This window comes from Pseudomonas sp. Choline-02u-1, assembly GCF_002836515.1.
Classification (GTDB): Bacteria; Pseudomonadota; Gammaproteobacteria; order Pseudomonadales; family Pseudomonadaceae; genus Aquipseudomonas.
Map to the genome: position 1 here is coordinate 342,402 of NZ_PJBC01000003.1, position 56,081 is coordinate 398,482.

At 60.6% G+C, this 56,081-nt stretch carries 60 protein-coding genes (2 of these 60 cut by a window edge); 52 read left to right on the plus strand and 8 right to left on the minus strand.

Going from position 1 to position 56,081, the window contains the following annotated elements; translation table 11 throughout:
* The 3 genes from CXF97_RS03655 to CXF97_RS03665 all read left to right on the plus strand — a co-directional run.
* Positions 1–253, plus strand: partial view of a glutathione S-transferase family protein gene (locus CXF97_RS03655; protein WP_101156159.1) — the 3' end only. It extends 371 nt beyond the left edge of the window; the window shows 253 of its 624 coding nt (coding positions 372–624); the start codon falls outside the window, past its left edge; it ends in the stop codon at positions 251–253.
* A gap of 133 nt (positions 254–386) precedes the next feature.
* Positions 387–1,319 (plus strand): ABC transporter ATP-binding protein, encoded by a 933-nt coding sequence (locus CXF97_RS03660; RefSeq protein ID WP_101156162.1) that lies wholly within the window; start codon positions 387–389, stop codon positions 1,317–1,319.
* Positions 1,316–2,095, plus strand: a complete 780-nt coding sequence (locus tag CXF97_RS03665) for an ABC transporter permease (RefSeq protein WP_039760202.1) — start codon at positions 1,316–1,318, stop codon at positions 2,093–2,095. Before CXF97_RS03660 ends, CXF97_RS03665 begins: the two co-directional genes overlap by 4 nt.
* A gap of 65 nt (positions 2,096–2,160) precedes the next feature.
* On the opposite strand, the gene CXF97_RS03670 is transcribed toward CXF97_RS03665, so the two are convergent.
* Positions 2,161–2,679, minus strand: coding sequence for a DUF2062 domain-containing protein (locus CXF97_RS03670; RefSeq protein ID WP_101156166.1), 519 nt, complete (start codon positions 2,677–2,679; stop codon positions 2,161–2,163).
* 136 nt (positions 2,680–2,815) lie between these two features.
* On the opposite strand from CXF97_RS03670, the gene CXF97_RS03675 reads away from it, so the two are divergent.
* The 12 genes from CXF97_RS03675 to CXF97_RS03730 all read left to right on the plus strand — a co-directional run bounded on the left by CXF97_RS03675 (position 2,816) and on the right by CXF97_RS03730 (position 14,280).
* The gene (locus CXF97_RS03675; protein WP_101156169.1) at positions 2,816–5,050 is read left to right on the plus strand and encodes a DNA internalization-related competence protein ComEC/Rec2; all 2,235 of its coding nucleotides are present in this window, start codon (positions 2,816–2,818) and stop codon (positions 5,048–5,050) included.
* Between the two features lie 101 nt (positions 5,051–5,151).
* On the plus strand, positions 5,152–5,787 hold the full coding sequence (locus CXF97_RS03680; RefSeq protein ID WP_016771007.1) for a MotA/TolQ/ExbB proton channel family protein: 636 nt from the start codon (positions 5,152–5,154) through the stop codon (positions 5,785–5,787).
* Positions 5,784–6,212: a biopolymer transporter ExbD gene (locus tag CXF97_RS03685; protein WP_041479458.1), complete on the plus strand. Its 429-nt coding sequence runs from the start codon at positions 5,784–5,786 to the stop codon at positions 6,210–6,212. The genes CXF97_RS03680 and CXF97_RS03685 overlap by 4 nt, the downstream gene beginning before the upstream one ends.
* Positions 6,212–7,222: a tetraacyldisaccharide 4'-kinase gene (gene lpxK / locus CXF97_RS03690; RefSeq protein ID WP_101156171.1), complete on the plus strand. Its 1,011-nt coding sequence runs from the start codon at positions 6,212–6,214 to the stop codon at positions 7,220–7,222. The genes CXF97_RS03685 and lpxK overlap by 1 nt, the downstream gene beginning before the upstream one ends.
* Positions 7,223–7,247: 25 nt before the next feature.
* On the plus strand, positions 7,248–7,433 hold the full coding sequence (locus tag CXF97_RS03695) for a Trm112 family protein (RefSeq protein ID WP_003179363.1): 186 nt from the start codon (positions 7,248–7,250) through the stop codon (positions 7,431–7,433).
* Positions 7,430–8,194 carry a 3-deoxy-manno-octulosonate cytidylyltransferase gene (gene kdsB, locus CXF97_RS03700; RefSeq protein WP_101156174.1) on the plus strand — a complete coding sequence of 255 codons (765 nt, stop codon included), beginning with the start codon at positions 7,430–7,432 and terminating at the stop codon, positions 8,192–8,194. The genes CXF97_RS03695 and kdsB overlap by 4 nt, the downstream gene beginning before the upstream one ends.
* Positions 8,194–8,658, plus strand: coding sequence for a low molecular weight protein-tyrosine-phosphatase (locus CXF97_RS03705; RefSeq protein WP_101156176.1), 465 nt, complete (start codon positions 8,194–8,196; stop codon positions 8,656–8,658). The genes kdsB and CXF97_RS03705 overlap by 1 nt, the downstream gene beginning before the upstream one ends.
* Positions 8,655–9,674, plus strand: a complete 1,020-nt coding sequence (murB, locus tag CXF97_RS03710) for a UDP-N-acetylmuramate dehydrogenase (protein WP_101156179.1) — start codon at positions 8,655–8,657, stop codon at positions 9,672–9,674. Before CXF97_RS03705 ends, murB begins: the two co-directional genes overlap by 4 nt.
* Before the next feature lie 249 nt (positions 9,675–9,923).
* Complete coding sequence (locus CXF97_RS03715) at positions 9,924–10,394, plus strand: (2Fe-2S)-binding protein (RefSeq protein WP_101156182.1); 471 nt, start codon at positions 9,924–9,926, stop codon at positions 10,392–10,394.
* A complete protein-coding gene (locus CXF97_RS03720) occupies positions 10,391–12,712 on the plus strand; it encodes a xanthine dehydrogenase family protein molybdopterin-binding subunit (protein WP_101156185.1) in 2,322 nt (773 codons plus the stop codon). Before CXF97_RS03715 ends, CXF97_RS03720 begins: the two co-directional genes overlap by 4 nt.
* Positions 12,713–13,693, plus strand: coding sequence for an XdhC family protein (locus CXF97_RS03725; RefSeq protein ID WP_101156188.1), 981 nt, complete (start codon positions 12,713–12,715; stop codon positions 13,691–13,693).
* Positions 13,690–14,280, plus strand: a complete 591-nt coding sequence (locus CXF97_RS03730; RefSeq protein WP_101156191.1) for a nucleotidyltransferase family protein — start codon at positions 13,690–13,692, stop codon at positions 14,278–14,280. Before CXF97_RS03725 ends, CXF97_RS03730 begins: the two co-directional genes overlap by 4 nt.
* Positions 14,281–14,398: 118 nt before the next feature.
* Here CXF97_RS03730 and rne read toward each other — a convergent pair whose 3' ends face one another.
* Positions 14,399–17,644, minus strand: a complete 3,246-nt coding sequence (rne, locus tag CXF97_RS03735; RefSeq protein WP_101156193.1) for a ribonuclease E — start codon at positions 17,642–17,644, stop codon at positions 14,399–14,401.
* Between the two features lie 699 nt (positions 17,645–18,343).
* On the opposite strand from rne, the gene rluC reads away from it, so the two are divergent.
* Genes rluC through sppA form a run of 3 tightly spaced genes read left to right on the plus strand, consistent with a single transcriptional unit; the run spans position 18,344 to position 20,966 of the window.
* The gene (rluC, locus tag CXF97_RS03745) at positions 18,344–19,303 is read left to right on the plus strand and encodes a 23S rRNA pseudouridine(955/2504/2580) synthase RluC (RefSeq protein WP_101156196.1); all 960 of its coding nucleotides are present in this window, start codon (positions 18,344–18,346) and stop codon (positions 19,301–19,303) included.
* Positions 19,290–19,952 (plus strand): HAD-IA family hydrolase, encoded by a 663-nt coding sequence (locus tag CXF97_RS03750; RefSeq protein ID WP_101156199.1) that lies wholly within the window; start codon positions 19,290–19,292, stop codon positions 19,950–19,952. The genes rluC and CXF97_RS03750 overlap by 14 nt, the downstream gene beginning before the upstream one ends.
* A 24-nt stretch (positions 19,953–19,976) precedes the next feature.
* A complete protein-coding gene (gene sppA, locus CXF97_RS03755; RefSeq protein WP_101156201.1) occupies positions 19,977–20,966 on the plus strand; it encodes a signal peptide peptidase SppA in 990 nt (329 codons plus the stop codon).
* A gap of 85 nt (positions 20,967–21,051) precedes the next feature.
* On the opposite strand, the gene CXF97_RS03760 is transcribed toward sppA, so the two are convergent.
* Entirely contained in the window at positions 21,052–21,630 is a 579-nt protein-coding gene (locus tag CXF97_RS03760) for a nucleoside triphosphate pyrophosphatase (RefSeq protein ID WP_101156204.1), read from the minus strand.
* Positions 21,631–21,735: 105 nt separating this feature from the next.
* Here CXF97_RS03760 and CXF97_RS03765 point away from each other — a divergent pair, with 105 nt between their 5' ends.
* The 27 genes from CXF97_RS03765 to CXF97_RS03895 all read left to right on the plus strand — a co-directional run bounded on the left by CXF97_RS03765 (position 21,736) and on the right by CXF97_RS03895 (position 46,595).
* Positions 21,736–22,263: a YceD family protein gene (locus tag CXF97_RS03765; protein ID WP_003204262.1), complete on the plus strand. Its 528-nt coding sequence runs from the start codon at positions 21,736–21,738 to the stop codon at positions 22,261–22,263.
* Positions 22,264–22,276: 13 nt separating this feature from the next.
* Positions 22,277–22,459, plus strand: a complete 183-nt coding sequence (gene rpmF, locus CXF97_RS03770; protein ID WP_003179396.1) for a 50S ribosomal protein L32 — start codon at positions 22,277–22,279, stop codon at positions 22,457–22,459.
* A gap of 4 nt (positions 22,460–22,463) precedes the next feature.
* Positions 22,464–23,474, plus strand: a complete 1,011-nt coding sequence (gene plsX / locus CXF97_RS03775) for a phosphate acyltransferase PlsX (RefSeq protein ID WP_101156207.1) — start codon at positions 22,464–22,466, stop codon at positions 23,472–23,474.
* A 122-nt stretch (positions 23,475–23,596) separates the two neighbouring features.
* Positions 23,597–24,535: an ACP S-malonyltransferase gene (fabD, locus tag CXF97_RS03780; RefSeq protein ID WP_101156226.1), complete on the plus strand. Its 939-nt coding sequence runs from the start codon at positions 23,597–23,599 to the stop codon at positions 24,533–24,535.
* A 16-nt stretch (positions 24,536–24,551) separates the two neighbouring features.
* Entirely contained in the window at positions 24,552–25,295 is a 744-nt protein-coding gene (fabG, locus tag CXF97_RS03785) for a 3-oxoacyl-ACP reductase FabG (RefSeq protein ID WP_101156229.1), read from the plus strand.
* Between the two features lie 196 nt (positions 25,296–25,491).
* The gene (acpP, locus tag CXF97_RS03790) at positions 25,492–25,728 is read left to right on the plus strand and encodes an acyl carrier protein (RefSeq protein ID WP_003175607.1); all 237 of its coding nucleotides are present in this window, start codon (positions 25,492–25,494) and stop codon (positions 25,726–25,728) included.
* 107 nt (positions 25,729–25,835) lie between these two features.
* Positions 25,836–27,080 carry a beta-ketoacyl-ACP synthase II gene (gene fabF / locus CXF97_RS03795; protein WP_101156232.1) on the plus strand — a complete coding sequence of 415 codons (1,245 nt, stop codon included), beginning with the start codon at positions 25,836–25,838 and terminating at the stop codon, positions 27,078–27,080.
* On the plus strand, positions 27,080–27,895 hold the full coding sequence (gene pabC, locus CXF97_RS03800) for an aminodeoxychorismate lyase (protein ID WP_101156235.1): 816 nt from the start codon (positions 27,080–27,082) through the stop codon (positions 27,893–27,895). Before fabF ends, pabC begins: the two co-directional genes overlap by 1 nt.
* A gap of 3 nt (positions 27,896–27,898) precedes the next feature.
* The gene (gene mltG, locus CXF97_RS03805; protein ID WP_101156238.1) at positions 27,899–29,068 is read left to right on the plus strand and encodes an endolytic transglycosylase MltG; all 1,170 of its coding nucleotides are present in this window, start codon (positions 27,899–27,901) and stop codon (positions 29,066–29,068) included.
* 19 nt (positions 29,069–29,087) lie between these two features.
* Complete coding sequence (gene tmk, locus CXF97_RS03810; protein ID WP_101156421.1) at positions 29,088–29,720, plus strand: dTMP kinase; 633 nt, start codon at positions 29,088–29,090, stop codon at positions 29,718–29,720.
* Positions 29,713–30,696 (plus strand): DNA polymerase III subunit delta', encoded by a 984-nt coding sequence (locus tag CXF97_RS03815; RefSeq protein WP_101156241.1) that lies wholly within the window; start codon positions 29,713–29,715, stop codon positions 30,694–30,696. Before tmk ends, CXF97_RS03815 begins: the two co-directional genes overlap by 8 nt.
* Positions 30,697–30,738: 42 nt before the next feature.
* Positions 30,739–31,095, plus strand: a complete 357-nt coding sequence (locus CXF97_RS03820) for a PilZ domain-containing protein (protein WP_016770983.1) — start codon at positions 30,739–30,741, stop codon at positions 31,093–31,095.
* Between the two features lie 13 nt (positions 31,096–31,108).
* A complete protein-coding gene (locus CXF97_RS03825) occupies positions 31,109–31,900 on the plus strand; it encodes a TatD family hydrolase (protein ID WP_101156243.1) in 792 nt (263 codons plus the stop codon).
* Between the two features lie 351 nt (positions 31,901–32,251).
* Positions 32,252–32,890 (plus strand): TetR/AcrR family transcriptional regulator, encoded by a 639-nt coding sequence (locus CXF97_RS03830; protein ID WP_016770981.1) that lies wholly within the window; start codon positions 32,252–32,254, stop codon positions 32,888–32,890.
* Positions 32,891–33,028: 138 nt separating this feature from the next.
* Positions 33,029–33,997: a GTP 3',8-cyclase MoaA gene (locus CXF97_RS03835; protein ID WP_101156246.1), complete on the plus strand. Its 969-nt coding sequence runs from the start codon at positions 33,029–33,031 to the stop codon at positions 33,995–33,997.
* Between the two features lie 169 nt (positions 33,998–34,166).
* Positions 34,167–34,772 carry a DUF4823 domain-containing protein gene (locus tag CXF97_RS03840; protein WP_101156249.1) on the plus strand — a complete coding sequence of 202 codons (606 nt, stop codon included), beginning with the start codon at positions 34,167–34,169 and terminating at the stop codon, positions 34,770–34,772.
* Positions 34,773–34,786: 14 nt separating this feature from the next.
* The gene (locus CXF97_RS03845; RefSeq protein ID WP_101156251.1) at positions 34,787–35,347 is read left to right on the plus strand and encodes a DUF1285 domain-containing protein; all 561 of its coding nucleotides are present in this window, start codon (positions 34,787–34,789) and stop codon (positions 35,345–35,347) included.
* Positions 35,348–35,553: 206 nt separating this feature from the next.
* Positions 35,554–36,270, plus strand: coding sequence for a FadR/GntR family transcriptional regulator (locus CXF97_RS03850; RefSeq protein WP_101156423.1), 717 nt, complete (start codon positions 35,554–35,556; stop codon positions 36,268–36,270).
* Between the two features lie 138 nt (positions 36,271–36,408).
* Complete coding sequence (locus tag CXF97_RS03855; RefSeq protein WP_101156253.1) at positions 36,409–37,284, plus strand: SMP-30/gluconolactonase/LRE family protein; 876 nt, start codon at positions 36,409–36,411, stop codon at positions 37,282–37,284.
* Positions 37,285–37,554: 270 nt separating this feature from the next.
* Positions 37,555–38,373: an SDR family oxidoreductase gene (locus CXF97_RS03860; protein WP_101156256.1), complete on the plus strand. Its 819-nt coding sequence runs from the start codon at positions 37,555–37,557 to the stop codon at positions 38,371–38,373.
* Positions 38,374–38,510: 137 nt separating this feature from the next.
* Positions 38,511–39,515, plus strand: coding sequence for a substrate-binding domain-containing protein (locus CXF97_RS03865; RefSeq protein ID WP_101156259.1), 1,005 nt, complete (start codon positions 38,511–38,513; stop codon positions 39,513–39,515).
* A 53-nt stretch (positions 39,516–39,568) separates the two neighbouring features.
* A complete protein-coding gene (araG, locus tag CXF97_RS03870) occupies positions 39,569–41,116 on the plus strand; it encodes an L-arabinose ABC transporter ATP-binding protein AraG (protein WP_101156261.1) in 1,548 nt (515 codons plus the stop codon).
* A 12-nt stretch (positions 41,117–41,128) separates the two neighbouring features.
* Positions 41,129–42,097 (plus strand): L-arabinose ABC transporter permease AraH, encoded by a 969-nt coding sequence (araH, locus tag CXF97_RS03875; RefSeq protein ID WP_101156425.1) that lies wholly within the window; start codon positions 41,129–41,131, stop codon positions 42,095–42,097.
* Between the two features lie 232 nt (positions 42,098–42,329).
* Positions 42,330–43,043: a GntR family transcriptional regulator gene (locus tag CXF97_RS03880; protein ID WP_101156264.1), complete on the plus strand. Its 714-nt coding sequence runs from the start codon at positions 42,330–42,332 to the stop codon at positions 43,041–43,043.
* Positions 43,040–44,038 carry an ADP-ribosylglycohydrolase family protein gene (locus tag CXF97_RS03885; RefSeq protein ID WP_101156267.1) on the plus strand — a complete coding sequence of 333 codons (999 nt, stop codon included), beginning with the start codon at positions 43,040–43,042 and terminating at the stop codon, positions 44,036–44,038. The genes CXF97_RS03880 and CXF97_RS03885 overlap by 4 nt, the downstream gene beginning before the upstream one ends.
* 168 nt (positions 44,039–44,206) lie before the next feature.
* Positions 44,207–45,673 carry a cytosine permease gene (locus CXF97_RS03890; RefSeq protein WP_101156270.1) on the plus strand — a complete coding sequence of 489 codons (1,467 nt, stop codon included), beginning with the start codon at positions 44,207–44,209 and terminating at the stop codon, positions 45,671–45,673.
* Positions 45,666–46,595 (plus strand): PfkB family carbohydrate kinase, encoded by a 930-nt coding sequence (locus CXF97_RS03895; protein WP_101156273.1) that lies wholly within the window; start codon positions 45,666–45,668, stop codon positions 46,593–46,595. Before CXF97_RS03890 ends, CXF97_RS03895 begins: the two co-directional genes overlap by 8 nt.
* 145 nt (positions 46,596–46,740) lie before the next feature.
* Here the strand turns inward: CXF97_RS03895 and CXF97_RS03900 are convergent, their stop codons facing one another.
* The 5 genes from CXF97_RS03900 to CXF97_RS03920 all read right to left on the minus strand — a co-directional run bounded on the left by CXF97_RS03900 (position 46,741) and on the right by CXF97_RS03920 (position 49,872).
* Positions 46,741–47,121 (minus strand): Rho termination factor N-terminal domain-containing protein, encoded by a 381-nt coding sequence (locus CXF97_RS03900; protein WP_101156275.1) that lies wholly within the window; start codon positions 47,119–47,121, stop codon positions 46,741–46,743.
* Between the two features lie 61 nt (positions 47,122–47,182).
* Positions 47,183–47,440: a hypothetical protein gene (locus tag CXF97_RS03905; protein WP_101156278.1), complete on the minus strand. Its 258-nt coding sequence runs from the start codon at positions 47,438–47,440 to the stop codon at positions 47,183–47,185.
* Between the two features lie 44 nt (positions 47,441–47,484).
* A complete protein-coding gene (locus CXF97_RS03910) occupies positions 47,485–47,829 on the minus strand; it encodes a hypothetical protein (protein ID WP_101156280.1) in 345 nt (114 codons plus the stop codon).
* Positions 47,830–47,911: 82 nt separating this feature from the next.
* Positions 47,912–49,108, minus strand: coding sequence for an MFS transporter (locus CXF97_RS03915; protein ID WP_101156283.1), 1,197 nt, complete (start codon positions 49,106–49,108; stop codon positions 47,912–47,914).
* Positions 49,109–49,188: 80 nt separating this feature from the next.
* Complete coding sequence (locus tag CXF97_RS03920; RefSeq protein ID WP_101156286.1) at positions 49,189–49,872, minus strand: HD domain-containing protein; 684 nt, start codon at positions 49,870–49,872, stop codon at positions 49,189–49,191.
* Positions 49,873–50,007: 135 nt separating this feature from the next.
* Between CXF97_RS03920 and CXF97_RS03925 the strand changes: the two genes are divergently transcribed.
* From CXF97_RS03925 to CXF97_RS03955, 7 genes are all read left to right on the plus strand, one after another.
* Complete coding sequence (locus CXF97_RS03925) at positions 50,008–50,487, plus strand: GNAT family N-acetyltransferase (RefSeq protein ID WP_101156289.1); 480 nt, start codon at positions 50,008–50,010, stop codon at positions 50,485–50,487.
* 115 nt (positions 50,488–50,602) lie between these two features.
* Positions 50,603–51,529 carry a hypothetical protein gene (locus CXF97_RS03930; RefSeq protein WP_157830856.1) on the plus strand — a complete coding sequence of 309 codons (927 nt, stop codon included), beginning with the start codon at positions 50,603–50,605 and terminating at the stop codon, positions 51,527–51,529.
* A gap of 89 nt (positions 51,530–51,618) precedes the next feature.
* Positions 51,619–52,608, plus strand: coding sequence for a 2-dehydro-3-deoxygalactonokinase (locus CXF97_RS03935; protein ID WP_101156295.1), 990 nt, complete (start codon positions 51,619–51,621; stop codon positions 52,606–52,608).
* Positions 52,609–52,627: 19 nt separating this feature from the next.
* Complete coding sequence (locus CXF97_RS03940; RefSeq protein WP_101156298.1) at positions 52,628–53,248, plus strand: 2-dehydro-3-deoxy-6-phosphogalactonate aldolase; 621 nt, start codon at positions 52,628–52,630, stop codon at positions 53,246–53,248.
* Between the two features lie 48 nt (positions 53,249–53,296).
* A complete protein-coding gene (dgoD, locus tag CXF97_RS03945; RefSeq protein ID WP_016770960.1) occupies positions 53,297–54,445 on the plus strand; it encodes a galactonate dehydratase in 1,149 nt (382 codons plus the stop codon).
* Between the two features lie 191 nt (positions 54,446–54,636).
* Positions 54,637–55,947 carry an MFS transporter gene (locus CXF97_RS03950; protein WP_101156300.1) on the plus strand — a complete coding sequence of 437 codons (1,311 nt, stop codon included), beginning with the start codon at positions 54,637–54,639 and terminating at the stop codon, positions 55,945–55,947.
* A gap of 61 nt (positions 55,948–56,008) precedes the next feature.
* Positions 56,009–56,081 carry the 5' portion of an IclR family transcriptional regulator gene (locus tag CXF97_RS03955; RefSeq protein WP_101156303.1) on the plus strand. 731 nt of this gene lie beyond the right edge of the window, so the window shows 73 of its 804 coding nt (coding positions 1–73); it begins with the start codon at positions 56,009–56,011; its stop codon lies off the right edge, out of view.

Consider the following 56,081-nt stretch of genomic DNA (forward strand, 5'->3'; position numbering starts at 1 on the left):
GGACTGGAAGGCGATCAATGCCGCGATCAAAGAGTGTGATGAGTTGCTGAACATGGCCGACCATGCCCTGATCAGCCAGCCTTACCTCTCGGGCAACGACATCGGTATGGGCGACATCCCGTTGGGCAGCTTCATTTATGCCTGGTTCGAAATGCCCATCGAGCGCGCCCCGCAACCGCATCTGCAAGCCTGGTATGAACGTTTGAAACAGCGTCCGGCCTATCAGAAAGCGGTCATGACCGCGTTGACTTGATAATTACTATCGACACACTTGACTGTACTTGTGCGGCGGCGGCAAGCACCATTGCGAACTTGCGCCGCGGTTGTTTCCCTCGCCGTCCGCCCTTATTTATCTCTTTCCTTCCTTCTTGGTGCGTAAATCCGATATGAGTTCCGCTCTGTCCATCCGGCAGCTAACCAAAACCTACGGCAACGGGTTCCAGGCCTTGAGTGGTATCGATCTGGACGTCGCCGAAGGTGACTTTTTCGCCTTGCTTGGCCCCAATGGTGCCGGCAAATCCACCACCATCGGCATCCTCTCGACCCTGGTCAACAAGACCAGCGGCACGGTCAATGTCTTTGGCCATGACCTGGATAAAAACCCGGCAGCGCTCAAGCGCTCGATCGGCGTGGTGCCGCAGGAATTCAACTTCAACCAGTTCGAAAAGACTTTCGATATCGTCGTGACCCAGGCCGGTTACTACGGCATCCCGGCCAAAGTCGCCAAGGAACGCGCCGAGCAATACCTGACGCAGCTCGGCCTGTGGGACAAGCGCGATGTGCCGTCGCGTTCGCTGTCCGGCGGCATGAAACGCCGTTTGATGATCGCCCGTGCGCTGGTGCATGAACCGCGCCTGCTGATCCTTGATGAGCCGACTGCGGGTGTCGATATCGAACTGCGCCGTTCGATGTGGACCTTCCTCACTGGGCTCAACCAGAAGGGCATCACCATCATTCTGACCACGCATTATCTGGAAGAGGCCGAGCAGCTGTGCCGCAACATCGGCATCATCGACCACGGCACCATTGTCGAGAACACCAGCATGAAACAGTTGCTGGGCCAGTTGCACGTGGAAACTTTTTTGCTCGACCTGAAAAACGATCTGCAGGTTGCGCCGCAATTGCTCGGCTACCCGGCCCGGTTGCTCGACAGCCACACCCTGGAAGTGCAGGTCGACAAATCCATGGGCATCACGGCGTTGTTCACCCAGTTGGCGCAGCAGAACATCGAAGTGCTGAGCCTGCGTAACAAAACCAATCGCCTCGAGGAGTTGTTCGTGTCCCTGGTGGAGAAAAATCTGTCGAAGGTGGCGGTATGAGTTCCGAGTTCGGCCCCAACCTGGTCGCCCTGCAAACCATCGTCTACCGCGAGGTCAAGCGCTTCATGCGGATCTGGCCGCAGACATTGCTGCCGCCGGCGATCACCATGGTTCTGTACTTTGTGATCTTCGGCAACCTGATCGGGCGGCAGATCGGCGACATGGGTGGCTTCACTTACATGGAGTACATCGTGCCGGGACTGATCATGATGTCGGTGATCACCAACTCCTACGGCAACGTGGTGTCGAGCTTCTTCGGCAGCAAGTTCCAGCGCTCGATCGAAGAGCTGATGGTTTCGCCGGTATCCCCGCATACGATCCTGATCGGCTTCACCATTGGTGGTGTGTTGCGCGGTCTGGCGGTGGGTCTGATCGTGACGATTCTGTCGCTGTTCTTCACCGATTTGCAGGTGCATCACCTTGGCGTGACCATTCTGGTGGTGGTGCTGACGGCGACGATCTTTTCGCTGCTGGGCTTCATCAACGCGGTGTTTGCGCGCAACTTCGATGATATTTCGATCATCCCGACCTTTGTCCTGACCCCGCTGACCTACCTGGGTGGCGTGTTCTATTCGATCACCTTGCTGCCGCCGTTCTGGCAGACCGTCTCGCTGGCCAATCCGGTGCTGCACATGGTCAATGCCTTCCGCTACGGCATCCTTGGTGTCTCGGATATTCGTATCGGCATCGCGATCACTTTCATGCTGGTAGCGACCGTGGTGCTGTATCTCGGCTGTGCGCGGTTGCTGGTGAGTGGACGCGGGATGCGCACCTGAAGCACGCGGTACCCTGCATGTCTGACAATCAAAAACGGCCTCCCATCGCGGAGGCCGTTTTGCATTCATTTCTGCCGACTTAGCTTGCGCCGCCGCCATTGACGCGCCACCCACCAGCGCCAATACAGCATCACAAGGAAGTAGGCGAGAATCCCCAGCACCAGGCCGACAACCACCGAACCCAGCAAAAACGGCTGCCAGAGCGTCGACAATTCACCGCTGATCCATTCCCAGGTCAACTCGTCCGGCAGATGCCGCGCTGGCACATCCATCAGAAACGCCCCGGCCTGGTAGGTGCAGAAAAACACCGCCGGCATGGTGATCGGATTGGTCAGCCAGACCAGACTCACCGCGATCGGCATGTTGCCCCGCACCATCACCGCCAACGCCGCCGCGACCAGCATCTGTGCCGGAATCGGCAAGAACGCCGCGAACAGGCCAACCGCCATCGCCCGGGCCACCGAGTGGCGATTGAGGTGCCAGAGGTTCGGGTCATGCAGCAACGTGCCGAGAAAGCGTAAGGATTTGTGTTCCCTGATGCTCGTCGGGTCGGGCATGTAACGTTTGAATAAGCGCCGGGGCATAAGGCTTCTCGGTCGGTTAAGGCGGCAAGTATGTCTGGATTCTATGAGCCGCCCATTCAGACTTTGTGACAATTGTTGACGACGGTCGTGCCGCAGACCCGCTATGCCTAAGGAGGGGACTCTCAAGGACGGGCATATGCGCACAGGGATGATGGCGCTGGCAGTCGGTCTGCTGGCCCCGGTTTTTTTACCGGTCTTGCCGCCGGTCGGTTGGTTGCTGGTGCTACCGGTGGTGGCGCTGATGCTGCTGCCGTTTCGCAGCTATCCATTGGCGTTTTTGCTGTTTGGCTACACGTGGGCCTGTGTCGGCGCGCAGTGGGCCTTGAATGATCGTTTGCCGCCGAGCCTGGATGGTGAAACCCGCTGGCTTGAAGGGCGCGTGGTCGGCTTGCCACAGCACGACGCGGGCGTGGTGCGTTTCGAGTTGGCCGATGCCCACTCACGCCACGAAAAGTTGCCGTCGCTGCTGCGCCTGGCCTGGTATGCCGGGCCTGCGGTCAATAGCGGCGAACGCTGGCGTCTGGCGGTGAAGTTGAAACGCCCGACTGGTTTACTCAATCCGGACGCCTTCGATTACGAGGCGTGGCTGCTGGCGCAACGGATCGGTGCGACCGGCACGATCAAGGACGGTCAGCGTCTGGCTGAGGCGCGCAATGCATGGCGCGACGGGGTTCGTCAGCGCCTGCTGGCCGTGGATGCGCAAGGACGCGAGGGCGCGTTGGCGGCGCTGGTACTCGGTGATGGCTCTGGGCTCAGGCGCGAGGATTGGCAGGTACTGCAAGACACCGGCACCGTGCATTTGCTGGTGATTTCCGGCCAGCACATCGGTTTGCTGGCGGCGGTGATGTATATGCTGGTCGCCGGGTTGGCGCGTTTCGGAATCTGGCCGTTGCGCTGGCCATGGCTGCCGTGGGCGTGCGGTCTGGCCTTCGCGACGGCGCTGGGTTACGGCTTGCTCGCCGGCTTCGATGTGCCGGTGCAGCGCGCCTGCGTGATGGTGGCGCTAGTGCTGTTGTGGCGCCTGCGTTTTCGCCATCTCGGCGCGTGGTGGCCGTTGCTGCTGGCATTCAATGGCGTGATGCTGCTTGATCCGCTGGCCAGTTTGCGTCCCGGCTTCTGGCTGTCGTTCGCCGCAGTGGCGGTGTTGATCTTCACCTTCGGCGGGCGGCTGGGCGCTTGGCGTTGGTGGCAGACCTGGACTCGCGCGCAGTGGCTGATCGCAATCGGCTTGTGTCCGGTATTGCTGGCGCTGAGCTTGCCGATCAGCATCAGTGGGCCTGTAGCCAATCTGCTGGCAGTACCGTGGGTCAGCCTCGTGGTACTGCCGCCGGCCCTGCTCGGCACGCTGTTGCTGCCCGTGCCCCATGTTGGTGAAGGGCTGTTGTGGCTGGCCGGTGGTTTGATCGACTGGCTGTTCATCGCGCTGGCGCTGATTGCCGGGCAATGGCCAGCGTGGGTCCCTGCCGCGATCCCCTTCTGGGCGTTGGCCTTGGGCAGCCTCGGCGCATCATTATTGTTGTTGCCCCGTAGCGTGCCGCTGCGTCCGTTGGGCTGGCCGCTGATGTTGTTGTTGGTGTTACCGCCGCGAGAGCGAGTAGATGAAGGCCGGGCAGATATCTGGCAACTGGATGTCGGCCAAGGTCTGGCCATCCTCGTCCGCACTCGACATCACGCATTGCTCTATGACGCCGGCCCGCGCTTCGGCGATTTCGATATCGGCGAACGCGTGGTGTTGCCAGCGTTACGCAAACTCAATGTGCAAGCGCTCGACCTGATGCTGCTCAGCCATGCCGACGTCGATCACGCTGGCGGCGCACGGGCGATCATGCATGGAGTGAATGTGCACCGCATCGTCAGCGGCGATCCGCCGAACCTGCCGGCCGAGTTGAACGCCGAAGCTTGCGAAAGTGGCAAACAATGGCAGTGGGATGGCGTGCAGTTCCAGCTCTGGCAATGGTCGGCGGCCGATGACAGCAACCAGCGCTCCTGTGTCTTGCAAATCGAGGCCAACGGCGAACGCCTGCTGCTCACTGGCGACATCGACACCCACGCCGAGCGCGTCCTGCTCGACAGCCCACTTGCCGTACCGACGCAGTGGCTGCAATCACCCCACCACGGCAGTCGCAGCTCATCGTCGATGGCTCTGCTCAAAGCCTTGCAGCCAGAAGCGGTGCTGATCTCCCGCGGCCACGGCAATTCGTTCGGTCACCCGCATCCAACGGTATTGGCGCGCTACCGCAAGCAAGGCCTGCGCATTTACGACAGCGCCGAGCAGGGCGCCATCCATCTGCAACTGGGCAGCTTCAAAGCGCCGTGGACGATGCGTCACCAGCGGCGTTTCTGGCGTGATCCGCCGACGCCTGGCCGTTGATCGGTGCCAGCATGGTTGCCACCTCACGGTCGTCGGGGTGGCGGGTCTTAATCGCGGATCGGTATGGTAAAGTGGCGCACTTTTTCGAGGGGACTGTCACTGTGTGGGAATTGGTCAAATCCGGCGGCTGGATGATGTTGCCGATCATTCTGAGTTCCATCGCGGCCATGGCGATTGTCGCCGAGCGCCTGTGGACACTGCGCGCCAGTCGCGTTACCCCCGAGCATTTGCTGGGTCAGGTCTGGGTCTGGATCAAGGACAAGCAGCTCAACAAGGAAAAACTCAAGGAACTGCGCGCCAACTCGCCGCTGGGGGAAATCCTCGCCGCGGGCCTCGCCAACTCCAAGCATGGTCGCGAGATCATGAAGGAGTGCATCGAAGAGGCCGCCGCGCGCGTCATTCATGAACTCGAACGCTATATCAATGCCCTCGGCACCATTGCTGCCATGGCGCCGTTGCTCGGCCTGCTCGGCACCGTGCTGGGCATGATCGATATTTTCAGTGCCTTTACCGGTTCCGGCATGACCACCAACGCTTCGGTGCTGGCCGGCGGTATTTCCAAAGCCCTGATCACCACGGCTGCAGGCCTGATGGTCGGCATCCCGGCGGTGTTCTTCCACCGTTTCCTACAGCGTCGTATCGACGAGCTGGTGGTCGGCATGGAGCAGGAAGCGATCAAACTGGTGGAAGTGGTGCAGGGCGACCGTGATGTCGATCTGGCCGAGGGCAAAGCGTGAAATTCCGTCGCAAGCCCCGGGAAACCGTGGACATCAACCTCGCGTCGCTGATTGACGTGGTGTTCATCCTGCTGCTGTTTTTCGTGGTCACTACCACCTTCACTCGCGAAACCCAGCTGCGCGTGGATCTGCCGGAAGCGGTCAGCGGCTCGCCCGCCGAAGATCAGCAGGTCAAACAACTGGACGTCGCGATCAGTGCCGAAGGCGTGTTTTCGGTGAACAACAAGATTCTGCCGAAGAATGATCTGCCGACGCTGATGGAAGCCATGCAGAAAGAATCCAACGGCGACACCAACATGCCGTTGTCGATCAGTGCCGATGGCAAGGCCCAGCATCAATCGGTGATCACCGCCATGGACGCGGCCGGCAAGCTTGGTTTCAGCCATCTGCGCATGACCACGGTCGAGGCGGCGCCGAAATCCTGATGAGCCTGTCCGATCGCCTGCTCAACGCGTGGTATCAGGGGCACCCGGCCCTGACGCTGCTGCGGCCACTGGAAATGCTGTATCGCCGCGTGGTGATCAACAAGCGTCAGCGCTTTCTCGACGGCGAGGGTGAGATCTATCAGTCGCCCGTGCCGCTGATCGTGGTCGGCAATATTACGGTCGGTGGCACCGGCAAGACGCCGATGATTCTTTGGCTGATCGAGCATTGCCGACGCCGTGGACTGCGCGTCGGCGTGGTCAGTCGCGGTTACGGCGCCAAGCCGGCGCATCTGCCCTGGCGCGTCGAAGCCGAGCACAGCGCCGAGACTGCTGGTGACGAGCCGTTGCTGATCGTCCAGCGCACCGGTGTGCCGCTGATGATCGACCCTGATCGCAGCGCCGCCGTCAAAGCCTTGATCGCCAGTGAGCCGCTGGATCTGATTCTGTCTGACGATGGCATGCAGCACTATCGCCTCGCGCGAGACTTGGAGCTGGTGCTGATCGATGCGGCTCGGGGGCTGGGCAATCAGCGTTGTCTGCCGGCCGGGCCGTTGCGTGAGCCGGTCGAGCGCCTGCAGAGTGTTGACGGCGTGCTGTTTAACGGTGCCTTGGCTGATCGCGACGACGGTTTCGCCTTTCGCCTGCAACCCACGGCGCTGGTCAACCTGCGCAGCGGCGAGCATCAGCCGCTCGATCATTTTCCGCCCGGGCAAGCGCTGCATGCGGTGGCCGGCATCGGTAATCCGCAACGTTTCTTCAATACCCTCGAAGCGCTAGACTGGCGACCAGTCCCGCATGCATTTGCCGACCACGCCGAATACAGCGTACAGGCGTTGAATTTCACCCCGTCATTGCCGTTGGTAATGACCGAAAAGGATGCGGTGAAGTGCCGTGCCTTCGCTGCTGCCGACTGGTGGTATCTGGCGGTCGATGCCGTGCCGTCTCCGGCCTTTGTGGCCTGGTTCGACACGCAGCTGATGCGCCTGTTGCCGGATCGTCTGTTGCCTTAATTGTTTTTTCTTTCTGGGAATGTTCATGGATACCAAACTGCTCGACATCCTCGCCTGCCCCGTATGCAAAGGCCCGCTCAAGCTTAGCGCCGACAAGACCGAACTGATCAGCAAGGGCGCCGGCCTGGCTTACCCCATCCGCGACGGCATCCCGGTGATGCTGGAAAGCGAAGCGCGCACCCTGACCACCGACGAGCGTCTGGATAAATGACCGCAGCCTTCACTGTTGTCATCCCGTCGCGTTTCGCCTCGACCCGTTTGCCGGGCAAGCCGTTGCTGGATATTGCCGGCAAGCCGATGATCCAGCATGTCTGGGAACAGGCGAGCAAAAGCAGCGCGACCCGCGTCGTCGTTGCCACTGATGACGCGCGCATTTTCGAAGCGTGCAAAAGCTTTGGCGCCGAAGTGGTGCTGACCCGTGAAGATCACAACTCCGGCACCGATCGTCTGGCCGAAGTGGCAGCGGAACTGGGCCTTGAACCTGATGCGATCGTGGTCAATGTCCAGGGCGATGAGCCGCTGATTCCGCCGAGCGTGATCGATCAGGTCGCCGCCAATCTCGCCGCCCACACCGAGGCGCGCATGGCCACGCTGGCCGAGCCGATCGAGGATGTGGAAACGCTGTTCAACCCTAACGTGGTCAAGGTCGCCAGTGACATCAACGGCCTCGCGCTGACTTTCAGTCGCGCCACCTTGCCGTGGGCTCGCGATGCGTTTGCCAAAAGCCGCGAGCAACTGCCGGAAGGCGTGCCCTATCGCCGTCACATCGGCATTTACGCCTACCGCGCCGGGTTCCTCCACGACTTTGTGAGCTGGGGCCCATGCTGGCTGGAAAACACCGAATCCCTTGAGCAACTGCGTGCCTTGTGGCACGGCGTGCGCATTCATGTCGCCGATGCACTGATCGCGCCGCCGACCGGCGTCGACACTGCAGAAGACCTGGAGCGGGTTCGTCGCCTGCTGGGGGCCTGATGCGCGTTCTGTTTGTGTGCCTGGGCAACATCTGCCGCTCGCCCACCGCCGAAGGTGTGTTACGCCACAAGTTGCGTGACGCGGGATTGGCGGATGTAGTGGAGGTGGCCTCCGCCGGCACCGGTGACTGGCACGTCGGCAACCCGCCCGACAAGCGTAGCCAGGCTGCGGCGAAACTGCGCGGTTATGACCTGTCGACGCAGCGCGCGCAGCAGGTCAGTCGGGCCGATTTCGCCAGCTATGACCTGATCCTCGCCATGGACAACAGCAACCTGCGCAACCTCAAGGCCCTGCAACCGTCTACTGGCAGGGCCGAGCTGGACCTGTTCCTGCGTCGTTATGCCGGGCTGGTCGATGAAGTGCCGGACCCGTATTACGACGGTGATCAGGGTTTCGAACAGGTGCTTGATCTGATCGAAGTGGCCTGCGACCAGTTGGTGATCGAAGTGAAGGGGCGGTTATGAGTCTGCAGGTCCAACCGCAGGCATCACTAAAGGCCTTCAACACGTTCGGCGTCGATGTGCGCGCGCAACTGTTCACTGAAGCCCACAGCGATGACGATGTCCGCGAAGCGCTGGCCTATGCCGCGTCCCATAACGTGCCGTTGCTGGTGATCGGCGGCGGCAGCAACTTGCTGCTGACGGCGGATATTCCGGCGCTGGTGTTGCGCATGGCCACCCGTGGCATTCGCCTGCTCAGCGATGATGGCAGTCAAGTGGTTGTCGAGGCAGAAGCGGGCGAGCCCTGGCACCCGTTCGTCCAGCACACGCTGGCCCTGGGTTTGGCCGGGCTGGAAAACCTCAGCCTGATCCCTGGCACTGTTGGCGCCGCGCCGATGCAGAACATCGGTGCCTATGGCGTCGAGATCAAGGACGTGTTTGCCGGCCTGACCGCGCTGGATCGCGAGAGCGGCGAGCTACGGGATTTCAGCCTGGAAGAATGCAATTTCGGCTACCGCGACAGCTTGTTCAAGCAGCAGCCGGGACGTTGGCTGATTCTGCGGGTGCGTTTCAGACTGGATCGCGCGGCGCACCTGCATCTGGAATACGGCCCGGTGCGTCAGCGCTTGAGCGAGCAGGGGGTCGAGCAGCCGACGCCCACCGACGTCAGCCGCGCCATCTGCAGCATCCGCAGTGAAAAACTGCCGGACCCGGCGGTGCTCGGCAACGCCGGCAGCTTCTTCAAGAATCCGCTGGTGTCTGCCGCTGTGGTCGCGCGGATCAAAGCGCAGCACCCGGATCTGGTGGCTTACCTGCAAGCGGACGGGCAGATGAAACTGGCCGCTGGCTGGCTGATCGAACGCGCCGGCTGGAAGGGTTTCCGCGACGGCGATGCCGGCGTGCACAAGTTGCAGGCGCTGGTGCTGGTCAACTACGGCACGGCCACCGGCCTGGAACTGCTCGACCTGGCGCAACGTATCCAGAAAGACATCGCCGAGCGCTTCCAGGTCGAACTGGAAATGGAGCCTAATCGGTATTGAGGCTACGCTTGCCTGAGGCCATCAAAAGCCCTGCACTGATGAAAAAGTGCAGGGCTTTTTTGTTAATGCTGGGTTAACTTAGCGAGCTAACGATACCATCCATTTGCTCCACCCAAAGGCCCGCTGCAGACGTCTCCGTCGGCGCAAGAGAGCCTGATTAGCCTGAGTCGATCTGCGCGAACCCACCGCTGATTTTCCGGCGGCAGATTGCTCGACCCCATAACCACTAAAAAATATGCGGGCGTGCCCATGATTACCCTGAAACTCAACGGTCAAGACCACTCCCTCGATGTCACCGAAGACATGCCGCTGTTGTGGGCGATTCGTGACGTCGCCGGTTACAACGGCACCAAATTCGGTTGCGGCATGGGCCTGTGCGGCGCCTGCACCATCCATATCGACGGTCTGCCGGCACGCAGTTGCATCACGCCGGTCGGCTCGGTGATCGGCCAGAACGTCACCACCATCGATAACCTTCACGCCGACCCGGTGGGCAAGGTCGTGCAGCAAGCGTGGCTCGACACCGCAGTCGCTCAATGCGGTTATTGCCAAGGCGGGCAGATCATGTCGGCAACGGCATTGCTGAAAACCAACCCGAACCCAAGCGATGAGCAGATCGAAGAAGCCATGGTTGGCAACATCTGCCGCTGTGGCACGTATAACCGGATCAAAACCGCAATCCGCCAGGCCTCCACTCACCTGAAGGAGGTGAAGGCATGAGCCACGTCCCGAATGATTTCGCCCTGAGCAATCTCAGCCGCCGTGGCTTTCTCAAAGGCGTCGGCGCCACCAGTGCGCTGGTCCTCGCGGCGAGCTGGGGCTGGCAGGATGCGCTGGCCGATGACGCGCCGAAGAAGTTCGGCGCGGATGGCATGCCCAATGGATGGATTGACGACCCCAAGGTTTACGTGAGCATTGCTGCCGATGGCAGCGTCACCGTGGTGTGCAATCGCTCGGAAATGGGCCAGGGCGTGCGCACCAGCCTGAGCATGGTGGTTGCCGACGAACTCGAGGCCGACTGGGCGCTGGTTAAAGTCCAGCAGGCGCCGGGTGATGAAGTGCGCTTCGGCAACCAGGATACCGACGGCTCGCGCAGCATGCGTCACTGGTACGAGCCGATGCGTCGTTGCGGTGCGGCGGCGCGAACCATGCTTGAGCAAGCTGCCGCCGCCCAGTGGAAAGTGCCGGTCGGCGAATGCCATGCGCAACTGCACAAGGTCATTCACAAACCCTCCGGCCGCGAACTGGGCTACGGCGAACTCGCCGCTGCGGCCAGTGCGCTGGCGGTGCCGGCGCGTGACAGCCTGCGTCTCAAGCAGCCGTCGGAATTTCGCTACATCGGCAAGGAAGGCACCAGGGCCATCGACGGTGCCGATATCGTCAATGGCCGCGCAGTGTACGGCGCCGACGTGCATTTTGACGGCATGCTCTACGCCACCATCGCCCGCCCGGCGGTGTATGGCGGCAAGGTCAAAAGCCTCGATGACAGTGCCGCGCTGAAAGTCCCTGGCGTGTTAAAAGTCATGCAGATCGAAGGCCGACCGTTGCCCTCGGAATTTCAGCCGCTGGGTGGCGTCGCAGTCGTGGCGAGCAATACGTGGGCGGCGATCAAAGGTCGCGAGGCACTGAAGATCGAGTGGGACGATGGCCCGAATGCCAGTTATGACTCGATTGCCTATCGCAAGGAGCTTGAAGCCGCGTCGCTGACAACCGGCAAAGTGGTGCGCAATACCGGTGACATCGACAAGGCCTTGAGCGGCGCTGCCAGTACCCTTCAAGCTTCGTATTACCTGCCGCACTTGGCCCAGGCGCCGATGGAACCGATGGTTGCCATTGCCCGGTACAAGGACGGCGTGTGCGAAGCCTGGGCGCCGAGTCAGGCACCGCAGGTCACCCGTGAGCGCATCGCCGAGCGCCTGGGCGTACCGTTCGAAAAGGTCACCTTCAACGTAACGCTGCTGGGCGGTGGCTTCGGGCGCAAGTCCAAACCGGACTTCGTCGTCGAAGCGGCGATTCTCGCCAAGGAGTTTCCGGGTAAGTCTGTGCGTGTGCAGTGGACGCGCGAAGACGACATCCACAATTCGTATTTCCACACCGTCTCGGCGGAATATCTGAAGGCCGGCATCGACAAGAATGGCATGCCGTCCGGGTGGCTGCATCGCACCGTGGCACCGAGCATCACCGCGCTGTTTGCGCCGGACATGAACCATGAAGCGGCGTTCGAGCTGGGCATGGGCTTTACCAACATGGCTTACGCGATTCCCAACGTGCGCCTGGAAAACCCCGAAGCCAAGGTGCACACGCGGGTCGGCTGGTATCGCTCGGTGTCGAACATTCCCCACGGTTTCGCCATTCAGAGCTTCGTCGATGAACTGGCGCACAAGGCCGGTGAAGATCCGCTCAAGTACCAGATCAAATTGCTCGGCCCGGATCGGCAGATCGATCCACGCACCTTGAGCGAGGAGTGGAATTACGGCGAATCGCCCGAGCGTTATCCGATCGACACCGGACGCATGCGCACGGTGCTGGAAACTGCCGCCAAGGCTGCCGGTTGGGGGCGCAAACTGCCCAAGGGCCGCGGCCTCGGTCTGGCGGTGCATTACAGCTTCGTCACCTATGTGGCGGCAGCGATCGAAGTCGAGGTCAAGGACGACGGTTCCCTGATCGTGCACAAGGCCGACATCGCGGTGGACTGCGGGCCGCAGATCAACCCTGAGCGCATCCGTTCGCAGTTCGAAGGCGCGTGCGTCATGGGCTTGGGCAACGCCGTGCTTGGCGAAATCAGCTTCAAGGACGGCAAGGTCCAGCAGGATAACTTCCATATGTACGAGGTCGCGCGCATGTCGCTGGCGCCCAAGGAGGTTGCGGTGCACTTGGTCACGCCGCCGGGTGACGTGCCGTTGGGTGGCGTGGGCGAGCCTGGTGTGCCGCCGATTGCGCCGGCGCTGTGCAATGCGATCTTCGCCGCGACCGGCAAACGCATTCGCAATCTGCCGGTGCGTTATCAGCTGCAAGGCTGGCAGAAGGCGGAGGCGTGAATGGACAGCGTCGATCTCAACGTTCTGCGTAGCGTGCTTGAATGGCGCCGCGCCGGACAGCGGGTGGTGCTGTTCAGCGTCGTGCAGACATGGGGCACGGCGCCGCGCTCGCCCGGCGCCATGCTCGCCTTGCGCGAAGATGGCGTGGTGATCGGTTCGGTGTCGGGCGGCTGTGTCGAAGATGACCTGATCGCGCGACTGCACGACGGTCGCATCGCCACCGACGGCCCGCCGGTGCAGATGATTACCTACGGCGTGACCCGTGAGGAGGCCGCGCGTTTCGGCCTGCCTTGCGGCGGCACGTTGCGCCTGACCGAGGAGCATGTCGGCGACCCGGCGTGGGTGGCCGAGCTGCTGCAGCGTTGCGAAAACCATGAAATCGTGGCCCGGGAACTGAACATCCAGACCGGCGACGTGTCGCTGGCTCCGGCAACCAAGTCCGATTCGCTGGTATTCGACGGCAAGGTTTTGCGAGCGATTTACGGCCCGCGCTGGCGCTTGTTACTGATCGGCGCCGGGCAGTTGTCGCGCTACGTTGCCGACATGGCGCGGCTGCTGGATTTCGAGGTGCTGATCTGCGATCCACGCACCGAGTTCGTTTACGGCTGGGAAGAGCAGCATGGCCGCTTCGTTCCCGGCATGCCGGACGAGGCGGTGTTGAACATTCAGACCGACGAGCGTACGGCGATTGTTGCCTTGACTCACGATCCACGTCTGGATGACATGGCTTTGCTCACCGCGCTCGACTCGCCGGCGTTTTACGTCGGCGCGCTGGGCTCGCGGGTCAACAGCCAAAAGCGACGGGAAAACCTCGCTCAGCTAGGTTTGTCCCAAGCGTCGATTGATCGCTTGCACGGGCCGATCGGCCTGCACATCGGCAGCCACTCGCCGGCAGAGATCGCCTTGTCGCTGCTGGCGGAAATTGTTGCGATCAAGAACGGTGTGGAGCTCAAACAGAAGAAACCGCTGGAGGGCGCATGAGCCAATCCATCGCAGTGATCGTGCTGGCGGCGGGCGAGGGCAATCGTTTTCGCCAGATCGCCGGCCCCGACAAGGACAAATTGCTCGCTGACTGCACCGGACGTGACGGCGCAGTGCGTTCGGTCATCGAGCAGGTCCTGGTGAACCTGCCGGCCAGTCTCAACCAGCGCGTACTGGTTACGACCGAAGCGCGCCCGCAGGCAATGCGCATGGCTCAGGCTTACGGCTGCGACGTGGTGTCGATCGAATCGACCGGCATGGGCGACAGCATTGCCGCAGGTGTTGCCGCTTGCCCGGACGCTGATGGCTGGTTGATTGTGCTCGGCGATATGCCGTTTATCTTGCCTTCGAGTATCGAGCGAGTGCTCGCGGCGATGGCTGATGAGGCGGTGAGCGTGCCGGTGCTGAACGGCGAATTTGGCCATCCGGTAGGGTTTGGCCGTGGGTTCGGCGCGCAGTTGCAGGCCCTGATCGGCGATCGCGGGGCGCGGCCGTTGTTTGCGCAGGCTCGGGTGGTTGAAGTGGCGGTGGATGATCCCGGGGTGTTGTGGGATGTCGATGTGCCAGAGGCTTTGGTTTTCAAATAACAGCAAAAGATCCTCCGAACGCGGCCCGAGCCTTCGGACGATCTTTTGATCTGATAAACAGGCAATAAAAAGCCCCGCCAGGCTTTCACCGGGCGGGGCTTTTTAACAGCTTCAGGAATTACACGAGTGGTTTAGGCTCGTGCTCTTTCTCCTGGGCTTCTTCGCGCTGCTCGACCGCGTCCTGAACGGAGCGGGGCGCTTCGGCGATTACCGCTTCGACCGATGCTTCTTCAGCGACAGGGGCAGGGGCTGCCTCGACCACTTCAGTTGCAGCGGCTGGCGCCGAAGCGGCAGCCAGTTCGGCTTCCTTCTGCAGGCGCTCGGCTTCACGCTTGCGACGGCGCACTTCACGCGGATCGTTTGGCGCGCGGCCGTTTGGCGTCAGGGCGCTGACCGGAGCCGGTGCTTCAACCACCGGGGCTGGCGCTTCGACTGCAGCTGGCGCTTCCTCAACCTGAGCTTCAGCAACCGGTGCTTCAACCACTGGCGCCGGTGCCGGTTCGGCCGCTGCAACAACTGGCTCGGAGACCATGGCTGGCGGTACTTCGGCTTCAGCGACTGGCGCCGGAGCTTCGGTGACGGCCGGCTCGGCAACCCAGTTGAACGCAGTCTGCTCTTCGCGAACTTCGCGCACGGTTTTGGTCACGTCTTCAGTGACGGTATCAACCGCTGGCTCGGCTGCAACAACGGGCGCTTCAACGACAGCTTGCGCAGCCGCTTCAACCTGAGGCTGAGCTTCGCTGACCGGGGCCATTTCGATTTCCGGTGCAGCAGTCACTTCCACTGGGGAGGTGGCTTCGACAGCCGGCGCTTCAACTGGAACAGTTTCCAAAGTAGCGGCGGTGGCGCGTTCAGCCTGCTCGTGGGCCTCGGCTTCAGCCGGAGCGCTAATGGTGCTGCTGGCAACGGCGGCGGTAACGGCCAGGCCAGCGGCCAGATCGGCATTGCTTGGCTCGCCAGCGTTTTCGGCGGACTCGGATTCTTCCGAACCTTCGATCACGTTGCCGTTGGCATCACGTTGACGCTCGCGACGGTTGCTGCGACGACGCTGACCACGGGAGCGACGACGTGGACGATCGCCTTCGGCGTTGTCCTGACCGTCTTCCGGCAGTTGCTCTTCGTTATTGGTGTTCACTTCGTCTTCGGCAACGGCAGCAGCGGCCTGTTCGGCACGCGGTTGACGCTCTTCACGCGGCGGACGTGGAGCGCGCTCTTCGCGTGGCTGACGAGCCGGACGCTCTTCAGCGGTTACGGCTGCTGCGGCTACGGCTGGCACGGCGTCCAGCGGTTCGCGCAGTTCACGCACGCGTTCTTCACGCTCGCCACGCGGCTTGCGATCTTCACGCGGTGCGCGCGGTGCACGTTCTTCGCGGGGGGCACGTGGTGCGCGCTCTTCGCGGGCCACCGGTGCTTCGCTGCGCGCTTCACGCGGCTCACGGGCTTCACGTGGCTGACGCTCTTCACGTGGCTCGCGAGGTGCGCGTTCTTCACGTGGAGCACGTTCTTCGCGCGGCTTGCGTTCTTCATCGCGGCGACCGTTACGGTTGCGGCTCTGTTGACGACCGTTGCGGCGCTCTTCGTTACGGGCCGGACGCTCGGTGGCAGCCGGTTTCGCAACGACAACCGGTGCGGCTGGCTCTTCCTTGGTGGCGAACAGGCTCACCAGCGACTTCACCAGACCCTTGAACAGGCTTGGCTCAGGTGCGGCAACCGGTGCCGGAGCAGGCGCGGCAGGTGCAACATCAGTCGGCACCGGCGCGTTGGCACGGGCCGGCGCAGTCTTCACTGCAGCTTCCTGGCGAACCAGGGTGCGGGTCGCAGCGGCTGGCTGGACTTCTTCGACTTCGGCAGCGGCTGCAGCGATTTCGTAGCTGGACTGGTTGGTCGCAGCTTCCGGGCTGTCATCACGCAGACGCTGGACTTCGAAGTGCGGCGTCTCGAGATGATCGTTCGGCAGAATGACGATGCGGGCACGGGTGCGCAGTTCGATCTTGGTGATCGAGTTGCGTTTTTCGTTGAGCAGGAACGCGGCGACCGGGATCGGCACTTGTGCGCGAACTTCGGCGGTGCGGTCCTTCAGAGCTTCTTCTTCGATCAGGCGCAGGATTGCCAGCGACAGCGATTCAACGTCACGGATGATGCCGGTGCCGTTGCAACGCGGGCAGACGATGCCGCTGCTTTCGCCGAGCGATGGACGCAGGCGTTGGCGGGACATTTCCAGCAGGCCGAAGCGCGAAATGCGACCGATCTGCACGCGTGCACGGTCGGCTTCCAGGCATTCGCGGACTTTCTCTTCCACGGCGCGCTGGTTCTTGGCCGGAGTCATGTCGATGAAGTCGATGACGATCAGGCCGCCGATGTCGCGCAGGCGCAACTGACGGGCGATTTCTTCGGCGGCTTCAAGGTTGGTCTGCAGGGCGGTTTCTTCGATGTCGCTGCCTTTGGTGGCGCGCGCCGAGTTGATGTCGATGGACACCAGGGCTTCGGTCGGATCGATGACGATGGAGCCGCCGGAAGGCAGTTCGACGACGCGCTGGAATGCGGTCTCGATTTGGCTTTCGATCTGGAAACGGTTGAACAGCGGCACGCTGTCTTCGTACAGCTTGATCTTGCTGGCGTACTGCGGCATCACCTGGCGGATGAAGGTCAGGGCTTCGTCCTGGGCTTCAACGCTGTCGATCAGCACTTCGCCGATGTCCTGGCGCAGGTAATCGCGGATGGCGCGGATGATCACGTTGCTTTCCTGGTAGATCAGGAATGGCGCGGAGCGATCCAGCGAGGCTTCTTTGATGGCGGTCCACAGTTGCAGCAGGTAATCGAGGTCCCACTGCATTTCTTCGCTGCTGCGGCCAAGGCCGGCAGTGCGCACGATCAGGCCCATGTCGGCTGGAGCAACCAGACCGTTCAGCGCTTCACGCAGTTCGTTGCGCTCTTCGCCTTCGATGCGACGGGAGATGCCGCCGGCACGCGGGTTGTTCGGCATCAGTACGAGGTAACGACCGGCCAGACTGATGAAGGTGGTCAGGGCGGCGCCCTTGTTGCCACGCTCTTCTTTTTCGACCTGAACGATGACTTCCTGGCCTTCGCTCAGGACGTCCTTGATGTTGACGCGGCCTTCAGGGGCTTTCTTGAAGTATTCGCGGGAGATTTCTTTGAGGGGCAGGAAGCCGTGGCGCTCGGAGCCGAAATCGACAAAGGCAGCCTCAAGGCTTGGTTCGATGCGAGTGATGCGGCCTTTATAGATGTTGGCCTTCTTCTGCTCGCGTGCACCGGATTCGATGTCCAGGTCGTAGAGGCGCTGGCCATCTACCAGTGCAACACGCAACTCTTCGGGTTGAGTTGCGTTAATCAGCATTCTTTTCATGTAGTACCGTCGGTTTCCGGGCTGCCGGAAACGGCGTTCGGCACACACGACTTCTCACGGTCGGTGTCAGGTGCGTCGGGAGTGGTTGGCCATTCCCGTGTCCAGCGATGTCCGACCAATTGGGCCGATACCGCGACGTACGCGTCCTGCTTGCTGTGGCTACTTAAGCACTCAGTCAGGAGGAGGAATCAAACAGCGGCTGTGGACGAGATGAAGCGTCTTGATCAAAGCTTGTTGCTACACAGTCCGGCGGTTGTGCATCTCCACCCTACACGTATCCCTGATAATTCGGGTGCTGCCGCGCGCAGAATCCGCAGCGGGTTGGCATTTACCGTGAGCTCCGAAAGGGGAGGTCACGCATCATGGCTAATTCAGGCGATGTTTCCGGAACATTCGCTCGGGGTCATTCGCAGTCGACTGCACTTTGTGAACTGGCCTTGAATGTTGCCTGCCGTGCGAGTCAGAACTCTGCTCGGCGGTGTAATTCAGGCCTCATGTCACCTGCGCTCGTTACAACCGCAAACTCCACCGTTACGTAGCGAAAGCCCCGTAGGACGGCCTCGCGCCCTGGTGAATTGCGTTGGTCAGGGCCGGTCGTTGACCGTGGTTCCGCTGTCCAGGCCGCTTTTGGCGGCGTTCGCGACTATAGCAGCAATGATTAAGTGCTTCAATTCCATAAAAATTGTTATCATCCGCGGCATGACAACTACTGCCCCTTCGACTCCAGGCGTTCAATTGCTTGAAGTCTCGCCGGAGTATGCCGGCCAACGAATCGACAACTTTCTCCTCGCCCGGCTCAAAGGCGTGCCCAAGACCTTGATTTACCGCATTTTGCGCAAAGGCGAAGTGCGCGTGAACAAGGGGCGGATCAAGCCCGAATACAAGCTGCAGGCCGGCGACATCGTGCGCGTGCCGCCGGTTCGCGTGCCTGAACGCGACGAACCGGTGCCGCTGGCCCAGGGGCTGTTGCAGCGCCTGGAAGCTTCGATCGTCTTCGAAGACAAGGCCCTGATCGTGATCAACAAGCCTGCCGGCATTGCGGTTCACGGCGGAAGCGGGCTGAATTTTGGTGTGATCGAAGCTTTTCGTCAGTTGCGTCCCGATGCCAAGGAGCTGGAGCTGGTTCACCGTCTCGACCGTGACACCTCCGGCCTGCTCATGATTGCCAAGAAGCGCAGCATGTTGCGCCACCTGCACGAGCAACTGCGCGGCGATGGCGTCGACAAGCGCTACATGGCGCTGGTCCGTGGCAACTGGGCTACGTCGATCAAGCAGGTTCGTGCACCGTTGCTCAAGAGCAATCTGCGTTCCGGCGAGCGCATGGTCGAGGTCAACGATGAAGGCAAAGAAGCCCTGACGATGTTCAAGGTGCTGCGCCGCTTCGGCGATTTCGCCACCATGGTCGAGGCTAAACCGGTTACCGGTCGTACCCACCAGATTCGCGTGCACACCTTGCATGCTGGCCATTGCATTGCGGGTGACAGCAAGTATGGCGACGAGGATTTCACCAGGGAAATCCGCGATTTGGGCGGCAAGCGTCTGTTCCTGCACGCCTACATGCTGACCGTGCCGCTGCCCGACGGCGGCAAGCTGAATTTGCAAGCGCCCGTCGATGAAATGTGGGCCAAAACAGTGGAGCGATTGAGTGCGCCCATCTGATTACAAGCTGCTGATTTTCGACTGGGACGGCACCCTCGCCGATTCCATTCATCGGATCGTCGAGGCCATGCACTCGGCGTCCGGGCGTTCCGGCTTCGAGCTGCGCGATGATTTCGCCGTCAAAGGCATCATCGGTCTCGGCTTGCCGGAAGCGATTCGCACGCTGTATCCCGAAATCAGCGACGCAGAAATGCTCGCGTTTCGCGAGTACTACGCCGATCACTACATTGCTGCCGAAGCGGTGCCTTCGCCGCTGTTCGAAGGCGTGGTCGAGTCGATGGCGTCGTTTCGCGAACAGGGTTATCACCTGGCGGTAGCGACGGGCAAAAACCGTCGCGGACTGGATCGTGTGCTCAAAGCCAACGGTTGGGACGATTATTTCGATATCACCCGCGCTGCCGATGAAACTGCCAGCAAACCGCACCCTCTGATGCTTGAGCAGATCGTCAGCCACTGTGGCGTGCGTCCGGAGCAGGCGCTGATGGTCGGCGACTCGTCCTTCGATCTGCTGATGGCGCGCAACGCGGGGATGGATTCGGTGGCGGTCAGTTATGGCGCGCAATCGATCGAGTCCCTGCAGCAGTTCGAGCCGCGCCTGTCGATCGACCGTTTTTCTGAATTGCATGCCTGGCTGGGTCAGCGGGCTTAATACGTTTTTGCTGGGGTAGATGGCATGACCGACGAATGGAAAGCACCGGCCAAGGCAAGTGCCGACGACGGTGACGCGAAAAGCTGGAAGCTGTTGGAAAAGACTTTGCTGGCCGGTGTCCAGGAGCAGCGTCGGTCGCGGCGTTGGGGGATTTTCTTCAAGCTGCTGACGTTTGTTTATCTGTTTGTTGCTCTGCTGTTGTTCACGCCGCTGATGGACATGGAAAAAAGCGCCACCCGCGGTCCGAACTACACGGCGTTGATCGAGATCGACGGCGTGATCGCCGACAAGGAGCCGGCCAGCGCTGACAATATCGTTGGCAGCCTGCGCGCGGCGTTCGAAGACAAAAAGGTCAAGGGCGTAGTCCTGCGCATCAACAGTCCGGGCGGCAGTCCGGTGCAGTCCGGTTATGTCTATGACGAGATCAAGCGTCTGCGTGGCCTGCATCCAGAGATCAAGCTCTACGCAGTGATTTCCGATCTTGGTGCTTCGGGCGCCTATTACATCGCCAGTGCGGCGGATCAAATTTACGCCGACAAGGCCAGTCTGGTCGGCTCGATCGGCGTGACGGCGGCGGGTTACGGTTTCGTCGGCACCATGGAGAAACTCGGCGTTGAGCGTCGCACCTACACCTCGGGCGAGCACAAGGCATTCCTGGATCCGTTCCAGCCGCAAAAGGCTGAAGAAACCGCATTCTGGCAAAGCGTGCTCGACACCACGCACAAGCAGTTCATCAACAGCGTCAAGCAGGGTCGTGGTGATCGCCTGAAGGACAAAGAGCATCCGGAGCTGTTTTCCGGGCTGGTCTGGTCGGGTGAGCAGGCATTGCCGCTGGGCCTGATCGATGGCCTGGGCAGTGCCAGTTCGGTAGCGCGTGATGTGATTGGCGAGAAGGAGCTGGTGGATTTCACCGTGCAGGAATCGCCGTTCGATCGCTTTTCGAAAAAGCTCGGTGCCAGCGTGGCTGAGCAGTTGGCGATGTGGATGGGTTTCCACGGGCCTTCGTTGCGTTAAATCGTTTCAAGCTCAAAAGATCGCAGTCTGCGACAGCTCTTGCATGGATCGGTGCAGGACTGCCGAAGGCTGCGATCTTTTGCTTTCAAGGGATTTGCACGCCTTCGACCAACAACATGTCGATCAGGCGAATCAGCGGCAGGCCAATCAGGCTGGTGGCATCCGGGCCTTCGGTCGATTGAAACAGGCTCACGCCCAATCCCTCTGCCTTGAAGCTGCCCGCGCAGTCGTACGGCTGCTCGATGCGCAGATAGCGTTCGATGCGCGCCTGATCCAGCTGACGCATGTGCACGGTAAACGGCACGCAGTCGACCTGGCATTGCCCGGTCTGGCTGTTGAGCAGGGTCAGGCCGGTTAGGAATGTCACGCTTGCGCCGCTGGCCGCCACCAATTGCTCGCGAGCCTTTTCGAAGGTGTGTGGCTTGCCAATGATTTGCTCGCCGAGGACGGCGACCTGATCCGAGCCAATGATCAGATGAGCAGGGTGGCTGTCCGTCAGGGCGCGGGCTTTTTCCTCGGCGAGGCGTTTGACCAGATCGATCGCGGATTCGCCCGGGCGGTGGCTTTCGTCGATGTCCGGCGAGCTGCAGACGAACGGCAGGTGCAGGCGGGCGAGCAATTCACGACGATAAGTCGAGCTTGAAGCAAGTAATAAAGGCAGCATGGACGTCTCCTGAGGCAGGTGCGGATTCTAGCGGAGGCGCGCAAGTGACGGACAGGGCACAATTTCCTTTGACATGGGTGGGTGCATCCCTATAATGCTGCGCCTATGTTGAATGACCCGATTCCACCTCACGTTGACCCGCGCAAATTGGCTGACCGTGGCACCACCCTTCAAGGTGAACTGCTGCTGGCCGATTTGAAGAGACTCTGCGACCCGCTTTCCGACGATGTCGGTACGGTGCAGGCCAAATTCGTTTTTGAACGAGATGAACGTAAGTCTGTGGTGATCCACAGCTTTATCGACACCGAAGTCAAAATGGTCTGCCAGCGTTGTCTTGAGCTGGTCACCCTGCCGATCCACAGCGAATGCAGTTACGCCGTGGTGAAGGAGGGTGCGAATACCCAGTCGTTGCCGAAAGGTTATGACGTGCTGGAACTGGGCGAAGATCCATTGGATCTGCAGTCACTGATCGAGGAGGAGCTTCTGCTCGCCTTGCCCATTGTGCCTGCTCATCATCCGGAAGAATGCCAGCAGCCGGCGGGAGCAGATGAGCCCGAACCGAGCGAGGACGAGGTAACGCGGTCCAACCCGTTCAGTGTATTGGCGCAGTTAAAGCGTGACCCAAACGTTTAGGAGTTAATCAATTATGGCTGTTCAGCAGAACAAAAAATCCCGCTCTGCCCGTGACATGCGCCGTTCGCACGACGCTCTCGAGGCTAGCACCCTGTCTGTAGAAAAAACCACCGGTGAAGTTCACCTGCGTCACCACGTATCGCCAGAAGGCGTATACCGTGGCCGTAAAGTGATCGACAAGGGCGCTGACGAGTAATCACTTGTCCGCTCAAGTCATCGCGATTGACGCAATGGGCGGGGACTTCGGTCCCCGCAGCATTGTTCAGGCCAGCCTCGCTTGCCTGTCTGCTACGCCCTCGCTGCACCTGACCCTCGTCGGTCAACCCTCCCTTCTTGAAGAACTGATCAACGGCCAATCGGCTGCCGATCGCGCGCGCCTGACGATTGTGCCGGCCAGCGAAGTCATCACCATGGATGAAAAACCTGCCCAGGCCCTGCGTGGCAAGCCGGATTCGTCGATGCGTGTTGCCCTTGAGTTGCTTCGCGATGGCAAGGTGCAAGCCTGTGTCAGTGCTGGCAATACCGGCGCGTTAATGGCGTTGTCGCGATTCGTGCTCAAGACATTGCCAGGCATTGATCGTCCGGCGATGGTTGCGGCGATTCCGACGCAGACCGGTTATTGCCAGTTGCTCGATCTTGGCGCCAACGTCGATTGCAGCGCCGAGCACCTGCTGCAGTTCGCGGTGATGGGTTCGGTGGCCGCGCAGACCCTGGGCATCGTCCGTCCGCGTGTGGCGTTGCTGAACATCGGCACCGAAGACATCAAGGGCAATCAGCAGGTCAAATTGGCAGCGACGCTGCTGCAGGCTGCACGCGGGATCAATTACGTCGGCTTCATCGAAGGCGACGGCTTGTATCGCGGTGAGGCGGATGTGGTGGTGTGTGACGGCTTCGTCGGCAACATTCTGCTGAAGTCCAGCGAAGGCCTTGCGACGATGATTGCGGCGCGCATCGAAGCCTTGTTCAAGAAAAACATGGCTTCTCGCGCGGTCGGCGCCTTGGCGCTGCCGTTGATGAAGCGTCTGCAGGCCGATCTGGCTCCGGCGCGACATAATGGCGCAAGCTTTCTCGGCCTGCAGGGCATCGTTGTGAAGAGTCACGGATCGGCCGGGGTTCAAGGCTTTCAGAGTGCGATTCAGCGGGCGCTGATCGAGATTCAGGAGAACCTGCCCGAGCGTCTTCACGGTCGCCTGGAGGATCTGTTGTCTTAGGCGTTTTCGTCGGACAATGCTTAAATGTGACCGCCCGGTTCAAAGGGCCATCCAAACTGTCAGTTTCTGGCGTCCCAACGGGGCGTTATTTTCCGACGACAAGATCATTAGGGGCTTGTTACATGTCTGCTTCCCTCGCATTCGTCTTTCCAGGACAGGGTTCGCAGTCCCTCGGCATGCTGGCCGAGCTGGGCGCGCAACATCCGCTGATCCTCGAAACCTTTCAAGAAGCCTCTGCTGCACTGGGCTACGACCTGTGGGCACTGACCCAGCAGGGCCCGGAAGAGCTGCTCAACCAAACCGACAAAACCCAACCGGCCATTCTGACCGCCTCGATCGCCCTGTGGCGTCTGTGGCTGGCCGAAGGTGGTGCGCGTCCGGCATTCGTTGCCGGCCACAGCCTTGGCGAATACAGCGCGCTGGTTGCTGCCGGCAGCCTGACCCTTGCTGATGCGGTCAAGCTCGTCGAGCGCCGTGGTCAGTTGATGCAGGAAGCGGTTCCGGCCGGGCAGGGCGGCATGGCCGCGATCCTCGGTCTGGAAGATGCCGACGTGCTGGCTGCCTGCGCCGAAGCGGCGCAAGGCGAAGTCGTCAGCGCGGTGAATTTCAACTCGCCGGGCCAAGTCGTGGTTGCCGGTGCCAAGGCAGCCGTCGAGCGCGCCATTGAGGGCTGCAAGGCCCGTGGCGCCAAGCGCGCCATGCCATTGCCGGTAAGCGTGCCTTCGCACTGCGAGCTGATGCGTCCGGCTGCCGAGCGTTTCGCCGAATCCATTGCTGCCATCGACTGGCAGGCTCCGCAGATCCCGGTGGTGCAGAACGTCAGCGCGCAAGTGCCGGCCGATCTGGAAACCCTCAAGCGCGATCTGCTCGAACAGCTCTATAAGCCAGTGCGCTGGGTTGAATCGGTGCAGACGTTGGCCGCCAAGGGCGCCACGAATCTGGTCGAATGCGGCCCAGGCAAAGTCCTTGCTGGCCTGAACAAGCGTTGCGCCGAAGGCGTTTCGACTTCCAATCTCAATACCCCAGACGCCTTCGCTGCCGCTCGCGCAGCGCAGGCCTGAATCAGGAGAAACTTGCATGAGTCTGCAAGGTAAAGTTGCACTGGTTACCGGTGCAAGCCGCGGTATCGGCCAGGCCATCGCACTGGAACTGGGTCGTCAGGGCGCCATCGTTGTTGGCACCGCGACCTCCGCGTCGGGCGCTGAGCGCATTGCCGCGACCCTGAAGGAAAACGGTATCCAGGGTGCCGGTTTCGAACTCAATGTCACCAGCGACGAATCGGTCAGCGCCGTGTTGGCAGCCATTCAGGAACAGTTCGGTGCGCCGGTGGCGATTCTGGTCAATAATGCCGGTATCACCCGCGATAACCTGATGATGCGCATGAAAGACGACGAGTGGTACGACGTGATCGATACCAATCTGAACAGTCTGTATCGCCTGTCCAAGGGCGTTCTGCGCGGCATGACCAAGGCTCGTTGGGGGCGAATTATCAGTATTGGCTCGGTGGTGGGTGCCATGGGCAACGCCGGCCAAGTAAACTATGCAGCCGCCAAGGCCGGTCTGGAAGGTTTCAGCCGGGCGATGGCGCGTGAAGTCGGTTCGCGTTCTATTACGGTCAACTCGGTAACCCCAGGGTTTATCGACACCGATATGACCCGCGAGCTGCCTGAAGCACAGCGTGAAGCCTTGCAGACGCAGATTCCGCTGGGCCGTCTGGGACAAGCTCAAGAGATTGCGTCCGTGGTCGCTTTTCTTGCATCCGACGGTGCGGCATACGTTACCGGGGCTACAATCCCGGTGAACGGCGGGATGTACATGTAAGTAAAATGTGACGGATTGCTTCAAAAAAATGTCATACGAGCTGTCTAAAATCCGTTATAAAGCTGCAATCTATTTATAGGCAGAGGGTCGCAGGGTTTGAGGAGTGAAGCTTTCAGTTGAAAAGCTGAAAAGTCTTTCTATACACTTACCCACTGGCCAGCTGCCTGAATTTGTCCATTAGGAGTGAAAACAAGGTATGAGCACCATCGAAGAGCGCGTCAAGAAAATCGTTGCCGAGCAACTGGGTGTTAAGGAAGAAGAAGTGGTCAACACCGCTTCCTTCGTAGAAGACCTGGGTGCCGACTCCCTTGACACCGTTGAGCTGGTGATGGCTCTGGAAGAGGAATTCGAGACCGAAATCCCTGACGAAGAAGCTGAAAAGATCACTACTGTACAAGCTGCAATCGACTACGTTACCAGCCATCAGGCGTAATAGTTTGTAATCGTTGCTTGCTGTCATGGAAAAACCGCACTGCCATCATGGCGTGCGGTTTTTTCTTTAGGCCTGATGCAAAGTCGTCATTTGAAAAGGAGAGTGCTGTGTCGCGTAGACGCGTCGTAGTCACCGGTATGGGTATGTTGTCGCCACTGGGCACGGATGTGCCGAGCAGTTGGCAGGGCATTCTGGCTGGCCGCAGTGGCATTGGTCTGATCGAACACACCGACCTTTCTGCCTATTCGACCCGCTTTGGCGGTTCGGTCAAAGGTTTCAATGTCGAGGAATACCTGTCGGTCAAGGAAGCGCGCAAGCTCGACCTGTTCATTCAGTACGGTCTGGCCGCAGGCTTTCAAGCCGTGCGCAACGCCGGTCTGGAAGTCACCGATGCCAACCGTGAACGCATTGGCGTGGCCATGGGTTCGGGCATTGGCGGTCTGACCAACATCGAGGAAACCAGCCGCACCCTGCACGAGACAGGTCCGCGACGGATCTCTCCGTTCTTTGTGCCTGGCTCGATCATCAATATGATTTCCGGCTTCCTGTCGATCCATCTGGGGGCACAGGGACCCAACTACGCCATTGCCACCGCGTGCACCACCGGTACGCACTGCATCGGCATGGCAGCGCGCAACATCATGTACGACGAAGCCGACGTGATGATTGCCGGCGGCGCCGAAATGGCCGCTTGCGGTCTGGGCATGGGCGGCTTCGGCGCCTCCCGTGCGCTGTCGACCCGCAACGACGAGCCGACCCGCGCCAGCCGTCCCTGGGACAAGGGCCGTGACGGCTTTGTCCTGTCCGATGGTGCCGGCGCGCTGGTTCTCGAAGAACTCGAACACGCCAAGGCCCGCGGCGCGACGATCTACGCCGAATTGATCGGTTTCGGTACCAGTGGCGATGCGTTCCACATGACCTCGCCACCCGCCGACGGCGCCGGTGCCGCGCGCTGCATCACCAATGCCCTGCGCGATGCGAAGATCAATGTCGACCAAGTGCAGTACATCAACGCCCACGGCACCTCGACACCGGCCGGCGACCTTGCAGAAGCCAATGCGATCAAGACGGTATTCGGCGATCACGCTTACAAGCTGGCGGTCAGCTCGACCAAGTCGATGACCGGCCATCTGCTGGGCGCAGCGGGCGCAGTCGAGGCGATCTTCAGCGTTCTGGCGATCAACAGCCAGGTGGCACCGCCGACCATCAACTTGGATGAGCCGGACGAAGGCTGCGATCTCGATTTCGTCGCACACACGGCGCGCAACATGGACATTGATGTCGTGCTGTCCAACTCGTTCGGTTTCGGCGGCACCAACGGCACCCTGGCGTTCCGCCGGTTCGCAGGCTGATGGACAGCTGGGTCGACGGTCAACCGGCTGACGCTTTGTCGCTGAAAGATCGCGGCCTGGCTTACGGCGATGGTCTGTTCGAGACCATGGCTGTGCACGGTGGTCGGCCGGTCCTGCTGGATCGGCACCTGACGCGTCTGGCCGATGGCTGCGCGCGTCTGGCCATCGCGACTGATCTCGAGCTTGTTCGCCATGAGCTGCTCAGCTATGCGGCAGCGATGGAGGAGGGTGTGCTCAAGCTCATCCTCACTCGCGGCGACGGCTTGCGCGGTTATGCGTCCGATCCTGCGGCGCAGGGCCGACGCATTCTGCAAGGCAATCCGCCGGCGGTTTATCCCGCTGGCCACGCCGAGCACGGCATCCGCCTGTTTCCCTGCAACACGCGCTTATCCACGCAGCCGTTGCTGGCCGGGCTCAAACATCTTAATCGGCTGGAACAGGTGCTCGCCCGTGCCGAATGGCAGGATGGCCAGCATGCCGAAGGCTTGATGCTCGATCAGGCGGGGCGCGTTGTCGAAGGTGTGTTCAGCAATATTTTCCTGGTGCGCGACGGTGCTCTGATCACCCCGGACTTGAAGCGCTGCGGCGTCGCTGGTGTGATGCGCGCTGAAATATTGTTTCAGGCCGATTCACTGGCCATCCCCACGCAAATCGCCGATATCCCCCTCGAACAGCTGCAATGGGCTGATGAAGTGTTTGTCTGCAACAGCGTTTATGGCGTCTGGCCGGTACGCGCCTGCGCTGCACTGAGCTGGCCGGTTGGCCCGCTCACCCGTAAACTGCAAACCCTTGCCCGCGCGCTACTGGATGCTTGATTCGTGAGACGTAAACTTTTGCTGCTGCTGGAAACCGGACTGGTTCTGGCAGGGCTGCTGTTGGGCGCCAGCGCCTGGAAAATTCATTCGGCACTGGAGCAGCCCCTCAATATCCCGCAGGAACAACTGCTGGATGTGCCGAAAGGCTCTACACCGACGCGTACCTTCCTTGAGCTCGAAACCGACGGCGTCATCAAGGACGCGTTCTGGCTGCGCGTATACTGGCGCTTCAATCTCGCCGGCACGCCGATTCACAGCGGCGAGTACCGCATGCAGCCGGGGATGACCGTCAACGGCTTGATCGATTCGTGGAAGCGTGGTGACGTGGTTCAGTACAGCCTGACGCTGGTCGAAGGCTGGACTTTTCATCAAGTGCGCGCCGCGCTGGCTAAGGACGAAAAACTCGAGCAGACCCTCAACGGTCTGAGCGACAGCGACGTCATGGCGAAGATTGGCCACAAAGGCCTGTTTCCTGAAGGCCGGTTTTTCCCGGACACCTATCGTTTCGTGCGCGGCATGTCCGATGCCGAGCTGCTGAAGAAGGCTTTTGACCGTCTTGACGAAGTGCTCGCCAAAGAGTGGGCGCAGCGTTCCGCCGATGTGCCTTACAAAGAGCCGTATCAGGCGCTGATCATGGCTTCGCTGGTCGAGAAAGAGACCGGCGTACCGCAGGAGCGTGGGCAGATTGCTGGGGTGTTCGTGCGGCGCATGGCACTGGGCATGCAGTTGCAGACCGACCCGACGGTGATTTATGGCCTCGGCGATCGCTACACCGGCAAACTGACCCGCGCGCATTTGAAAGAACCGACGCCCTATAACACCTACGTGATTCCCGGCTTGCCGCCGACGCCGATTGCCATGGTCGGGCGCGAAGCGATTCATGCTGCGCTCAACCCGGTGGAAGGCTCCAGCCTGTATTTCGTTGCCCGTGGCGATGGCAGTCATGTGTTCTCCGACGACCTGGATGCACACAACAACGCAGTGCGCGAATACCAGCTCAAACGCCGTGCCGATTACCGTTCCAGCCCGGCACCGGCACCCGCGCCGGCCGCCGATGAGGCGATTCCGGCAGCCTCGCCCAACACTGCGCCCGACGCGCTGCCGCAGGTGCCAACACAAGAACCTGCGCCAGCGCCGGAGCCGGATGCCGCTGCACCGCAGAGCACGCAATGACTTTGATGAAGGACTTCCTGTGACTGGCTTGTTTATTACTCTGGAAGGCCCGGAAGGCGCGGGCAAGAGCACCAATCGCGAATACCTCGCAGAGCGCCTGCGCGCCGCCGGTATCGAAGTACTGTTGACCCGTGAACCCGGCGGCACGCCACTGGCCGAGCGCATTCGCGAGGTGTTGCTGACCCCGGCCGACGAAGTGATGCACCCGGACGCCGAGCTGTTGTTGGTGTTCGCCGCGCGCGCGCAGCATCTGGCTGAAGTGATTCGCCCGGCGCTGGCGCGTGGCGCTGTGGTGCTGTGTGATCGCTTCACCGATTCGACATACGCCTATCAGGGCGGCGGTCGTGGTTTGTCGCTGGAACGCATCGCGACCCTGGAAACCTTCGTGCAAGGCGACCTGCGCCCCGATCTGACATTGATTTTCGACCTTCCCGTGGAAATCGGTCTGGCCCGCGCCAGTGCCCGAGGCCGACTGGACCGCTTCGAACTCGAAGGCCGGGCGTTTTTCGAAAACGTGCGCAATGCGTTCCTGAAACGCGCGGAAGCCGACCCGTCGCGCTATGTGCGGATTGATGCCGGTCAGCCCTTGGCCAAGGTTCAGCAATCGCTCGACACCTTGCTGCCGAATTTGCTGGAGCTGGCCCGTGGCTGAGGCCTATCCATGGCAAGCCAGCCTCTGGCAGCAACTGGCCGGACGCAATCAGCATGCCCACGCGTATCTGCTGCACGGTCCGGCCGGGATCGGCAAACGTGCGCTCGCCGAGCGCTTGATGGCCAGCCTGCTGTGCCAGCGCCCGACGCCGGAGGCGTGTGGCGAGTGCAAATCCTGCCTGCTGCTCAAGGCCGGCAGTCATCCGGATAATTACATTCTCGAGCCGGAAGAGGCGGACAAGGCGATCAAGGTCGACCAGGTTCGTGATCTGGTCAGCTTCGTCGTGCAGACCGCGCAGCTCGGCGGGCGCAAAGTGGTGCTGATCGAGCCGGTCGAGTCGATGAACATCAACGCGGCCAACGCCTTGCTTAAAAGCCTCGAAGAGCCGTCCGGCGACACTGTGCTGCTGTTGGTCAGCCACCAGCCGAGCCGGTTGTTGCCGACCATCAAGAGTCGTTGCGTGCAGCAGGCCTGTCCGTTGCCGGGCGAGGCGATGAGCCTGCAGTGGCTGGCTCAGGCGCTACCCGATTGCGCGGAGGAAGAGCGCCTCGAACTGCTGACGCTGGCCGCCGGTTCGCCGCTGATGGCGGTCAGCCTGCAATCGCAGGGCGTGCGTGAACAGCGCGCGCAAGTGGTCGAAGGCGTGAAGAAGCTGCTCAAGGGCCAGCAATCGCCGACGCAACTGGCCGAAGAGTGGAAAAGCATTCCGATGCTGCGTCTGTTCGACTGGTTCTGCGATTGGTCGAGCCTGATCCTGCGCTACCAGTTGACGCAGGACGAAGCCGGCCTCGGCCTGGCCGATATGCGCAAGGTCGTGCAGTACCTGGCGCAGAAAAGTGCACAGGGCAAAGTGCTGCAAATACAGGACTGGATTCTCGCCCAGCGGCAGAAAGTGCTGAGCAAGGCCAACCTCAATCCGGCCCTGTTGCTGGAAGCATTGTTGGTGCAATGGGCGGGATTGCCTGGTCAAAGATAGAAATGTTTACCTAGACTCTGGAGATCAGCAGTGGAGGTGAACATGATTGAACCTGTCAGCCCGGGGCCGCGTAACGGCATCTTGTCCCTGACCATCAAGGACAAGTCGGTGCTTTACGCCGCCTATATGCCGTTTATCAAGAACGGTGGCCTGTTCATCCCGACCAACAAGAGCTACAGGTTGGGTGACGAGGTGTTCATGCTTTTGCACTTGATGGACGAAGCGGAAAAAATTCCGGTCGCCGGCAAAGTCGCCTGGATCACCCCCAAAGGCGCACAAGGCAACCGCGCCGCCGGCGTTGGCGTGCAATTCAACGACGGCGACGACACGGCGCGCAGTCGCATCGAAACTCATCTGGCCGGAGCGCTGAAATCCGACCGTCCCACTCATACGATGTAAGTTGCAGTCTTTTATGCTCGTAGATTCCCATTGTCACCTGGACCGTCTCGACCTCGCCGCCCATGACGGCTCGCTGGATGCCGCACTCGCTGCGGCCCGCGAGCGCGGGGTCGGACACTTTCTGTGCATCGGCGTCAGTGCCGACAACGCCGCCGACGTCAAGGCGCTCGCTGAACGCTACGACGACGTTGACTGTTCGGTCGGCGTGCATCCACTGGATGTACAGCCGGGCGCGGCGCCGGCGCTGGATTGGCTGCTGCACGAACTCAATCACCCGAAGGTGGTGGCGATCGGTGAAACCGGTCTCGACTATCACTACGAGCCGGAAGCCGCCGAGTTGCAGCAGGAGTCGTTTCGCCTGCATCTGCAAGCGGCACAGCAGACCGGCAAGCCGGTGATCATCCACACTCGCGGCGCCCGTGCCGACACCCTCGAACTGCTGCGCGAAGCGGCGCTGCCTCAGGCCGGCGTGTTGCATTGCTTCACCGAAGACTGGGACATGGCCAAAGCGGCGCTGGACATGGGGTATTACATTTCCCTGTCGGGCATCGTCACGTTCCGCAATGCCGACGCCCTGCGTGATGTGGCGAGCAAAGTGCCGGCCGATCGCCTGCTGGTGGAAACCGACTCGCCGTACCTGGCGCCGATCCCGTATCGCGGCAAGCCGAACCTGCCGCAGTACGTGCGCGAAGTGGCGGAGTTTCTGGCGATGCTGCGTGGTGAGAACTACGAGCGCTTTGCCGAGCAGACCACGGAAAACTTCAAGCGCTTGTTCCCGCTGGCGAGTGTTAAATCTGCCCTGTGACGGCTGGCCAAATCGCAGGCAAAAAAAACCCGGGTTCTGGGGGGTGAATCCGGGTTAAGACCATTAGGAGTAAAACAAAGGCACGCGGTCCGTTGGTACCTTTACCGGCACGACACTTGGGGGAGATGTCGCCCGACAGTTCAAGTATTGATCAGTCTGGCGTGCAGTCCAGTGAGCCGGTCGGGGTTTTTAAACAAATTTGGAATACGTTTGCTTCAGTTGAGTTCTCATTGCACTCCAATCGTTCTCAAAATGAACAAGAAACACAGATTTGGTCGATGAACCGTGCTTTTTTGTGCAAGTTAGGCATAATACGCGGCTTCGAATTTTGACCCTTCAGACCTTTTTCTTATGCATAAAGAACCTCGTAAGGTCCGTGAATTTCGTCGCCGCGAGCAGGAAATTCTCGATACCGCGCTCAAGCTGTTCCTCGACCAGGGTGAAGACAGTGTCACCGTCGAGATGATTGCTGATGCCGTGGGTATCGGCAAAGGCACGATCTACAAGCACTTCAAATCCAAGGCCGAGATCTACTTGCGCCTGATGCTCGACTACGAGCGCGATCTGAACGAGCTGCTGCATTCGGCGGATGTCGACAAGGACAAGGAAGCGCTGTCGCGCGCCTACTTCGAATTCCGCATGCGCGACCCGCAGCGCTATCGTCTGTTCGACCGCCTCGAAGAGAAAGTAGTCAAGGGCAATCAGGTGCCGGAGATGGTCGAGGAGCTGCACAAGATCCGTGCCTCGAACTTCGAACGCCTGACGCTGCTGATCAAGGGCCGCATCAGCGAAGGCAAGCTCGAAGACGTGCCGCCGTACTTCCACTACTGCGCATCCTGGGCGCTGGTGCATGGCGCGGTGGCGCTGTATCACTCGCCGTTCTGGAGCAATGTGCTGGAAGATCAGGAAGGTTTCTTCCAGTTCCTGATGGACATCGGCGTGCGCATGGGCAACAAGCGCAAGCGCGACCCGGAAACGCCGAGCACATAAGTCATTCAGCGGGCTGATTGCGCCGTGTTTTCGCAACATGGCGCAATAGCACAGGAATATACTCAGGCTTAGGGCTTGCTAAAACCTGATTTCTCAGTCAAGTTTTGCTCGCTCGATTTTCTTTCGCCGGAGTGTTTCATGATCGTTGACCGTCAAGGCAGGCGTTTTCGCAATTTGCGCATCAGCCTGACCTCTGCCTGCAATTACGCCTGTACCTATTGCGTGCCCAACGGCAAGCGGTTGGTGGCTGCGCAGGATGAACTGTCGGCCGAAGCCATGGCACGCGGCGTCGAATACCTGATCGAAGCGGCCGGCATCGAGCGCCTGCGCATCACTGGCGGCGAGCCACTGGTCAGCCCCAAACTCGAATCGTTCATGACTGCCGTCGGCCAGATGGGCCTCGACGACATCAGCCTGACCACCAACGGTCAACTCCTCGCGAAAAAACTCCCGTTGCTGGTGGATGCCGGTCTGCGTCGGATCAACGTTTCCCTCGATACGCTTGATGCCGCTGCTTTCCGCAGCATCGCTCGTGGCGGCGATCTGGCCAGCGTGCTCGATGGCATGGATCAGGCTGCCGCCGCCGGAATGAAGATCAAGGTCAACATGGTGCCGTTGCGCGGGCAGAATCTCGATCAGGTCATGCCGCTGCTCGATTACTGCCTGGAACGAGGTTTTGAACTGCGTTTCATCGAGTTGATGCGCATGGGCCACCTGGCCAAGGATTCCAATGCCTTCCTGCAGCAATTCGTCAGCCTTGAGCAGTTGCTCGGCTTGATCGGCGAACGTTATGAATACGCCCAGACTGACGCTCCGGTGGACGCCACGGCGGTACGCTACGCGATTCCCGGTCGCGGCACTTTCGGGGTGATCGCCAACGAAAGCGTGCCGTTCTGCCGCACCTGCTCGCGCCTGCGCCTGTCCTCGACCGGTTGGCTGCATGGCTGCCTGTCGTCGAGCAACCGCCACTATGTCGGCGATCTGCTCGACAAACCGCGCCATCAAGCATTGCCGGCGCTGCAGGGGTTGCTGGTCAAGGCGTTGGGTGACAAGCAGGAGGTGGCGTTTTCCGGTGGTGCGACCGTCATGAAGATCATCGGCGGCTGATTATCCGCCTTCGCGAGCAAGCTCGCTCCCACATTTGGAATGCATTCATATGTGGGAGCGAGCTTGCTCGCGAAGGCGATCTATCAAGGGCGAAATTCACGAGCTGGCGCAAAAGCTGCATCCAACGGCCATTCGCCGGTTTTCCGACACCGGCTTCTGGAGGAATAGGATGCGTAGCCTGGTTTTGCTGCTGGCCGTTTTGGCGCTTGGCGGCTGCATGAATGTCAGCGACATGGCCGAAGGCACTCGCTCTCACATGAGCGATGCGGGGCTTCTGGATCACAGCGACAGTCGCCGGGTGAACAATATCCGCATTCAGCCGGACTCGTTCATCTTCATCGCCCAAGGCGCGTTCGCACCGCCGGGGGGCTCCTATCCACGGCCGAACGTGGTCGCCGAAGAAGCCTTCAAGGGCTTTGTCGAATATTTCCCGATGGTCCGCCGCGCCCGTGCGCCGGAAGGCCTCGATCAAGCCATGGGCGAAGCCCGTGATGCCGGCGCGCATTATCTGCTCTACACACGTTTCGCCAAGGCTGACGACCGTATCGGCAACTCCGATGAGTGGCTGGACCAGGAAGCCGTGGATCGCCTCGGTATCGACGGCGGCGTGATTCAGATCATGTTGATCGAGACCAGCACCCAGTATTTGATTGATACTGCACGGATCAAGAGTCGTGGCGGTTTACTGACGTTCCATGACTCCAAACCCGAAGACCTCATCGGTCCGCCGCTGGCGCAATACGCACGCAGCCTGCTGGGGATCGGCGACCAGTAATCAAGGAGTACGCCATGAGTGACCCGCAAACAGCCAATGACCTGCTGGGGCAGATCCCCAAGACCAAAGGCCTGCCACCGGTGCATTTGTGGAACCCGGATTTCTGCGGCGATATCGACATGCGCATCGCCCGCGACGGCACCTGGTACTACCTGGGTACGCCGATCGGGCGCAAGCCGATGGTCAAACTGTTCTCCACCATCATCCGCCGCGACGGCGATGATTACTTCCTCATCACCCCGGTCGAGAAGGTCGGCATCAAGGTCGATGACGCACCGTTCGTAGCGGTGTCTCTGGAAGTGGAAGGCGAGGGCGAGACGCAAGTGTTGCGCTTCACCACCAACGTAGAGGAAACCACCGAGGCGGGGGGTGAGCATCCGATCCGTGTCGAGATTGATCCCGAGACTCAAGAGCCTGCGCCCTATGTGCATGTGCGCAGCAACCTCGAAGCGTTGATTCACCGCAATGTGTTTTACCAGTTGGTCGAATTGGCGGTAAGTCGTGAGATCGGTGGCCAGCGCTGGTTGGGCGTGTGGAGCGGCGGCGAGTTCTTCCGCATTGGCTTGGAACCCTGAGCGTTTCATTCCCTGACATCAAACTCATGTGGGAGCGGGCTTTCTCGCGAAAGCGTTGGTTCAGTCAATAATTCGCTGACTGAAACCACGCCTTCGCGAGCAAGCCCGCACACACATCTGGCTTATGGATCGCCTGCAAAATCCGATTGACTGTTATTCGTATGATGATTAGCGTAGGCACCCACGCGATTCGCCTTGAGGTGTTCATGTCCAGCAGCTTTCATGCGTCAACCGTTGACTGGCTGGGCAGTTGGATTGCTGCCGGCCAGGTCAAGCCCGGGCAGACCATCAAAGTCGAGGCGGATCTGGGCGAGCAGCTCGGCGTCAGCCGTACGGTGATTCGCGAAGCGATCAAAACCCTCGTCGCCAAAGGCATGCTCGAAGTCGGGCCGAAAGTCGGTACGCGGGTGTTGCCGGTGCGGCGCTGGAATCTGTTCGATCCGCAAGTGGTGGGTTGGCTGTCGCGCAATGGCTTGCCGGAAAACTTCGTCGATGACTTGCTCGATTTGCGCCGCACCATTGAGCCGATGGCGGTGCGCTGGGCCTGTGAGCGGGCGACGCCGGAACAGATCGAAGCAGTGCAACTGGCTTTCAATGCGCTGGAACGTGCTGTCGACAGCGGCATCGATTACAACCGCGCCGACCAGGCTTTCCATGAATGCATTCTCGCCGCCAGCCATAATCAGTTCATCGAACAAATGGTCCCGGCCCTCGGTGCGTTACTGGCGGTGTCGTTCGAAGTCTCCGCCGCCGACCCCGATGAACTGCGCCGCACCTTGCCGATCCATAAAGACATGGCCGATGCCATCGCGGCGCGTGATTCGACCCGTGGCGTGTGGGCGTGCATGACCTTGATCGACAATGCCGATCTGGCGATAAAACGTTTCTATCCGAAAGTCATGGCCGGTAGAAAAGCTAGCTGAAATTGTCGAGACATCCTGTCTGTGGGAGCGCGCTTGTTCGCGAATGCGTCAGGTCAGATACATCAGTCATTGACTGACACTCCGCCTTCGCGAGCGACCTCGCTCCCACAGTAAAACAACAACTCAGAAGGACTTGATATGCCGTTCACCGCCCTGACCCAACACCGCGCGCAACTCGGCGAAGGCCCGTTCTGGGATGCACCGACCCAGGCGTTGTACTGGGTCGATATCGCCGGTAAACAAGCGCTGCGTCTGATTGGTCAGAATGTGCAGATCTGGCAGATGCCCGAACATGTTTCGGCGTTCATTCCTTGCAACAGCGGCGATGCACTGGTGACGTTGAGCAGCGGTGTCTACCGACTGGATCTGGATTCACCGGGGCTCGAGCCACGATTGACGCTGTTTTGCGTCGCCGACCCGCAACCGGGCAACCGCGCCAACGAAGCCCGTTGTGATGCCTTGGGCCGGTTGTGGTTGGGCACCATGCAAAACAACATCGGCGAGCAAGGCGAGGATCTGCCGCTGGTGCGCCGTTCCGGTGGCCTGTTTCGCATCGATCCCGATCAGCGCGTCACACCGTTGCTGCTCGGTCTGGGCATCCCCAATACCTTGTTGTGGAGTGACGATGGCACCACGCTGCTGTTTGGTGAAAGTCTCGACAGCACGCTCAATCGATATTTCATCCGCACCGACGGCAGTCTCGACGCGCCGCAGGCTTTTCACTCATCCGATCAACACGGCGGCCCCGACGGCTCGGCCATGGACGCTGAAGGCTTTGTCTGGAACGCGCGCTGGGACGGCAGTTGCTTGTTGCGCCTCACGCCGCAAGGGCAGGTGGATCGCAAAATCGATCTGCCGGTCAGTCGTCCGACCAGTTGCGTGTTTGGTGGTGAAGACCTGAAAACCCTGTTCATCACCAGCGCGAAGAGTCCGCTGAATCATCCTCTGGACGGCGCGGTGCTGAGCATGCGCGTCGATGTTGCAGGAAAACTCTGTACGCGTTTTGCTGGCTAAATCCCAAAATATGGGATGCAAAATTATATATTGAGATTATTTGGTGGTCGGGTTTATAGTCGGCTCCAGCAGTAACACGCACTCACACTTAAAAAGAACAAAACAGGTGAAGTGATGCAGCGAATTCTTGTCGCCCGCGCAAGCGGGATCCGCCTTTCGCCACGGCTCCATGCCGTCAGCGACGCTTGCCTGTTTCCTTCCCGTTGCCGTCAGAACCGGACATCGACCGATGCCCGGTTTTTTTGCGTCTGTGTGCAGGAGGCTTGAGCCGTGGCTGAAGCGCTGACATTGCCGGCAGTGCCGGCCCCGCCCAAAGGCGAGCGCCTGAAAAACAAGGTCGTGCTATTGACCGGGGCAGCTCAGGGTATCGGTGAAGCCATTGTTGCCGCCTTCGCCTCACAGCAAGCCAGATTACTTATCTGCGACATACAGGCCGACAAGGTCGAGCAGGTCGCCGCTCATTGGTGCGACCAGGGCCATGACGTGCAGGCGCTCAAGGTCGATGTGTCGAGTCAGCAGGATCTGCACGCTCTGGCCCGACGCGCGGTGGAACTGCATGGCCGCATTGATGTGCTGGTCAACTGCGCCGGAGTCAATGTGTTCCGCGACCCTTTGCAGATGACCGAAGAGGACTGGCGGCGCTGCTTCGCCATTGATCTGGACGGCGCCTGGTATGGTTGCAAAGCGGTGTTGCCGCAAATGCTCGAACAGGGCGTAGGCAGCATCATCAATATCGCGTCGACCCATTCCAGCCACATCATTCCCGGCTGCTTTCCGTACCCGGTGGCCAAGCACGGCTTGCTCGGCCTGACTCGCGCGCTCGGCATCGAATACGCGCCCAAGGGCATTCGCGTCAACGCCATCGCGCCGGGCTATATCGAAACGCAGCTGAATGTCGATTACTGGAATGGCTTCGCCGATCCGCATGCCGAGCGCCAACGCGCCTTCGACCTGCACCCGCCGAAACGCATCGGCCAGCCGCTGGAAGTGGCGATGACGGCGGTATTTCTCGCCAGCGATGAAGCGCCGTTTATCAACGCCTCGTGCATCACCATCGATGGTGGTCGCTCGGTGATGTACCACGACTGAATAACACGAATTTCCAGCGCTGAACTACGCTTCAAATCCAATCATCATACGATATGACTATTTTCAAACAGCTTCACTGAGAACACGCTTCAACGCTTTTCAAACCTTGCTCAAAAAAAATAACAAGGAGTCATCTGATGAAACGTCGATTCGGGATTCGTACCCTGTGCAGCACTGCCCTGGCGGTTACTGCGTTCAGCCTGAGCAGCGCGCTGCTCGCCGCCGACGCGGTGAAGATCGGTTTTCTGGTCAAGCAGGCCGAAGAACCCTGGTTCCAGACCGAATGGGCTTTTGCCGAAAAAGCCGCCAAGGACAAAGGCTTTGAACTGATCAAGATCGCCGTGCCGGATGGCGAGAAGACCCTTTCGGCGATCGACAGCCTGGCCGCCAACGGCGCGAAGGGCTTCGTGATCTGCCCTCCGGACGTGTCCCTCGGCCCGGCCATCATGGCCAAAGCCAAGATCAACGACCTGAAAGTGATTGCCGTCGATGACCGTTTCGTCGACGCCAACGGCAAGTTCATGGAAGACGTGCCGTACCTGGGCATGGCCGCGTTCGAAGTCGGCCAGAAGCAGGGCGCGGCCATGGCTGCCGAAGCGAAGAAGCGTAACTGGGACTGGAAAGACACCTACGCGGTGGTGAACACCTACAACGAACTCGACACCGGCAAGAAGCGCACCGACGGTTCGGTCGATGCCCTGAAAAAGGCCGGCATGCCGGAAGATCACATCCTCTTCGCCGCCCTGAAAACCCTCGACGTACCGGGCAGCATGGACGCCACCAACTCGGCGCTGGTCAAGCTGCCAGGCGCGGCGAAAAACCTGATCATCGGCGGCATGAACGACAACACCGTGCTGGGCGGCGTGCGCGCTACCGAAGCGGCCGGTTTCGCCGCGAGCAACGTGATCGGCATCGGCATCAACGGCACCGACGCCATCGGCGAATTGAAGAAGCCTAACAGCGGCTTCTTCGGTTCGATGCTGCCAAGTCCGCACATCGAAGGCTACAAGACCGCCGAGATGATGTACGAGTGGATCACCGCCGGCAAAGAACCGCCGAAGTACACCGCCATGGATGACGTCACCCTGATCACCCGCGAAAACTTCAAGCAAGAGCTGGAAAAAATCGGCCTGTGGAACTGACGCAGCGACGGCCCGGGCATCCGGGCCGTTTTTCGGTGTGAAGAGGTGGCTTTATGCACGCGCAATTACAGACACAAGAACAACACGGCGCCAGCGGCAGCCTGCGCTTTAACGGGATCGGCAAGACCTTTCCCGGCGTGAAAGCGCTCGACGGCATTAGCTTCGTCGCCCATCCCGGCCAGGTTCATGCCTTGATGGGCGAGAACGGCGCCGGCAAATCGACTCTGCTGAAAATCCTCGGTGGCGCTTACATTCCGAGCAGCGGCGAGCTGCAGATCGGCGAGCAGGCAATGGCCTTCAAGTCTACTGCCGACAGCATCGGCAGTGGCGTCGCAGTGATTCACCAGGAACTGCATCTGGTTCCGGAAATGACTGTGGCCGAGAACCTGTTTCTTGGCCACTTGCCGGCCAGCTTCGGTTTGATCAATCGCAGTGAGCTGCGCCAGAAAGCCTTGAATTGCCTGAACGGCCTGGCCGATGAAATCGATCCGCAAACCAAGGTCGGGCGCCTGTCGCTCGGCCAGCGCCAGTTGGTAGAAATCGCCAAAGCCTTGTCGCGCGGCGCCCACGTTATCGCTTTCGACGAACCGACCAGCAGCCTCTCGGCGCGCGAGATCGATCGCTTGATGGCGATCATCGGTCGTCTGCGCGACGAAGGCAAAGTGGTGCTCTACGTGTCCCATCGCATGGAAGAAGTGTTCCGCATCTGCGACGCCGTCACCGTGTTCAAGGACGGCCGCTACGTGCGTACCTTCGATGACATGAGCCAGCTGACCCACGATCAACTGGTGACCTGCATGGTCGGTCGCGACATTCAGGACATCTACGATTATCGCCATCGCCCGCGTGGCGCCGTGGCGTTGAAGGTCGATGGTTTGCTCGGCCCGGGTCTGCGCGAGCCGATCAGTTTCGAAGCGCACAAGGGCGAAATCCTTGGCCTGTTCGGACTGGTTGGGGCAGGGCGAACCGAGCTGTTTCGCCTGCTCAGTGGCTTGGAACGCAACACCGCCGGCCGTCTCGAATTGCGCGGTCATGAGTTGAAGCTGCGCTCGCCGCGTGACGCGATTGCAGCCGGCATTCTGCTCTGCCCGGAAGATCGCAAGAAGGAAGGCATCATCCCGCTGGCCAGCGTTGCCGAAAACATCAACATCAGTGCCCGTGGCGCGCATTCCGGGCTTGGCTGCCTGATCCGCGGCTTGTGGGAAAAGGGCAACGCCGACAAGCAGATCAAGGCCCTGAAAGTGAAAACCCCGCACGCCGGCCAGCAGATCAAGTTTCTCTCCGGCGGCAATCAACAGAAGGCCATTCTCGGCCGCTGGCTGTCGATGCCGATGAAAGTCCTGCTGCTCGACGAACCGACCCGTGGCATCGACATCGGCGCCAAGGCCGAGATCTACCAGATCATCCATAACCTCGCCGCCGACGGCATTTCGGTGATCGTGGTGTCCAGCGATCTGATGGAAGTGATGGGCATTTCCGATCGCATCCTGGTGCTGTGCGAAGGCGCCCTGCGCGGCGAAGTCAGCCGCGACCAGGCCAATGAATCCAACCTGCTGCAACTGGCTTTGCCACGCCACCGCGCTGACGGCGTGGCGAACTGAGAGGTGACTATGATGACTACCCAAAACGAAACCCTGCCGACCGAGCGCAAACCTTTGGACATGCGGCGCTTCCTCGATGACTGGGTCATGCTGCTGGCGGCGATCGGCATCTTCGTCGCCTGTACGCTGCTGATCGACAACTTCCTCTCGCCTTTGAACATGCGCGGTCTGGGCCTGGCGATTTCCACCACCGGCATCGCCGCGTGCACCATGTTGTATTGCCTGGCGTCGGGGCATTTCGACCTGTCGGTCGGCTCGGTAATCGCCTGCGCCGGTGTGGTTGCGGCGGTGGTGATGCGCGACACCAACAGCGTGTTTCTCGGCGTCAGCGCGGCGCTGGCGATGGGCCTGATCGTTGGCCTGATTAACGGCATCGTCATCGCCAAATTGCGCGTCAACGCGTTGATCACGACGCTGGCGACCATGCAGATCGTTCGCGGTCTGGCCTATATCTTTGCCAACGGCAAAGCGGTCGGTGTTTCGCAGGAATCGTTCTTCGTGTTCGGCAACGGCCAACTGTTTGGCGTGCCGGTGCCGATCCTGATCACTATCGTCTGCTTCCTGTTCTTCGGCTGGCTGCTGAACTACACCACTTACGGGCGCAACACCATGGCCATCGGGGGCAACCAGGAAGCGGCGCTGCTGGCGGGCGTCAACGTTGACCGGACCAAGATCATCATCTTCGCCGTGCACGGTTTGATCGGTGCGCTGGCGGGTGTGATTCTGGCATCGCGGATGACTTCCGGGCAGCCAATGATCGGCCAGGGTTTTGAACTGACGGTGATTTCGGCCTGCGTATTGGGCGGGGTTTCGCTGAGCGGCGGGATCGGCATGATCCGCCATGTGATTGCCGGGGTGTTGATTCTGGCGATCATCGAGAACGCAATGAACCTGAAGAACATCGACACGTTTTATCAGTATGTGATTCGTGGTTCGATTCTGTTGCTGGCCGTGGTCATCGACCGCCTGAAACAGCGCTGACACCCTCGCGCCTGCACAGATTCGGATTGCATCAGGAGTTGCAATTCATCCATCAACCTGTGGGAGCAGGCTTGCTCGCGAAAGCGTCATCCGGCGCAACACGTTCGGCGCGCCAGACAGCGCTTTCGCGAGCAAGCCCGCTCCCACAGGGATCGCATCCTCCTTTCTCCATCGGTCACCTCGCGCAAATATCCCTTGCCCGCCGCGCCTCGTTTCGGTTATCAATTTGTACATGATTAGACAGGTACGATTTGACAAGAAACAAAGGGTGGTCGACGAACTCGTCCGACGCATCGAAAGCGGCCTCATGGAGGACGGTTTTCTATTGCCCGGCGAACATCAGTTGGCTCAAGAATTCCAGGTCAGCCGTGGCACCTTGCGTGAGGCGCTCGCCGAACTGAAGCGGCGCAAATACATCGCCACGCAGAGCGGAGTTGGCTCCATCGTCACCTTCGACGGTGTCGCCCTCGATCAGCGCAGCGGCTGGGCGCAGGCGTTGGCCGACAGCGGGGCGCTGATCAATACCGAAGTGTTGCGCCTTGAAGCCGTGACTCGTCCGGATCTGCTGGTGCGTTTCGGCACCGACCAATTCATCACTCTCGACCGTCGCCGGCGCGCTACCGACGGCACGCTGGTGTCGCTGGAACGCTCCTTGATGCCGGCCACCGGTGGCCTTGAAAGCCTGCCGCGCGTCGGTTTGATCGACAACTCCCTGACCATCACCCTGGCCGCCTATGGCTACATCGGCGAGCGCGGCGATCAGTGGATCGGCGCCGAGCCTTTGAATGCCGAAGATGCCGAACTGCTCGGTCGCCCGGTTGGCACGGTGTTCCTCAAAGCCCTGCGCACCACCTACGACCGGCAGAACCGTTTCATGGAACAGGTCGAAAGCCTGCTCGACCCGGTGCATTTTCGTCTGCACCTGCAATTTGGAGAATCGAAATGACCTCGCTCAACCGTGCCCTCGGCGCTTTTTATGGTCTGGCCCTGGGTGATGCGCTGGGCATGCCGACGCAGTCGCTCGATCGCCAAACGATCAAGGCGCGTTTCGGCCAGATCACCGATCTGCAGGACGCCGGGCCGCTGCAACCGATCGCCGCAAACATGCCCAAAGGCTCGATCACTGATGACACCGAACAGGCGATTCTGGTCGGCGAGTTGTTGGTCGAAGGCCAGGGCCGCATCGAGCCGGCCGTCCTCGCCCAGCGTTTGATTGAATGGGAAGCCGAGATGCAGGCCAAAGGCTCGCAGGATTTGCTCGGCCCCTCGACCAAACGCGCCATTGAAATGATCCTCGCCGGGCATTCTCCGGAAGAAGCCGGGCGCTACGGCACCACCAACGGCGCGGCAATGCGCATTACCCCGGTGGGGATCGCCGCGAATGTGACCGACCCCGTGCGTTTTATCGCGGCAGTGGTGCAGGCGTGTCAGGTGACCCACAACACCACGCTGGGGATCTCCAGCGCGGCGGCGGTGGCGGCGGTGGTCTCCGCTGGGATCAACGGCGTCGATCTGGGCGAAGCGCTGAACCTCGGCCAACAGATTGCCCAGCAAGCTGAAGCCCATGGGCACTGGGTGGCGGGCGGGCGCATGGCCTCGCGGATCAGTTGGGCGCGCAGTATCAGCGTCGACAGCGACAAAGCACTGCTCGCCGATCTGCTTTACGACGTGATCGGTACTTCAGTGGCGTCCCAGGAGTCGGTAGTGGTTTCATTCGCCTTGGCCCAGCAAGTGGCCATCGGTGAGATGACGGCATTCGAAGCGCTGTGCATGGCCGCCAGCCTCGGTGGCGACACGGATACCATCGCGGCGATTCTTGGTGCCATGCTCGGGGCCTGCCTGGGTCTTGAATGCTGGCCCGAGCAGATGATCGAGACGGTGAAAGCTGTCAATCATCTGGAGCTGGAACCCCTCGTAAAAGGACTCCTCACCCTACGCTGAGGAACCCAGTGTAGGAGCTGCCGAAGGCTGCGATCTTTTGATCTTCAGCAGTCTTCAGTCGGTGGAAAATCAACGTCAAAAGATCGCAGCCTGCGGCGGCTCCTAAAGGGGAGAGGTGCAGGTATTCAATTGCCCATAAACACAAGAATGGCAACAGGAGCATTTTTCATGAGTTCATCAACCGCCGGGCAGAGTGTCGGGCAATTGGAAACCCGCGGCATCGAGCCGGTGCCGGAAGCCGAGTGCAATGGTCATCCGTTGCAACTGTTCTGGGTCTGGTTCGCCGCCAATATTTCCATTCTCGGCCTGCCGCTGGGCGCCACCCTGGTGGCGTTTCGCGGGCTGGCGATCTGGCAGGCGATCATCGTCGCGATCCTCGGCGCCGCCGGTTCGTTTGCCGTGGTCGGGATCATTTCGATTGCCGGGCGACGTGGCCGCGCGCCGAGTCTGACGCTGTCGCGCGCGATCTTCGGCGTACGCGGCAATATCGGCCCGACGCTGGTTTCGCTGATGTCGCGTCTGGGTTGGGAAACCGTCAACACCACCACTGCGGCGTTCGTGCTGCTGTCGCTATGTTCGATCCTGTTTGGCTCGCCGGTCGAGGCGAAAAGTGCGCCGGTACTGACGTTGATCTTTATCGCCATTTTCGTGCTGCTGACCTTGTCGGTGTCCGGCCTCGGCCACGCGACCCTGCTGGTGATTCAGAAGTGGGCGACTTACGTGTTCGGCGCGCTGAATATTCTCGTGGGTGGTTTCCTCTGCGCGACGATCGACTGGAGCGCGGTGTTCAACGCCACGCCGGCACCGCTGAGCGCGATGATCATCGGCATCGGCACCATGGCTGCCGGCACCGGCATCGGCTGGGCCAACGCTGGCGCCGACATGTCGCGTTACCAGCACCGCAGCGTCAGAGCCGTACGACTGGTCGCTTCCGCAGCGTTCGGCGCGGGCATTCCGCTGGTGCTGCTGATTACCCTCGGCGGCTTGCTCTCGGTGGGCAACAACGATCTCGCGTCCGCAACTGACCCGATCGTAGCGATCCGCGACATGTTGCCAACCTGGATGGCCGTGCCATACCTGATCACCGCGTTCGGCGGTCTGCTGCTGTCGAACAATCTGTCGGTGTACTCCGCCGGTTTGACCACTCTGACGCTGGGCCTCAAGGTCAAACGCGTCTATGCGGTGGTGGTCGACATCGTCGCGATCTTCGCCGGCTCGATCTACTTCATGTTGATCGCCGACAGTTTCTACGGACCGTTCATTACCTTCATTTCCCTGCTGGCGGTGCCGATCACCGCATGGGTCGGGATCTTTGTGGTCGACCTGATTCACCGTCACTACTACAGCCCCAAAGACCTGCTCGATGTCAGCCCGAGTAGCGCCTACTGGTATCGCGGCGGTGTAGAGTGGCGCGCATTCGGCGCCTGGGCGATCGCCATCGTGCTCGGTTTCAGCTTCACCACCATCGGCACCACGGCGCAAAACGTCTGGTTCAAGGGCTTTCTGTCCGACTCCTGGCTAGGCCACAACGGCCTCGGCTGGATCGTGACCTTTGTCGTCGCCGGTGGCATTTACCTGGTACTGGGCGGCGCGAAAGATCGCCGCGCCGCGCAACCCGAGAATGCTCATGCCTAAGATGTTGCACACCGGCCAGGTCATCATCGACCTGGTCATGGCCGTGGATAAATTGCCGCAGATTGGCGGCGACGTGCTGGCGCAGTCGGCGGGGTTCGAAGCCGGCGGCGGCTTCAACGTAATGGCGGCAGCGGTACGTAACGGGCTGCCGGTGGTCTATCTCGGTCGCCATGGCAGCGGGCGCTTCGGCGATCTGGCGCGCCAAGCGATGCAGGCAGAAGGTATCTGTATTGGCGTCCGCGAGCCGGCCGAGCGCGACACCGGTTTGTGCGTGGCGCTGACCGATTCGTCGGCCGAGCGCAGTTTCATTTCCTACATCGGCGCTGAGGGCGAGGTGACGGAGGAGGATCTGAGCAGCGTGGCTGCCGAGCCCGGCGATTATGTGTATCTCAGCGGTTACAGCCTGCTGCACGAGGGCAAGGCGCTGGCATTGCTTGACTGGACAATGGCGCTGCCGGCGTCGGTCAACGTGGTGTTCGATCCAGGGCCATTGGTGGAATCCCCCGATGCGCCAATGATGCAGACGTTGCTGCCGCGCATTGATGTCTGGACCAGCAACAGTGTCGAGGCGCTGCGATTCACCGGGGCCGATGAGATTGGCGTCGCAATGGATCGCCTCGCGGAACTCCTGCCGGACCATGTGCTGATGGTGGTGCGCGACGGGCCGCAAGGTTGCTGGATTCAGCAGCGTGGCGAACGCCGACAGGTGCCGGGGTTTGCTGTGAAAGCGGTGGACAGCAATGGCGCCGGTGATGCCCACGCTGGCGTGTTCATCGCCGGATTGGCGCACGGATTGGATGCACTGAAAGCGGCGCGGCGGGCGAATGCGGCAGCGGCACTGGCGGTGACTCGGTGGGGGCCGGCGACATCGCCGGGGGCGGGTGAGGTGGATGCTTTCATCCGCGAGTCCTGCGGCGACTGACCCCAAGCCTTCGCGAGCAGGCTCGCTCCCACACAGGATCCAAGTCGTATATAAATCTTCTGTAGGAGCTGCCGAAGGCTGCGATCTTTTGATCTTGAAAAGCACAAGATCGCAGCCTTCGGCAGCTCCTACAGTGGGCGTCGTTCTAGCCAGCCTTGCGCAACGCCTCGATCAACTCCTGCTTGCGCATCGATGAGCGCCCCGGAATGTTCTTCGCCCGGGCCTCTTTCATCAGGCTGTCGACAGTCTGAGTATCCTTCGAAGTTTCGCTTTTGCGCGAATGGCCCTTGCGGCTGGCCACCGCGCGGCGCGATGACTCTTTGCGATCTTCCGACTTGGCACCGGCGGGCTTCTTGCGACCCGAACCGCCGGACTTCTCACCGCCACCGGACTGCTTGTTGACCGTCGCCCAAGCGCGAGCCTCAGCCTCATCTTTGGACACGCCCTTTTGCTCGTAGCTGTCTTCGATGTGCTCGGCTTTGCGCTTCTGTTCGCTGGTGTATTTGTCTTTGCTTCCACGAGGCATGGGATTTCTCCTCAAGTTGCGGATCCGGCCGCTCGCCGCTTCGACGGCGAGCGGCGTGGCACTACTGCAGATCCAGTTTGCGCGCCGCTTCGACGCCGGCAGAACTGAGCTTGATCGGCAGGTTCAGCGAGTGTTCGCCCGCTTCGCTGCAGGTCACATGACCATGGTGAATCAGCCCGCGATCCTGCAGGGAGGCGAGGGCGCTGGCCACGACTTTCTCGCCCCGGTAATTGTCCAGCACCTCCTTGCCCAAGCCGTTGGGATGGGCGTGCAGCAGGCGGGTGAGAACTTCTTTTTCCAGGTCTTTGTCGACGTTCATGGTTACCTCTTCATGGGCGTGAATAGGGCGCTCGCGTCGGCGAACTACTGACCGGCACCTTCGGAACCGGAGCCACCGGTGGTGGTTTTCGAGCCAACACCGGGGCCGGCATTGTCAGGCGCCACGGTAGGGGAATCAGGCGTATTCATGCCGCCCTGACGGCCCGGATCACTGCCTTGAGTGCGCGGGTCGGTGCCGGTGGCCGGTGGCTGATTGATCAGCGGCACGCCGGAGCCATCGGTGTTCATGCCGGGGGCACTGTTGATGGCAGGGGCGCGTGGCGGGGTCGGATCGGTAGGGCCAGTGCCCGCTGCCGTGGACGAGGCGGCGAACACCGCAGGGCAGAGCAGGGCGCTGAAGACTAAAGCGGTCAACCTTGACGGGATCATAGGGCTTCTCCAGTGATTGGAATCCTTACAATTGGTTGGTCAGCCCTGGTGACGGATTGGTGCCTGAGGATCGACGAACGGTCTAAACCGGCGTGGTGGTCGTGACCTGAAATCTGCGCCAGAGCAACCTGCCGACAGTGACCAGCCAGTTCGCCAGCGCCACGCCCAATACCGTCAGCAGCAACGCCGGCAGGCCCTGCTCAACGATGATTTTGCCGGCCAGCAACGGGAAGCCGAACACACCGATAAAGTACGCGAGACTGAACAGCAGCAGCGCCTGGGAGGTCGTGCCATCCGGTGCCTGATTGGCGGCAAGGCCGTTAATCACCGCGTAAGTCAGCCCGTAACCGACGCCGAGCATGACCGCTGCCAGCAGATAGGAGAGGCTACTGTCGACACCGAAAGTGAGCAGCGCAATCGAGGCCAGCATCAAGCCTGACAACAGGCAAGACGCGCGCAGCGGATCGCGTTTGACCACGTAACCTGCGATCAACATTCGACTGCAAATCGCCGCGCCCGTGAATCCCGCAAAGAACAGCGAATAATCCAGCGACCGCGCGGCGGCATAGCTGGTCTGGAAACTGGACAGACCGCCGAACACACAGCCGCCCAGTCCGACCATGATGATCGGCAAAACCGCGCGCGAACTCAGTACTTGTGTGGTCGCACGCCAAGTGATTTTTGCCGCTGTCATGACCTGCGTGCCTTTCAGCTTCGTTGCGAGGTGCCAGAACAGCAGCGCACCGATCAGGCTCGCCAGCGCCGCCAGATGAAACGCTGCCGTCACCGGTAGATCGAGTGCGCTGGCGGCGCGCCCAAGCAGTGGCCCGCTTCCAATGCCGCTCATCATGCTGCCGGACAACAAAGCAAAATACTTCGCGCGCTGAGCGGGAATGACCAGACTGGCAACGATGATCGGCCCCAAGGTGTAGAACACTCCCCAACCCAAGCCCAGCAGCAAACCAAAAAACAGCAGCCAGTGACCGACCCCCGGCGTCGTCGCAAAACCCAGGCTCGCCGCCACCAGCAGCAACCCGAACAAAGCAATCGAACGCGCCGCGCCCAGCAGATCCGACAGGTGACCGCAGGCCAGTACGGCAACAAAGGTACTGAGCATGGCTGCAGAAATCACATGGCCGGCGTCGTGTTCATTGCCGCCACGCGCGGCGATCAACAGCGACAACAAAAACGTCGAACCATACGACAGCGACAACAGATAACTGGCGAGACAGAGCAGGCCGAACAGTTTGTTCGAGACCGCAGGCGTTGCTTGCGACATGACGCGCTTCCTTGTGCGGGGAAATCAGCGCCATCTGTTTACCACGGAGGGCGTGCGCGTCAGGTGTGAGGTTGCTGAAGTCAGGATCGCTTTTGGCCGGAGTAATCGGTTTCGACGATGCCGATCTCTTCCTTGAACTGCTCCATGAAACCCTTCAGGCGTTGATGACGAATCTCGGCAAGCCGCTGGCCGCTCACGGTCTGAAAACCGTCAGCCAGATGCAGCAGTTTGGTCTGGAAATGATCGAGGCAAAAACGCGTGTCGTCGTACTCACGCTCAAGCGCTTCGGGATCCTGCGAGTCGTACAGCGCCGAGCCCATGCGTCCGGCCACGTAGAAGGTTCGGGCGACGCCGAGAATGCCCAGCGAGTCGAGGCGATCGGCGTCCTGGACGATTTTCGCCTCGAGGGTCAGCGCAGTGATGTTGGCGGAAAAACTGTGGGCTTCGATGGCGTGGGCGACGTTAGTGATTTTCTCGCTGGGCCACTTCATTCCCTTCAGCACGCAAGCCGCTTTTTCCGCTGCCAGACGCGAAGCCTGCGAGCGTTGCGGGGAGTTTTTCTCGACCGCTACGCAATCGTGCAGCAGCACGGCGGCCAGCAAAACTTCGAGATCGCCGCCTTCGGCTGCCTGCAGAGTACGTGCGTTGTGCCAAACGCGCTGCAGGTGGGCAAGGTCGTGGGCGCCGTCGTCTGAGGGTTCAAGTGCGTGGGGCAGCAACTGCGCCGCAAGGGTCGTCATCGGCACGAATGCATTAAGGCTCATCAGATTCCTTTCAGGTTGGCTTGGTACCTGTGGGGGCGGTGTTGGTAATGACTGTACATTAATCCCGTTTTGCCATGTGACGAGCGCCGCTGCGCGTCTTAGTATGGCGCTTTAATTTGCACACAAGGCCCGTCCATGACGATCGAAATCCGCCCGGCGACCCCCAGCGATGCGCCACAAATCCTCACCTTTATCACCGAACTCGCCGATTTCGAAAAGGCCCGCCACGAAGTCATCGCCAGCGTCGCCGACATCGAACGCAGCCTGTTCGGCGAAGGTGCCACCGCCCACGGCCTGATCTGCCTGCGCGACGGCTTGCCGATCGGCTTCGCGGTGTTCTTCTTCAGTTATTCGACCTGGCTGGGCAGCAACTGCCTGTACCTCGAAGACCTCTACATCACCCCCGAACAACGCGGCGGCGGCGCCGGCAAAACCCTGCTGCGCCACCTGGCAAAAATCGCCTGCGCCAACGACTGCGGCCGCTTCGAATGGAGCGTGCTGGAATGGAACACCCCGGCCATCGAATTCTACAAATCCCTCGGTGCCCAGCCGCAGGAAGAGTGGGTGCGGTATCGCATGGATGGCAAGGTGTTGCGCGAATTTGCGCAAGGCTGAGTCACTGCCGCTCGGACGTCTGTCTGTCGATCCGCAAGCTGAAATAGCCTTGCGCCCGTTTTGTCAGGCAGTCGCCTGCCGTTGTCTTTTCAGCTGTATTTCAAAGGATTGAATCTTGAGTTTTCGACACTTCAAGCAAGTGATGCTGTGCGGTTTTTTATTGTGTTCGTCATGCATGCACCTCAACGTTCCGCCCGCAAGACTGGAATTTGTTTCCATCGACCGCGTGAACTCTTCTTATTACGACTTGCGATTTACATCCGATAGAAATCTTGTCGACCTGTATAAGGCGCATGGACGCGAAGGTCAGATCGGCACCTGGATTCATTGCTCGCTGAATGGTGACCCAGACTTTTCCATCGAACACACCATTGTCCTGGAAGCCTCGGGAATCGTCAGCAGCATGCGTTTGATCGAGGGCGATCGCCGCTATGAGATGCTCGCGGCCATCAGTGTCGAAAATCATGCCCTTGATGACGGCCGCAACTACATCAGGCCCAGTGAGTTGGTACAAATTCTCAAGCCACAGCAGTACGTCCCGTGCAAGGTGGTCATCACCGCGTTCCCGTTCGTGGCGTACTACTCGAAAGTCATGTACGTGCCTGCATCCCGATTCATCCATGCCATCGAAAATCCTTGGCTGGCCCCTGCGCGTATATCCCTTGAGTTTTCACAGCAACCAAGGTCGCTGCTGCCTTTTGCGTCCGTTTGCATTGTGCGCTGGCGTTATGACCCGGCAGGCGGATATGACCATATCGACAGACTGGGATCCTGTAGTGATGTGCCCTACGCCGGCATGCTGGCATCGTTTGCGCCGTATACGACGAAGCTGAAAATTGTCTCTGGTTCCGAGCAGGCCCCGGAACCGTTCGCGGCTTACACCATACTTCGTGGTGACGGACGCCAAGAGCCTGGAATCGCCGACGAAAAAGGCCGTACCCACGAGGTGGGTGCCAGTGAGCACGAAGTGGTGAAGGTCTTGATCAACGCTCAGATGAACGTTGTCGAGCGCTGGACGAAATGGACGGATTCCGTCCCATAATATGGGACTAATATTTATATATTGAGATTTCCTGTCCCCCGGGTTTATAGTCCGTCGCACTCACTGCCAAAAACAAAACAGGTGAAGCGATGCAGGCGCAATTGATCGCGCTCGATTGGGGGACAACCTCATTACGTGCTTACAAACTCGCGGCCGACGGTGTGGTGCTGGAGCAGCGTGCGCTGTCGTCCGGAATCATGCAGTTGCCCAAGACCCCGCGAATCATCCACGGTCGTGAATGCGCCGATGGTTTTGAACTGGCCTTCGACGAGGCCTGTGGTGACTGGCTCGACGCGCAGCCAGGTCTGCCGGTGATCGCTTGCGGCATGGTCGGCAGTGCGCAGGGCTGGCGCGAAGCGGCTTACTGCGAGACGCCAGCCGACGTCGCCCATCTCGGAAATTCCCTACAAATCGTTGTCAGCTTGCGCGGCACGCCGGTGCATATTGTCCCGGGCGTGATTCAGCGCTCACGTCTGCCCAATGTCATGCGTGGCGAAGAAACCCAAGTCCTCGGTGTGTTGCAAAGTCTGCCGGACGCGGCGGGTAATGACCTGTTGATCGGCCTGCCGGGCAGCCACTCGAAATGGGTGGAAGTGGTCGATGGTCGCATCACCCATTTCGACACGTTCATGACCGGCGAAGTTTTCGCTGTGCTCAGCGAGCACAGCATCCTCGGTCGTACCCAACAACCGAGCGCGACCTTCGATGCGCAAGCGTTCGATCGTGGGGTGCAAATCGCGCTGTCGGTGGATGCTGAACTCGGCGTGCTGTCGACCCTGTTCAGCGCCCGCACCCTCGGCCTCACTGGCGAACTGAGCCCGAGCGCTCAGGCGGATTATCTCTCGGGTCTGATGATCGGCCATGAGCTGGCCGCACTCGCCAATGTGCAACGTCGCCGGCGCCACCAACCGAATCTTCCAGCGATCGTGCTCATCGGCAATGCGCAGCTGTGCACGCGTTATCGCCGAGCCCTGGACGCTTGCGGCTTCGCCCAGGTGACGCTGGCCGAGCAAGCTACCGAGCGTGGCCTGTGGCAACTGGCGCGCGCCGCCGGACTGATCGATTCCTCATCCCGTTAACCCTGACTGGAGGCCTGACATGCTCAAGCAAGCACTGGCACAAAACGGTCTGATCGCGATTCTGCGTGGCCTGCAACCGCAGGAAGCCGCGGCTGTCGGAGAAGTCCTGTATTGCGCCGGATTTCGCGTCATCGAAGTACCGCTCAATTCCCCATCGCCGTACGAAAGTATCCGCATCCTGCGTGATGCGCTGCCCGCCGATTGCCTGATCGGTGCCGGCACGGTACTCAGCCCCGAGCAGGTCGAGCAGGTCAAAGCGGCTGGCGGACAAGTGATCGTCATGCCGCACAGCGACGCCAAGGTCCTGCGCGCGGCGAAAGCGGCGGGGCTGTACCTGTCGCCGGGCGTCGCTACGCCGACCGAGGCCTTTGCGGCACTGGCCGAAGGTGCGGACATTCTCAAGCTGTTTCCGGCCGAGCAGATGAGCCCGGCCGTCGTCAAAGCCTGGCTCGCGGTGTTGCCGGCCGGCACGGTGCTGGCGCCGGTCGGTGGCATTACGCCGGACAACATGCAGGCCTTTATTGACGCTGGTGTGAAAGGTTTTGGCCTCGGTTCCGGCCTGTTCAAACCGGGCATGACGCCCGAGCAGGTGGCGGTCAATGCCAAGGCCTACGTGGCTGCCTGGAAAGCCCTGCGTTAAGACTTTATGGCGCCGCGTGCGCTGCATCCGAACAAGAGAGACAAGCAGATGAAAATCACCAAACTCACGACCTTCATCGTTCCGCCGCGCTGGTGCTTCCTCAAGGTCGAAACCGACGAGGGCGTGACCGGTTGGGGCGAGCCTGTGGTTGAAGGACGCGCGCATACCGTAGCTGCTGCGGTGGAAGAGTTGTCCGACTACCTGATCGGCAAAGACCCACGCAATATCGAAGACATCTGGACCGTGCTCTACCGCGGCGGCTTCTACCGTGGCGGCGCGATCCACATGAGCGCACTGGCCGGTATCGACCAGGCACTGTGGGACATCAAGGGCAAGGCCCTCGGCGTCTCGGTCAGCGATCTGCTCGGTGGCCAGGTGCGCGACAAGATTCGTGTCTATTCGTGGATCGGCGGCGACCGGCCGGCCGACACCGCGCGTGCGGCGAAAGAAGCGGTGAGCCGTGGTTTCACGGCGGTGAAAATGAACGGTACCGAAGAGTTGCAGTTCCTCGACACCTTCGAGAAAGTCGACCTCGCCTTGGCCAACGTTGCCGCCGTGCGTGATGCGGTGGGGCCGAACGTCGGTATCGGCGTCGACTTCCACGGCCGCGTGCACAAGCCGATGGCCAAGGTGCTGATGAAGGAGCTCGACCCGTACAAACTGATGTTCATCGAAGAACCGGTGCTCAGCGAAAACTACGAAGCATTGAAAGAACTGGCGCCGCTGACCAGCACGCCGATTGCCCTCGGCGAGCGGCTGTTCTCGCGCTGGGACTTTAAACGGGTGTTGAGCGAAGGCTACGTCGACATTATTCAGCCGGATGCCTCCCACGCCGGCGGCATCACCGAAACCCGCAAGATCGCCAACATGGCCGAAGCCTACGACGTCGCGCTGGCGCTGCATTGCCCGCTAGGCCCGATCGCCCTGGCGGCGTGTTTGCAACTCGACGCGGCTTGTTACAACGCGTTTATCCAGGAGCAAAGCCTCGGCATCCATTACAACGAGAGCAACGACTTGCTCGACTACGTGAAGGATCCGCGCGTGTTCGACTACGACCAGGGCTTCGTCAAGATTCCGAATGGCCCGGGACTCGGCATCGAGATCAACGAGGAATACGTGATCGAACGCGCGGCAGTCGGCCACCGCTGGCGTAATCCGATCTGGCGCCATGCCGATGGCAGTTTTGCCGAGTGGTGAGTCTGTGACTCGCTAGCATCAGATCGTTCCCACGCTCTGCGTGGGAATGCCTCAATGGACGCTCTGCGTCCGCTGCTGGGACGCGGAGCGTCCCGGGCTGCATTCCCACGCGGAGCGTGGGAACGATCAGTTCTCCGAGGGAGAGGAGATCTGCGTCATGACCTCAACAAACATAAAAAGAGGCACCTCTCATGCAAACGCACACCCTCTCCGGGCAGGCGTCTTTAGTCACGCCCAGCCGCAAGCGGTTTTTCATCATGGTGTTGCTGTTCATCACCGTGGTCATCAACTACCTCGACCGCAGCAACCTGTCGATTGCCGCGCCGGCGCTGACCAGCGAGCTGGGCATCGATCCGGTTCACGTCGGTCTTATTTTCTCTGCCTTCGGCTGGACGTACGCCGCGATGCAGATCCCCGGCGGCTGGCTGGTCGATCGCGTGCCGCCACGCATCCTCTACAGCGTGGCGCTGTTGCTGTGGTCGGTGGCCACGGTGATGCTCGGTTTCGTCAGCAGCTTCATCGCGCTGTTTGTGCTGCGCATGGCCGTTGGTGCGCTGGAAGCCCCGGCGTATCCGATCAACAGCCGCGTGGTCACCACCTGGTTTCCCGAGCGCGAACGCGCCACGGCGATCGGTTTCTACACCTCCGGGCAGTTTGTCGGTCTGGCCTTCCTGACCCCGGTGCTGGCGTGGCTGCAACATGCATTCGGCTGGCACATGGTTTTCGTCGCCACCGGTGCGGTGGGCATTCTCTGGGCAGTGATCTGGTACGCGGTGTATCGCGAGCCGCGTGAATTCAAAGGCACCAACCAAGCGGAAATCGATCTGATCCGCGAGGGTGGCGGCCTGGTCGATATCCAGGCGGAAACGGCGAAGGTCAAGGCCAAATTTAGTTGGACCGATCTGGGCATTGTCCTGAGCAAGCGCAAATTGTGGGGTATCTACCTCGGCCAGTTCTGCCTGAACTCGACGCTGTGGTTCTTCCTCACCTGGTTTCCGACCTACCTGGTGAAATATCGCGGCATGGACTTCATCAAGTCCGGCCTGCTCGCGTCGCTGCCATTTCTCGCAGCCTTTGTCGGTGTGTTGTGCTCGGGATTCTTCTCCGACTTCCTGATCCGTCGCGGCTACACCGTGGGCTTTGCGCGCAAGTTGCCGATTATTGGCGGGCTGTTGATTTCGACCTCGATCATCGGTGCCAACTTTGTTGAGTCGACGCCGTTGGTGATTGCCTTCCTCGCATTGGCTTTTTTCGGCAACGGCCTGGCGTCGATCACCTGGTCGCTGGTATCGACGCTGGCACCGGCGCGTTTGCTCGGTCTGACCGGTGGGGTGTTCAACTTCATTGGCAATTTATCGGCGATCGCCACACCGATCGTTATCGGCTTTCTTGCCACCGGTGATTCGTTCGCCCCAGCGATCACCTACATCGCCGTGCTCGCGCTGGTCGGTGCCTTGTCCTACGTGCTGCTGGTGGGCAAGGTCGAGCGTATCGAGTTGTAGTGCTCTGCGTCGGGCGACCATAATGCCGCCCGTTCCCTCGCTCAACGGTAAAAGGCTGGATATGCAGGAAGACGCCCCGGAAAAAACCAAGGACGCCGCGCCCACTGGCACCCAGACGCTGTTGCGCGGCCTCG

Bases quoted from the DNA above. Each gene is read 5' to 3' on its own strand.
- rpmF (WP_003179396.1), top strand. From the start codon at position 22,277: ATGGCTGTTCAGCAGAACAAAAAATCCCGCTCTGCCCGTGACATGCGC.
- CXF97_RS03665 (WP_039760202.1), top strand. From the start codon at position 1,316: ATGAGTTCCGAGTTCGGCCCCAACCTGGTCGCCCTGCAAACCATCGTC.
- fabD (WP_101156226.1), top strand. From the start codon at position 23,597: ATGTCTGCTTCCCTCGCATTCGTCTTTCCAGGACAGGGTTCGCAGTCC.
- CXF97_RS03840 (WP_101156249.1), top strand. From the start codon at position 34,167: ATGCGTAGCCTGGTTTTGCTGCTGGCCGTTTTGGCGCTTGGCGGCTGC.
- CXF97_RS03900 (WP_101156275.1), bottom strand. From the start codon at position 47,121: ATGCCTCGTGGAAGCAAAGACAAATACACCAGCGAACAGAAGCGCAAA.
- CXF97_RS03845 (WP_101156251.1), top strand. From the start codon at position 34,787: ATGAGTGACCCGCAAACAGCCAATGACCTGCTGGGGCAGATCCCCAAG.
- CXF97_RS03705 (WP_101156176.1), top strand. From the start codon at position 8,194: ATGCGCGTTCTGTTTGTGTGCCTGGGCAACATCTGCCGCTCGCCCACC.
- CXF97_RS03730 (WP_101156191.1), top strand. From the start codon at position 13,690: ATGAGCCAATCCATCGCAGTGATCGTGCTGGCGGCGGGCGAGGGCAAT.
- rluC (WP_101156196.1), top strand. From the start codon at position 18,344: ATGACAACTACTGCCCCTTCGACTCCAGGCGTTCAATTGCTTGAAGTC.
- CXF97_RS03940 (WP_101156298.1), top strand. From the start codon at position 52,628: ATGCTCAAGCAAGCACTGGCACAAAACGGTCTGATCGCGATTCTGCGT.
- CXF97_RS03885 (WP_101156267.1), top strand. From the start codon at position 43,040: ATGACCTCGCTCAACCGTGCCCTCGGCGCTTTTTATGGTCTGGCCCTG.
- rne (WP_101156193.1), bottom strand. From the start codon at position 17,644: ATGAAAAGAATGCTGATTAACGCAACTCAACCCGAAGAGTTGCGTGTT.
- CXF97_RS03715 (WP_101156182.1), top strand. From the start codon at position 9,924: ATGATTACCCTGAAACTCAACGGTCAAGACCACTCCCTCGATGTCACC.
- CXF97_RS03675 (WP_101156169.1), top strand. From the start codon at position 2,816: ATGCGCACAGGGATGATGGCGCTGGCAGTCGGTCTGCTGGCCCCGGTT.
- CXF97_RS03950 (WP_101156300.1), top strand. From the start codon at position 54,637: ATGCAAACGCACACCCTCTCCGGGCAGGCGTCTTTAGTCACGCCCAGC.
- araG (WP_101156261.1), top strand. From the start codon at position 39,569: ATGCACGCGCAATTACAGACACAAGAACAACACGGCGCCAGCGGCAGC.
- CXF97_RS03670 (WP_101156166.1), bottom strand. From the start codon at position 2,679: ATGCCCCGGCGCTTATTCAAACGTTACATGCCCGACCCGACGAGCATC.
- kdsB (WP_101156174.1), top strand. From the start codon at position 7,430: ATGACCGCAGCCTTCACTGTTGTCATCCCGTCGCGTTTCGCCTCGACC.
- araH (WP_101156425.1), top strand. From the start codon at position 41,129: ATGACTACCCAAAACGAAACCCTGCCGACCGAGCGCAAACCTTTGGAC.
- CXF97_RS03890 (WP_101156270.1), top strand. From the start codon at position 44,207: ATGAGTTCATCAACCGCCGGGCAGAGTGTCGGGCAATTGGAAACCCGC.
- CXF97_RS03825 (WP_101156243.1), top strand. From the start codon at position 31,109: ATGCTCGTAGATTCCCATTGTCACCTGGACCGTCTCGACCTCGCCGCC.
- CXF97_RS03850 (WP_101156423.1), top strand. From the start codon at position 35,554: ATGTCCAGCAGCTTTCATGCGTCAACCGTTGACTGGCTGGGCAGTTGG.
- CXF97_RS03905 (WP_101156278.1), bottom strand. From the start codon at position 47,440: ATGAACGTCGACAAAGACCTGGAAAAAGAAGTTCTCACCCGCCTGCTG.
- CXF97_RS03920 (WP_101156286.1), bottom strand. From the start codon at position 49,872: ATGAGCCTTAATGCATTCGTGCCGATGACGACCCTTGCGGCGCAGTTG.
- CXF97_RS03895 (WP_101156273.1), top strand. From the start codon at position 45,666: ATGCCTAAGATGTTGCACACCGGCCAGGTCATCATCGACCTGGTCATG.
- CXF97_RS03935 (WP_101156295.1), top strand. From the start codon at position 51,619: ATGCAGGCGCAATTGATCGCGCTCGATTGGGGGACAACCTCATTACGT.
- CXF97_RS03855 (WP_101156253.1), top strand. From the start codon at position 36,409: ATGCCGTTCACCGCCCTGACCCAACACCGCGCGCAACTCGGCGAAGGC.
- CXF97_RS03865 (WP_101156259.1), top strand. From the start codon at position 38,511: ATGAAACGTCGATTCGGGATTCGTACCCTGTGCAGCACTGCCCTGGCG.
- CXF97_RS03765 (WP_003204262.1), top strand. From the start codon at position 21,736: ATGTTGAATGACCCGATTCCACCTCACGTTGACCCGCGCAAATTGGCT.
- CXF97_RS03660 (WP_101156162.1), top strand. From the start codon at position 387: ATGAGTTCCGCTCTGTCCATCCGGCAGCTAACCAAAACCTACGGCAAC.
- CXF97_RS03720 (WP_101156185.1), top strand. From the start codon at position 10,391: ATGAGCCACGTCCCGAATGATTTCGCCCTGAGCAATCTCAGCCGCCGT.
- pabC (WP_101156235.1), top strand. From the start codon at position 27,080: ATGGACAGCTGGGTCGACGGTCAACCGGCTGACGCTTTGTCGCTGAAA.
- dgoD (WP_016770960.1), top strand. From the start codon at position 53,297: ATGAAAATCACCAAACTCACGACCTTCATCGTTCCGCCGCGCTGGTGC.
- murB (WP_101156179.1), top strand. From the start codon at position 8,655: ATGAGTCTGCAGGTCCAACCGCAGGCATCACTAAAGGCCTTCAACACG.
- sppA (WP_101156201.1), top strand. From the start codon at position 19,977: ATGACCGACGAATGGAAAGCACCGGCCAAGGCAAGTGCCGACGACGGT.
- acpP (WP_003175607.1), top strand. From the start codon at position 25,492: ATGAGCACCATCGAAGAGCGCGTCAAGAAAATCGTTGCCGAGCAACTG.
- lpxK (WP_101156171.1), top strand. From the start codon at position 6,212: ATGAGCCTGTCCGATCGCCTGCTCAACGCGTGGTATCAGGGGCACCCG.
- CXF97_RS03915 (WP_101156283.1), bottom strand. From the start codon at position 49,108: ATGTCGCAAGCAACGCCTGCGGTCTCGAACAAACTGTTCGGCCTGCTC.
- CXF97_RS03820 (WP_016770983.1), top strand. From the start codon at position 30,739: ATGATTGAACCTGTCAGCCCGGGGCCGCGTAACGGCATCTTGTCCCTG.
- CXF97_RS03925 (WP_101156289.1), top strand. From the start codon at position 50,008: ATGACGATCGAAATCCGCCCGGCGACCCCCAGCGATGCGCCACAAATC.
- CXF97_RS03760 (WP_101156204.1), bottom strand. From the start codon at position 21,630: ATGCTGCCTTTATTACTTGCTTCAAGCTCGACTTATCGTCGTGAATTG.
- fabG (WP_101156229.1), top strand. From the start codon at position 24,552: ATGAGTCTGCAAGGTAAAGTTGCACTGGTTACCGGTGCAAGCCGCGGT.
- CXF97_RS03910 (WP_101156280.1), bottom strand. From the start codon at position 47,829: ATGATCCCGTCAAGGTTGACCGCTTTAGTCTTCAGCGCCCTGCTCTGC.
- CXF97_RS03695 (WP_003179363.1), top strand. From the start codon at position 7,248: ATGGATACCAAACTGCTCGACATCCTCGCCTGCCCCGTATGCAAAGGC.
- CXF97_RS03880 (WP_101156264.1), top strand. From the start codon at position 42,330: ATGATTAGACAGGTACGATTTGACAAGAAACAAAGGGTGGTCGACGAA.
- CXF97_RS03830 (WP_016770981.1), top strand. From the start codon at position 32,252: ATGCATAAAGAACCTCGTAAGGTCCGTGAATTTCGTCGCCGCGAGCAG.
- CXF97_RS03835 (WP_101156246.1), top strand. From the start codon at position 33,029: ATGATCGTTGACCGTCAAGGCAGGCGTTTTCGCAATTTGCGCATCAGC.
- CXF97_RS03725 (WP_101156188.1), top strand. From the start codon at position 12,713: ATGGACAGCGTCGATCTCAACGTTCTGCGTAGCGTGCTTGAATGGCGC.